The 55,758-nt window shown below is 72.6% G+C and carries 53 protein-coding genes and 1 pseudogene; 24 read left to right on the top strand and 30 right to left on the bottom strand.

Features of this window, described 5'->3' with window-relative positions; all coding sequences use genetic code 11:
• Positions 1 to 85 precede the first annotated feature (85 nt).
• The 4 genes and pseudogenes from ABD207_RS09065 to ABD207_RS09050 form a co-directional block, all read right to left on the bottom strand.
• Positions 86 to 667 carry a DUF6328 family protein gene (locus ABD207_RS09065; RefSeq protein WP_344011454.1) on the bottom strand — a complete coding sequence of 194 codons (582 nt, stop codon included), beginning with the start codon at positions 665 to 667 and terminating at the stop codon, positions 86 to 88.
• Positions 668 to 810: 143 nt separating this feature from the next.
• Positions 811 to 2,346, bottom strand: a complete 1,536-nt coding sequence (locus tag ABD207_RS09060; protein WP_344011453.1) for an FAD-dependent oxidoreductase — start codon at positions 2,344 to 2,346, stop codon at positions 811 to 813.
• 84 nt (positions 2,347 to 2,430) lie between these two features.
• Positions 2,431 to 3,345, bottom strand: a complete 915-nt coding sequence (locus ABD207_RS09055; protein WP_344011451.1) for an AurF N-oxygenase family protein — start codon at positions 3,343 to 3,345, stop codon at positions 2,431 to 2,433.
• A 320-nt stretch (positions 3,346 to 3,665) separates the two neighbouring features.
• Positions 3,666 to 4,084 (bottom strand): annotated as a pseudogene (locus ABD207_RS09050) (SidA/IucD/PvdA family monooxygenase); the annotation flags it as partial.
• A 250-nt stretch (positions 4,085 to 4,334) separates the two neighbouring features.
• Here ABD207_RS09050 and ABD207_RS09045 point away from each other — a divergent pair.
• Together ABD207_RS09045 and ABD207_RS09040 are read left to right on the top strand one after the other, a co-directional pair.
• Positions 4,335 to 5,396 (top strand): right-handed parallel beta-helix repeat-containing protein, encoded by a 1,062-nt coding sequence (locus tag ABD207_RS09045; RefSeq protein WP_344011450.1) that lies wholly within the window; start codon positions 4,335 to 4,337, stop codon positions 5,394 to 5,396.
• A gap of 55 nt (positions 5,397 to 5,451) precedes the next feature.
• Positions 5,452 to 6,480, top strand: a complete 1,029-nt coding sequence (locus ABD207_RS09040; RefSeq protein ID WP_344011448.1) for a methyltransferase — start codon at positions 5,452 to 5,454, stop codon at positions 6,478 to 6,480.
• Positions 6,481 to 6,592: 112 nt separating this feature from the next.
• Here the strand turns inward: ABD207_RS09040 and ABD207_RS09035 are convergent, their stop codons facing one another.
• From ABD207_RS09035 to ABD207_RS09005, 7 genes are all read right to left on the bottom strand, one after another.
• Positions 6,593 to 6,928, bottom strand: coding sequence for a TcmI family type II polyketide cyclase (locus ABD207_RS09035; protein ID WP_344011446.1), 336 nt, complete (start codon positions 6,926 to 6,928; stop codon positions 6,593 to 6,595).
• 27 nt (positions 6,929 to 6,955) lie between these two features.
• Entirely contained in the window at positions 6,956 to 7,438 is a 483-nt protein-coding gene (locus ABD207_RS09030; protein ID WP_344011445.1) for an SRPBCC family protein, read from the bottom strand.
• Positions 7,439 to 7,440: 2 nt separating this feature from the next.
• Positions 7,441 to 7,701 (bottom strand): acyl carrier protein, encoded by a 261-nt coding sequence (locus tag ABD207_RS09025; protein WP_343997212.1) that lies wholly within the window; start codon positions 7,699 to 7,701, stop codon positions 7,441 to 7,443.
• Between the two features lie 26 nt (positions 7,702 to 7,727).
• Complete coding sequence (locus ABD207_RS09020; RefSeq protein WP_344011444.1) at positions 7,728 to 8,975, bottom strand: ketosynthase chain-length factor; 1,248 nt, start codon at positions 8,973 to 8,975, stop codon at positions 7,728 to 7,730.
• Positions 8,972 to 10,240: a beta-ketoacyl-[acyl-carrier-protein] synthase family protein gene (locus ABD207_RS09015; RefSeq protein ID WP_344011442.1), complete on the bottom strand. Its 1,269-nt coding sequence runs from the start codon at positions 10,238 to 10,240 to the stop codon at positions 8,972 to 8,974. The genes ABD207_RS09020 and ABD207_RS09015 overlap by 4 nt, the downstream gene beginning before the upstream one ends.
• On the bottom strand, positions 10,237 to 10,704 hold the full coding sequence (locus ABD207_RS09010; protein WP_344011441.1) for a cupin domain-containing protein: 468 nt from the start codon (positions 10,702 to 10,704) through the stop codon (positions 10,237 to 10,239). The genes ABD207_RS09015 and ABD207_RS09010 overlap by 4 nt, the downstream gene beginning before the upstream one ends.
• A gap of 71 nt (positions 10,705 to 10,775) precedes the next feature.
• Entirely contained in the window at positions 10,776 to 11,900 is a 1,125-nt protein-coding gene (locus ABD207_RS09005; protein ID WP_344011439.1) for a SchA/CurD-like domain-containing protein, read from the bottom strand.
• Between the two features lie 272 nt (positions 11,901 to 12,172).
• On the opposite strand from ABD207_RS09005, the gene ABD207_RS09000 reads away from it, so the two are divergent.
• On the top strand, positions 12,173 to 13,825 hold the full coding sequence (locus ABD207_RS09000) for an FAD-dependent oxidoreductase (protein ID WP_344011437.1): 1,653 nt from the start codon (positions 12,173 to 12,175) through the stop codon (positions 13,823 to 13,825).
• 123 nt (positions 13,826 to 13,948) lie between these two features.
• On the opposite strand, the gene ABD207_RS08995 is transcribed toward ABD207_RS09000, so the two are convergent.
• Together ABD207_RS08995 and ABD207_RS08990 are read right to left on the bottom strand one after the other, a co-directional pair.
• Positions 13,949 to 14,917 (bottom strand): hypothetical protein, encoded by a 969-nt coding sequence (locus tag ABD207_RS08995; RefSeq protein WP_344011435.1) that lies wholly within the window; start codon positions 14,915 to 14,917, stop codon positions 13,949 to 13,951.
• A 98-nt stretch (positions 14,918 to 15,015) separates the two neighbouring features.
• Positions 15,016 to 16,461: a glyceraldehyde-3-phosphate dehydrogenase gene (locus ABD207_RS08990; protein ID WP_344011434.1), complete on the bottom strand. Its 1,446-nt coding sequence runs from the start codon at positions 16,459 to 16,461 to the stop codon at positions 15,016 to 15,018.
• Positions 16,462 to 16,684: 223 nt separating this feature from the next.
• On the opposite strand from ABD207_RS08990, the gene ABD207_RS08985 reads away from it, so the two are divergent.
• Positions 16,685 to 17,095: an SseB family protein gene (locus ABD207_RS08985; protein ID WP_344011433.1), complete on the top strand. Its 411-nt coding sequence runs from the start codon at positions 16,685 to 16,687 to the stop codon at positions 17,093 to 17,095.
• 21 nt (positions 17,096 to 17,116) lie between these two features.
• Here ABD207_RS08985 and ABD207_RS08980 read toward each other — a convergent pair whose 3' ends face one another.
• On the bottom strand, positions 17,117 to 17,512 hold the full coding sequence (locus ABD207_RS08980; protein WP_344011432.1) for a MarR family winged helix-turn-helix transcriptional regulator: 396 nt from the start codon (positions 17,510 to 17,512) through the stop codon (positions 17,117 to 17,119).
• A 180-nt stretch (positions 17,513 to 17,692) separates the two neighbouring features.
• Between ABD207_RS08980 and ABD207_RS08975 the strand changes: the two genes are divergently transcribed.
• The 6 genes from ABD207_RS08975 (at position 17,693) to ABD207_RS08950 (ending at position 21,865) form a co-directional block, all read left to right on the top strand.
• Positions 17,693 to 18,001 (top strand): ArsR/SmtB family transcription factor, encoded by a 309-nt coding sequence (locus tag ABD207_RS08975; protein WP_425580658.1) that lies wholly within the window; start codon positions 17,693 to 17,695, stop codon positions 17,999 to 18,001.
• Between the two features lie 214 nt (positions 18,002 to 18,215).
• The gene (locus tag ABD207_RS08970) at positions 18,216 to 18,665 is read left to right on the top strand and encodes a fluoride efflux transporter FluC (RefSeq protein ID WP_344011529.1); all 450 of its coding nucleotides are present in this window, start codon (positions 18,216 to 18,218) and stop codon (positions 18,663 to 18,665) included.
• On the top strand, positions 18,662 to 19,039 hold the full coding sequence (gene crcB, locus ABD207_RS08965) for a fluoride efflux transporter CrcB (protein WP_344011431.1): 378 nt from the start codon (positions 18,662 to 18,664) through the stop codon (positions 19,037 to 19,039). The genes ABD207_RS08970 and crcB overlap by 4 nt, the downstream gene beginning before the upstream one ends.
• A gap of 47 nt (positions 19,040 to 19,086) precedes the next feature.
• The gene (locus ABD207_RS08960) at positions 19,087 to 19,821 is read left to right on the top strand and encodes a FadR/GntR family transcriptional regulator (RefSeq protein WP_344011430.1); all 735 of its coding nucleotides are present in this window, start codon (positions 19,087 to 19,089) and stop codon (positions 19,819 to 19,821) included.
• Positions 19,821 to 20,837, top strand: coding sequence for an asparaginase (locus tag ABD207_RS08955; protein ID WP_344011429.1), 1,017 nt, complete (start codon positions 19,821 to 19,823; stop codon positions 20,835 to 20,837). Before ABD207_RS08960 ends, ABD207_RS08955 begins: the two co-directional genes overlap by 1 nt.
• A 101-nt stretch (positions 20,838 to 20,938) precedes the next feature.
• Positions 20,939 to 21,865 carry a glutaminase gene (locus tag ABD207_RS08950; protein WP_344011428.1) on the top strand — a complete coding sequence of 309 codons (927 nt, stop codon included), beginning with the start codon at positions 20,939 to 20,941 and terminating at the stop codon, positions 21,863 to 21,865.
• A gap of 39 nt (positions 21,866 to 21,904) precedes the next feature.
• On the opposite strand, the gene ABD207_RS08945 is transcribed toward ABD207_RS08950, so the two are convergent.
• Both ABD207_RS08945 and ABD207_RS08940 read right to left on the bottom strand, forming a co-directional pair.
• Positions 21,905 to 23,083, bottom strand: coding sequence for a D-alanyl-D-alanine carboxypeptidase family protein (locus ABD207_RS08945; protein ID WP_344011427.1), 1,179 nt, complete (start codon positions 23,081 to 23,083; stop codon positions 21,905 to 21,907).
• Between the two features lie 100 nt (positions 23,084 to 23,183).
• Entirely contained in the window at positions 23,184 to 23,582 is a 399-nt protein-coding gene (locus ABD207_RS08940) for a nuclear transport factor 2 family protein (protein WP_344011424.1), read from the bottom strand.
• Between the two features lie 69 nt (positions 23,583 to 23,651).
• Here ABD207_RS08940 and ABD207_RS08935 point away from each other — a divergent pair, with 69 nt between their 5' ends.
• Positions 23,652 to 24,215 carry a PadR family transcriptional regulator gene (locus ABD207_RS08935; protein WP_344011423.1) on the top strand — a complete coding sequence of 188 codons (564 nt, stop codon included), beginning with the start codon at positions 23,652 to 23,654 and terminating at the stop codon, positions 24,213 to 24,215.
• A gap of 4 nt (positions 24,216 to 24,219) precedes the next feature.
• Complete coding sequence (locus ABD207_RS08930; protein WP_344011422.1) at positions 24,220 to 24,951, top strand: class I SAM-dependent methyltransferase; 732 nt, start codon at positions 24,220 to 24,222, stop codon at positions 24,949 to 24,951.
• 50 nt (positions 24,952 to 25,001) lie between these two features.
• On the opposite strand, the gene ABD207_RS08925 is transcribed toward ABD207_RS08930, so the two are convergent.
• The 5 genes from ABD207_RS08925 to ABD207_RS08905 form a co-directional block, all read right to left on the bottom strand.
• Positions 25,002 to 25,745 carry a GntR family transcriptional regulator gene (locus ABD207_RS08925; RefSeq protein WP_344011421.1) on the bottom strand — a complete coding sequence of 248 codons (744 nt, stop codon included), beginning with the start codon at positions 25,743 to 25,745 and terminating at the stop codon, positions 25,002 to 25,004.
• Positions 25,746 to 25,891: 146 nt separating this feature from the next.
• Entirely contained in the window at positions 25,892 to 26,860 is a 969-nt protein-coding gene (locus ABD207_RS08920) for an acetylxylan esterase (protein ID WP_344011419.1), read from the bottom strand.
• A gap of 81 nt (positions 26,861 to 26,941) precedes the next feature.
• Positions 26,942 to 27,520 carry an Rv1733c family protein gene (locus ABD207_RS08915; RefSeq protein ID WP_344011417.1) on the bottom strand — a complete coding sequence of 193 codons (579 nt, stop codon included), beginning with the start codon at positions 27,518 to 27,520 and terminating at the stop codon, positions 26,942 to 26,944.
• A gap of 185 nt (positions 27,521 to 27,705) precedes the next feature.
• Entirely contained in the window at positions 27,706 to 28,425 is a 720-nt protein-coding gene (locus ABD207_RS08910) for a ferredoxin reductase (RefSeq protein WP_344011527.1), read from the bottom strand.
• Positions 28,426 to 28,498: 73 nt separating this feature from the next.
• Positions 28,499 to 29,104, bottom strand: coding sequence for a sulfite oxidase-like oxidoreductase (locus tag ABD207_RS08905; RefSeq protein WP_344011415.1), 606 nt, complete (start codon positions 29,102 to 29,104; stop codon positions 28,499 to 28,501).
• 332 nt (positions 29,105 to 29,436) lie between these two features.
• On the opposite strand from ABD207_RS08905, the gene ABD207_RS08900 reads away from it, so the two are divergent.
• Positions 29,437 to 30,234: a putative protein N(5)-glutamine methyltransferase gene (locus ABD207_RS08900; RefSeq protein WP_344011413.1), complete on the top strand. Its 798-nt coding sequence runs from the start codon at positions 29,437 to 29,439 to the stop codon at positions 30,232 to 30,234.
• 84 nt (positions 30,235 to 30,318) lie between these two features.
• On the opposite strand, the gene ABD207_RS08895 is transcribed toward ABD207_RS08900, so the two are convergent.
• The gene (locus ABD207_RS08895; RefSeq protein ID WP_344011412.1) at positions 30,319 to 32,397 is read right to left on the bottom strand and encodes a SpoIIE family protein phosphatase; all 2,079 of its coding nucleotides are present in this window, start codon (positions 32,395 to 32,397) and stop codon (positions 30,319 to 30,321) included.
• 287 nt (positions 32,398 to 32,684) lie between these two features.
• Here ABD207_RS08895 and ABD207_RS08890 point away from each other — a divergent pair, with 287 nt between their 5' ends.
• From ABD207_RS08890 to ABD207_RS08880, 3 genes are all read left to right on the top strand, one after another.
• On the top strand, positions 32,685 to 33,059 hold the full coding sequence (locus tag ABD207_RS08890; protein WP_344011411.1) for a hypothetical protein: 375 nt from the start codon (positions 32,685 to 32,687) through the stop codon (positions 33,057 to 33,059).
• 125 nt (positions 33,060 to 33,184) lie between these two features.
• On the top strand, positions 33,185 to 35,200 hold the full coding sequence (locus ABD207_RS08885) for an oxidoreductase (protein WP_344011410.1): 2,016 nt from the start codon (positions 33,185 to 33,187) through the stop codon (positions 35,198 to 35,200).
• Positions 35,201 to 35,284: 84 nt separating this feature from the next.
• Positions 35,285 to 35,890 (top strand): PadR family transcriptional regulator, encoded by a 606-nt coding sequence (locus ABD207_RS08880; RefSeq protein WP_344011409.1) that lies wholly within the window; start codon positions 35,285 to 35,287, stop codon positions 35,888 to 35,890.
• Between the two features lie 51 nt (positions 35,891 to 35,941).
• On the opposite strand, the gene ABD207_RS08875 is transcribed toward ABD207_RS08880, so the two are convergent.
• Positions 35,942 to 36,472 carry a hypothetical protein gene (locus ABD207_RS08875; protein WP_344011407.1) on the bottom strand — a complete coding sequence of 177 codons (531 nt, stop codon included), beginning with the start codon at positions 36,470 to 36,472 and terminating at the stop codon, positions 35,942 to 35,944.
• Between the two features lie 209 nt (positions 36,473 to 36,681).
• A complete protein-coding gene (locus ABD207_RS08870) occupies positions 36,682 to 37,683 on the bottom strand; it encodes a fibronectin type III domain-containing protein (protein WP_344011405.1) in 1,002 nt (333 codons plus the stop codon).
• A 375-nt stretch (positions 37,684 to 38,058) separates the two neighbouring features.
• Here ABD207_RS08870 and ABD207_RS08865 point away from each other — a divergent pair, with 375 nt between their 5' ends.
• Positions 38,059 to 38,766, top strand: coding sequence for a glycoside hydrolase family 75 protein (locus ABD207_RS08865; protein ID WP_344011403.1), 708 nt, complete (start codon positions 38,059 to 38,061; stop codon positions 38,764 to 38,766).
• 114 nt (positions 38,767 to 38,880) lie between these two features.
• Here the strand turns inward: ABD207_RS08865 and dhaM are convergent, their stop codons facing one another.
• From dhaM to dhaK, 3 genes are read right to left on the bottom strand one after another with little or no spacing between them, the layout of a single operon-like run.
• Entirely contained in the window at positions 38,881 to 39,291 is a 411-nt protein-coding gene (gene dhaM / locus ABD207_RS08860) for a dihydroxyacetone kinase phosphoryl donor subunit DhaM (RefSeq protein WP_344011400.1), read from the bottom strand.
• Positions 39,284 to 39,904, bottom strand: coding sequence for a dihydroxyacetone kinase subunit DhaL (gene dhaL, locus ABD207_RS08855; RefSeq protein ID WP_344011398.1), 621 nt, complete (start codon positions 39,902 to 39,904; stop codon positions 39,284 to 39,286). Before dhaL ends, dhaM begins: the two co-directional genes overlap by 8 nt.
• A gap of 55 nt (positions 39,905 to 39,959) precedes the next feature.
• On the bottom strand, positions 39,960 to 40,952 hold the full coding sequence (dhaK, locus tag ABD207_RS08850; RefSeq protein ID WP_344011396.1) for a dihydroxyacetone kinase subunit DhaK: 993 nt from the start codon (positions 40,950 to 40,952) through the stop codon (positions 39,960 to 39,962).
• Between the two features lie 371 nt (positions 40,953 to 41,323).
• Between dhaK and ABD207_RS08845 the strand changes: the two genes are divergently transcribed.
• Positions 41,324 to 41,761 carry an NfeD family protein gene (locus tag ABD207_RS08845; RefSeq protein ID WP_344011394.1) on the top strand — a complete coding sequence of 146 codons (438 nt, stop codon included), beginning with the start codon at positions 41,324 to 41,326 and terminating at the stop codon, positions 41,759 to 41,761.
• A 29-nt stretch (positions 41,762 to 41,790) separates the two neighbouring features.
• On the top strand, positions 41,791 to 42,885 hold the full coding sequence (locus ABD207_RS08840; RefSeq protein WP_344011392.1) for an SPFH domain-containing protein: 1,095 nt from the start codon (positions 41,791 to 41,793) through the stop codon (positions 42,883 to 42,885).
• Positions 42,886 to 42,966: 81 nt separating this feature from the next.
• Here the strand turns inward: ABD207_RS08840 and ABD207_RS08835 are convergent, their stop codons facing one another.
• Positions 42,967 to 43,431 (bottom strand): hypothetical protein, encoded by a 465-nt coding sequence (locus tag ABD207_RS08835; RefSeq protein ID WP_344011390.1) that lies wholly within the window; start codon positions 43,429 to 43,431, stop codon positions 42,967 to 42,969.
• Between the two features lie 425 nt (positions 43,432 to 43,856).
• Between ABD207_RS08835 and ABD207_RS08830 the strand changes: the two genes are divergently transcribed.
• The 3 genes from ABD207_RS08830 to ABD207_RS08820 all read left to right on the top strand — a co-directional run bounded on the left by ABD207_RS08830 (position 43,857) and on the right by ABD207_RS08820 (position 52,005).
• On the top strand, positions 43,857 to 45,755 hold the full coding sequence (locus ABD207_RS08830) for an NAD-binding protein (protein ID WP_344011526.1): 1,899 nt from the start codon (positions 43,857 to 43,859) through the stop codon (positions 45,753 to 45,755).
• Positions 45,756 to 46,437: 682 nt separating this feature from the next.
• On the top strand, positions 46,438 to 50,004 hold the full coding sequence (gene putP, locus ABD207_RS08825; protein WP_344011388.1) for a sodium/proline symporter PutP: 3,567 nt from the start codon (positions 46,438 to 46,440) through the stop codon (positions 50,002 to 50,004).
• Positions 50,005 to 50,157: 153 nt separating this feature from the next.
• A complete protein-coding gene (locus tag ABD207_RS08820; RefSeq protein WP_344011387.1) occupies positions 50,158 to 52,005 on the top strand; it encodes an ABC transporter ATP-binding protein in 1,848 nt (615 codons plus the stop codon).
• Here ABD207_RS08820 and ABD207_RS08815 read toward each other — a convergent pair.
• The gene (locus ABD207_RS08815; RefSeq protein WP_344011386.1) at positions 51,995 to 52,675 is read right to left on the bottom strand and encodes a hypothetical protein; all 681 of its coding nucleotides are present in this window, start codon (positions 52,673 to 52,675) and stop codon (positions 51,995 to 51,997) included. The two genes, ABD207_RS08820 and ABD207_RS08815, sit on opposite strands and share 11 nt — an antisense overlap.
• Positions 52,676 to 53,043: 368 nt before the next feature.
• Between ABD207_RS08815 and ctaD the strand changes: the two genes are divergently transcribed.
• Positions 53,044 to 54,771: an aa3-type cytochrome oxidase subunit I gene (gene ctaD / locus ABD207_RS08810; protein ID WP_344011385.1), complete on the top strand. Its 1,728-nt coding sequence runs from the start codon at positions 53,044 to 53,046 to the stop codon at positions 54,769 to 54,771.
• A 3-nt stretch (positions 54,772 to 54,774) separates the two neighbouring features.
• Entirely contained in the window at positions 54,775 to 55,332 is a 558-nt protein-coding gene (locus ABD207_RS08805) for a hypothetical protein (RefSeq protein ID WP_344011384.1), read from the top strand.
• Positions 55,333 to 55,386: 54 nt separating this feature from the next.
• On the opposite strand, the gene ABD207_RS08800 is transcribed toward ABD207_RS08805, so the two are convergent.
• The coding region (locus tag ABD207_RS08800) for a hypothetical protein (protein WP_344011382.1) at positions 55,387 to 55,758 on the bottom strand (372 nt) is incomplete at its 5' end.

Here is a 55,758-nt window from a genome sequence, read left to right as displayed (position 1 = left end):
GGTGCCCGTGGAAGCCCCCTGAGGCGGCCGGACGCGGAACGCGCGTCGGTGTAGCCGGTCACCTGTCGCCGGCCAGCGTTGCCGGTCAGCTCACGTCGGCGGCGCGGCGGGCGGCGCGGCGGCGGAGGCGGAAGGGGAGAATGTACCAGCACAGGCCGAACCAGAGCATGACGCCGCCGGCCAGGGCCTCGGCCAGCACGCCGGGTATGACGAAGCGCAGGATCAGCAGCAGGGTGCAGCCGATGGTCAGGGCGAGCAGGACCATGCCGCAGCGCATCAGCCGGCAGGCGGCCTCCACCAGTTCGTCCTTCATGCGCTGTCCGGTCAGGAAGCGGTGGAGGGAGACGGGAGCGATGAGGGCCCCGGTGGCCGACGCGCCCAGCACCACGGTGGCGACGTAGATGGTGCGGTCCGCCGTGCCCAGCTCCCCGAACACCGGGGTGAAGGCCACGCTGAGCAGGAAGCCGAAGAGGATCTGCACGCCGGTCTGGGTGACCCGGGTCTCCTGCAGGACCTCGTTCCAGCGCCGGTTGACCCGCTCGCGCGGCGTCTCGGGTCCGTCGGCGCCGGCTTGAGGACCCTGGCCACTGTCGCACGCGCAGCGGGCGGCGTCCTCGTGGGCCTTCTCGTGCGTCGTCACGTCGGGCCGCTGGTCCGTCATCGTCATGGGCTTCCTCCCCGGCGGTTCACAGGAAGTCCGGCTGCCCCGGTCGTTGCCCTTTATGCAGTTCACGTGCAGTTCGCGTGCGATGCAGGGGTGTCGGGGGGCCGGGGAGGGCGACGGGCGCCGGGTTTCCCCCGGGACGTGGATCAGCGGCGCCGGCGCCGGCGGGCCAGGCGGTGGAAGGCCCGGGCGGTGCCGGTCGGGGCGGGCAGGGCGCCCGCGATCGCGTCGGCGAGGAGCGTGCCGACGGTCTCCGCCGCGCAAGCCCGGTTGGCGCCGATGCCGCCCGAGGGGCCGCGCTTGATCCAGCCCACGACGTATGTGCCGGGCATGCCCGCCACCCTGCCGCGCTCGTGCGGCACGGTCCCCGTGGCCTCGTCGAACGGCAGCCCCGCCTGCGGCACCCCGCGATAGCCGATCGCCCGCAGCACCGTCCCGGCCGGGATCTCGGTGTCACCGTTCTCGCCCGTCACGCGCACCGCGCGGGTGGCGCGGTCGCCGTGGATCTCCAGCGGCGCGGAGTGGAAGCGCAGGACGATACGGCGTCGTTCGTCCGACGCGGCGGAGGACGGGGGCACGGACCAGTCGACCGGCTTGCGGGGCACGCCCCGCAGCACGGCCGCCTTGTCGCTCGGCCCGGCCTGGTCGATGGCCGGAGCGATCCTCGGGTCGTGGTCGTCGATCAGCAGGTCCACGCCGAAGAGGTGCTTCAGGGCGCGCAGCTCGGGCCGGGTGTACGCGGCGTGCTCGGGGCCCCGGCGGGCCAGCAGCACCACCTCGCGCACCTTGCTGCGGCGCAGCTCCTCCAGTGCGTGCCGGGCGATCTCGGTGCCGGCCAGCGTCTGAGGAGGGGAGACCAGGATGCGTGCCACGTCGAGGGCGACATTGCCGTTGCCGACCACCACGACACGCTCGGACGAGAGGTCCACGGCGTCAGGCGCGACCTCGGGGTGCCCGTTGTACCAGGCGACGAAGGTCGTGGCGGAGAGCGTCCCGGGCATGTCCTCGCCCGGGATGCCGAGCCGGCGGTCGGTGGCCGCGCCCACCGCGTAGATCACCGCGTCGTGGTGGGCGGCCAGTTCCTCCGCCGTGACGTGCTTGCCGACTTCGAGGCCGAGGTGGGTGCGCACGCGGGGGTGGGCGTGGACCTGGGCGAAGGTCTCGCTCACCTTCCTGGTGGACGGGTGGTCGGGTGCGACGCCGAAGCGGACCAGCCCGCCCGCGACCGGCAGCCGGTCGATGAGGGTGACCTCGGCGGGTGTGTGCAGCAGCAGGTCCTTGGCCGCGTACATCCCGGCCGGTCCGGTACCGACGACGGCGACCCGCAGCGGCCCGAAGTCGGACGGCAGCACGCGGTCGAAGACCGGCCTGCCCCAGGTGTGGAAGAGCGGGCCGAGTTCGGCCTCGTCGGGCTGCGCCGGAGCCTTGTCCTGCTCGTAGTAGGCGGCGTTGATCTCCGCGTACTCCTGCTGACCGGCCGTCAGCCGGTCGACCGGGAAGATCGCGTCCACCGGGCAGGCGTCGGCGCAGGCGCCGCAGTCGATGCAGGCCTTCGGGTCGATGTACAGCATCTCGGTGCTGCCGAAGGCCCGCTCGTCGGGAGTGGGGTGGATGCAGTTGACCGGGCAGACGGACACGCAGGTGGCGTCGTTGCAGCAGGTCTGGGTGATCGCGAAGGCCATGGTTCAGTCGTCCGCTCGGCTGAAGCTCGTGGGAGCAGGTGAGAGCAACTGTCGCAATTGTCGTGTCCCGGGCGGGACTTGGGTTCAGATGAGGTTGGCGCGCTTGTACCAGTACAGCGCCGGCCCGGTCAGCAGCCCCACCGAGCCGAGGAACTCCATCAGGCCGGCGCAGCTGGAGCGCAGCATGGCCTTGTGGTGCTCGTTGGCCCGCGCCTCGCGCACCGCGCGCTCCTCGTCCAGGCCGGCGTTGGCGTACACCTTGCGGTTCACCATGCTGGTGACGATCACGTACGCCGCGATGGCGATGACGACGGCGTGGGCGCTGCGGCGCAGGCGTCCGGCGCGCGCGAGGTGCCGACGAGTCTCCTCGCGGGCGAACTTCATGTGCCGCGACTCCTCGACGACATGGATGTTGTTGATGGTGCGCACGAACGGCGCGACCCGCTCGTCGCGCATCCAGTCGCGCTGCATGACGTCGAGGACCTCCTCGGCGACCAGGATCGCCGCATAGGCGGCCTCGCCGAAGGCGACGGTCTTGAACAGCCTGCCCAGTTCGAGCGCGACCCGGGGCGGGCGGTAGGCGGGGGCACCGAGCTTCTTCGCGCCACGGGCGAACATGATGGAGTGGCGGCACTCGTCGGCGATCTCGGTGAGCGCCCACTGGAAGGTGTCGTCGGTGGGGTCCTTGGCGTAGATGTCGCGCAGCACCATCTGCTGCAGGATCATCTCGAACCAGATGCCGGTGCAGGCGACGGACGCGGCCTCCTGGCGGGTCAGCGCCCTGCGCTGCTCCTCGGTCATCTCGTTCCAGTACGCCGTCCCGTACAGGGTGCTCCACTCGGGGCTGGCGCCGTGATAGCCGGTGTCCAGCGGCGTCTCCCAGTCGACCTCGGTGAGCGGGTCGTAGGAGAGCTGCGCGGAGGAGTCGAGCAGCCGGCGGGCGACGCCCGCTTCGGCGGGCTGGGGCGTGGTGTCCGGCCGCGAGATGCTCAGTGCCATGGTGCGGGGCTCCTCGGTCAGTCCGTGCGATGCACTTGGCCTCGCTGCGCCCACCCGGGACTTACCCGCGGTAACAGCGGGAGGCTTGCTGACGGACTGTATAGCAAGAGCGCGCCGCTGCCTACCCCCTGGTAACAGCACGACGAAACTTCGCGGTCCTTCGCCGTGCCGCGGTCGATGTCCGCTTTGCGAGCCATCTTCGCTTAGAGGTCCATCTCCACTCAGAGGTTCATCTCCGCTTAGCGGCCCGCCTCCGCTTAGCGGCCCGTCTCCGCGGCGCGGCACGCGGACCGGCTGCCGGCGTTCCCTGCACGGACCGGCTACCCGCGAGCGAGATCCGCCGTCGCCCGCGGTTGCGCCGAGCGGCGCCGGGCCGGCAGGGATGCGCAGATCTCGCCGGAGCGGACGGCTGCGGTGGAGAGCAGGGTCGAGGTGAGACCGTGGGTGTGCTCCGTGCCGCCGCCCTGGAGGCAGATGCCCGCGGTGACGTTGGGGTTGGTCTCCATACCGTGGTCGCGGCCCCTCGGGCGGCATCGGCGTGTACCCGTACTTGCCGAACACCGAGCAGATCTCGGCGTCCGGGAAGGTACGGAGGAGGTAGTCGACGGTCTCGGCGGCGCTCTGGCCGGGCGCCGAGGACGACGGCCCGGCGCACGGACGTGCCGGAGCGCAGCAGCCGGTCGACCCGCGGAAGCAATTCGCTGGGGGCCAGCACCCTGTCGGCCCTTGCCCACCGCGGTGCAGAACAGTCCGTCCCGGCAGGTCCGCTGTACTCACCCATCCTCCGGAGCGGAAGCCCGGCGCCGACGATCCCACAGTCGAACTTAGGTAACCCTAACCACACATGTGTGGGGCGGCTAGCCCTTTGATTGCCCGTCGTCCAGTATTTCTGACGGCCCGTCGCCTTTTCCCGCCGGACGGCCTACCAGGCGCTTCCGCGCGGGTGATCAGCGGTGGCGGGCTGGAAAACCGCCTCATAGCTTCGGCACATGACCAGACGAAACCTCACGTATCTCGCCTGTGCCGCGGCCGTGGTCGCCGCGGGCCTGGGAGCCACCCCGTCGGCCGCCGACCAGAGCACCGTGCACCGCGTCCAGCCCGGCCAGTCCATCCAGAAAGCCGTGAACGCCGCCGAGCCCGGCGACACGATCCTCATCGCACCCGGCATCTACAAGGAGCACGTCCGCGTCACCGTGCCGGACCTGACCCTGCGCGGCTCCGGCGCCGCCCGCACCGTACTGGTGCCCGACAGCAAGGAGAAGGACGCCTGCGCCAAGGCGGGCAGCGGCATCTGTGTCCTCGGGACCGACGACAAGCCCCTCAAGGACGTCTCCGTGCAGTCCCTGGCGCTGAGCGGCTACGCCAAGCACGGCCTGTGGGCCACCGGCACGGACCGGCTGAAGGTCCGTGGCGTGCTCGCCGAGAAGAACGGCACCTGGGGCATCGCCCTGGAGCGCTCCGTGCGCAGCGTCATCACCCACAACGCCGCCCGCGACAACGGCGACGCCGGCCTGTTCATCGCCAACACCGTCGACGCAGAGGAAGGCGCCCGCGACACCGACGGCACCGTCGTCCGCCACAACCGCCTGACCGGCAACCGCATCGGCGTCACCGTGCGCCGGCTGCGCGACCTCAGCGTCGAGCACAACGAGGCCACCGGGAACTGCGCCGCCGTGTTCGTCGTCGGCGACGAGCGCTCGCCCCGCGCCGGCGACATGAGCGTCAGGTACAACCACATCCACGAGAACAACAAGTACTGCGCGGCCACCGCGCGGCTGCCCTTCCTGCAGGGCTCCGGCATCGTGCTCACCGGCGCCGAGAAGACCCGCGTGACCTACAACCGCGTGGAGAACAACCAGGGCACCTCCCCGCTGTCCGGCGGCATCGTGCTCTTCAAGAGCTTCGTCGGCACACCCAACGAGAACAACGACATCCGCGACAACCTGGTGACCGGCAACAGCCCGGCGGACCTGGCGAACCGGGACACCGCCACCAACAACACGTTCAGCCGCAACACCTGCACGCTCTCCGAGCCCGCCGGCATGTGCTGACGCCCGTTCACCTCCCACACCCCCCACCGACAGCACTGCAGAAGCGAGGCAACGGATGACGACCGTTGATCAGGCTCCCCCGCCGCCCATGCGGCTGAGAGAGCTCGTTTTCGGGGCGGCCTGTGCCGCCGCCGTCCGCGCGGCCGTCCGCCTGGGCGTGGCGGACGCGCTGGACGACACCCCCATGACCGTGGACGAGCTGGCTGCGGCGGTGAAGTCCCAGCCGCACACCCTGCGCCGGCTGATGCGGGCGCTGACCTGCCAGGGCGTCTTCACCGAACGCCCCGACGGGACCTTCGCCCACACCGAGATGTCCCGGCTGCTGCGCGAGGACGACCCGCACAGCCTGCGCTACATCGCTCTGTGGTGCACCGAGCCGTGGACCTGGAACGTATGGCCGCTGCTGGACGAGGCGGTGCGCTCCGGCCGCAACGTCTTCGAGGACGTCTACGACCGGGAGTTCTTCCAGTACCTCAACGAGGCGGCCCCCGAGTCCGCGCATGTGTTCAACCGGGCCATGACCACCTCCAGCGAGCAGTCGGCGCGCGACGTCGCCCGGCTGCTCGACCTCGGGGACGTGTCCTCGGTGGTGGACATCGGCGGCGGCCAGGGCCACGTCCTGGCCAGCCTGCTGGAGAAGCACCCCCACCTGCACGGCACCCTGCTCGACCTGCCGGGCGTCGTGGAGAACGCCGACCCGCGCCTGCGCGAGGGCGGTGCGCTCGCCGACCGCGTCCAGGTCATCGCGGGGGACTGCCGCGAGACCATCCCGGTCACGGCCGATGTGTACATCATCAAGAACGTGCTGGAGTGGGACGACGACAGCACCGGCCGGGCCCTGGCCAACGTCCGTGCGGCGGCACGGCCCGGCGCCCGCGTCATCGTCATCGAGAACCTCGTCGACGACACCCCGTCGATGCGGTTCACCACGGCGATGGACCTGCTGCTCCTGCTCAACGTGGGCGGAGCCAAGCACACCCGGCAGTCCATGACCGACCGGCTCACCGACGCCGGCCTGGTCATCGGCGAGATCAACCCGGTCAACGCCTATCTGCACGCCTTCGAGTGCACCGTCCCGAGGTGACACCGGGCTCCGGCTGACGGAAGACCCGTCACCGGCCCTCTCCGCACACACCGAGGCCGCCGGCTTCCGCGACTGACGCGAAACCGGCGGCCTCGGCCCGGATGCGCCCGCCTCACGAGGAGGTGTCGCGGTCCCAGCGGTAGAAGCACTGGGCCATGGCGTCCTTGGGGGAGCGCCACGTCGCAGGGTCGTAGGCGCTGACGTACGCCTCCAACCGCTCGCTGATGCCGCGGAACTCCGGGTGACCGGCCAGCTTGGCGATGGCCGGCCCCGGGTCCCGCTCCGCCTCGATGAGGTGCAGGTACACGTCGTCCCCGAACTGGAAGAGCCGGCGCCGCGTCACCCCGACCAGGTGAGGCAGCTCACCGCGGTCGGAGTCGGCGAAGATGTCGGCGATGTGCGGCGCCGACCCGGGCTTCATCCGGGCGACGATCAGGGCGTGGTGCATGCGCTGTGTCCTTCCCTGGGCCCGCGGTCAGCGGGAGGACGCGACCGAGGCGCTCTCGCGCTCCCGGGCGGCCTGCTCGATGCGGTCCCGGATGAGGGCCATCTGGACGCGCGAGTTGCGGTTGATGTTGTCCGTCATCCACTCGTCGTCCACCGGCGCGTCCGGCTTCATCGCGAAGTCCTGCGTCCACTTCATCTGGACCCCGCCGGGCAGCTCCGTGTACTCCCACAGGATGTCCATGTGGGCGAAGGGGCCGGTCTCCACCCGGCGCGCCTTCACCCGGCGCGCGGCACGGTCGGGGGTGCGCTCGGAGACCCAGCTCCACACCTTGCCGTTCTCGTCCGGGTGCATGGTGAGACGGAAGGTGGTGGTGTCGCCGTCCCGCGAGAGCACCTCGACCGAGGCGTACTCGCTGAACAGGTTCGGCCAGTTCTCCAGGTCGTTGGTCATCTCCCAGACCAGGTCGAAGGGAGCGTCGATGGTGATGCTGTTCTCGGTGTGTCCGGCCACTTTCAGGCTCCAGCCTTGAGGGTGCTGTTGACGAGGTCGAGGAACTCCTGGGGCGTCTTGCAGCGCTCCGAGTCGGGGGGAAGGGACCGGCCGTACCGGTTCTCCAGCTCGCCGACGATGCCGAGCAGGCCGAGCGAGTCCAGACCGAAGGAGTCGAACGGCGACTCGGCCGACTGCTTGAGCTCCTGCGGGTCGACGGTGATGCCGGCCGCCTTCTTCATCAGAGCGGCCAGCTCGTCGAAGGTCACTTCGGTGGTGATCATGGGATCTGCTCCTTCCCCGCCCGGTCCTACCGGGCGGATTCGCCACCGCGGCGCACGACCAGCGCCGCGTTGGAGCCCATCAGTCCCCGGCTGAGGACCAGGGCCGTGCGCAGCTCGGCGGGTCGAGCGCGCTCCGTCACCAGATCGAGGTCGTGGCAGACGTCGAACACGTTGGGCGTGGGCGGCACCTGACCGTGTTCCATGGCGAGCACCGCGGCCACCGTGTCCAGCACCGGCGCCGCGCAGTAGGCGCGCCCGATGCCGGTCTTCGGTGCGGTGACCGGCACCCGCCGGCCGTGTTCGCCGAGCGCGTCGCCGATCGCCAGCGCCTCGGCGCGGTCCGCCTCCGGCACGCCCATCGCGTCGGCGAACACCACGTCGATCTCCTCGGGTGCGCAGCCCGCCTCGTCGAGGGCGCCGCGGATCGCACGGGCCAGCCCCTCGCGTGAGCCGGCCCAGCGGGCGGCGCTGGTGAAGGTGGCGGCGTGCCCGGCCAGCGTGGCCCGCACCGGCACCCCGCGCTCCCGGGCCTTGCGCTCGTCCTCGACGACCAGCAGCGCACCGCCCTCCGCCGGCACGAAGCCGCAGGCCGAGGAGGTGAACGGGCGGTAGGCGCGGTCCGGTTCGGCGACGGTGCTCAGCTCGGGGTAGCCGAGCTGGCACACCATCGAGTACGGGGCGAGGGGCGCCTCCGCCGCACCGACCAGCATGGTGTCGGTGCCGCGGCGCACCGCCCGCGCCGCGTGCGCGAGGGAGTCCAGACCGCCCGCCTCGTCGCTGGCCACCACCCCGCACGGCCCCTTGAAGCCGCCCCGGATGGAGATCTGGCCGGTGCTCGCCGCGTAGAACCAGGCGATCGACTGGTAGGGGCCCACGAACTTCGACCCCTGACCCCACAGCTTCTGCAGCTCCCGCTGGCCGAACTCGCCGCCGCCGCTGCCCGCGGCGGTGACCACACCGACGGAGAACGGCTCGGCCGGGTCGCCGCTGCCGAGGCCGGCGTCGTCCAGCGCGAGGGCGGCGGCGGACATCGCGAAGTGGCTGAACCGGTCGGTCTGCACCAGGAACCTGTCCTCGATGAGCGCCGACGGGTCAAAACCCTGTACCTCGCCCGCCACTTGGAGCGGCATGTGCCCGCAGCCCTCGCGGGTGATGCGGTCCAGCACGCTGAGACCTTCGCGCACGGACTTCCAGTACGCGTCCGTGCGCTGTCCGTTGGGCGCGATCACCCCGATACCGGTGATGGCGGCGCGCCCGGAGCGCTGAGTGCTCATGGTGTCCTCCCGCCCGGCCCGCTGAGCAGCACCGCGGACTGGAAGCCGCCGAAGCCGCTGCCGACGGAGAGCACATGCTCGAGCTTCCGGGGGCGGGCGGTGCGCGGCACATAGTCCAGGTCGCACTCCGGGTCGGGGGTCTCGTAGTTCGCCGTCGGCGGCACCGCCTGGTGCTTGATGGCGAGGACGCACGCGACCACCTCGATCGCGCCGATCGCGCCCAGCGAGTGCCCCACCATCGACTTGATGGAGCTCATGGGCGTGTCGTAGGCGTGTGCGCCCAGGGACCGCTTCACCGCGGCCGTCTCGTGCCGGTCGTTCTGCCGGGTGCCCGAGCCGTGCGCGTTGACGTAGTCGATCTGCGTGGGGTCGATCCGGGCCTGGTCGAGCGTGGTGTCGATCGCCCGGGCCATCTCCAGCCCCTCGCTGGTCAGACCGGTCATGTGGTAGGCGTTGCCGTAGGTGGCGTAGCCGCTGAGCTCGCAGTAGATCTCGGCCCCTCGGGCCCGCGCGTGCTCGTACTCCTCCAGGACGAGCACCGCCGCTCCCTCACCCATCACGAAACCGTCGCGCTGGGCGTCGAAGGGGCGGGAGGCGTGCTCGGGGTCGTCGTTGTTGGGCGACGTCGCCTTGATGGCGTCGAAGCACGCCATGGTGATCGGGGATATCGGCGAGTCCGAGGCGCCCGCGATGCACACGTCCGCCCGGCCCTCGGCGATGGTGTGGAAGGCGTAGCCGACCGCGTCCAGACCCGAGGTGCAGCCGGTGGAGACCGTCTGCACCGGGCCCTTGGCGCCGAACTGCTCGGCGACCACCGAGGCGAGCGTGCTCGGCGAGAACGCCAGATGCAGCTTCGGGTCCGCCTTCACGTGGTCCACGTCCCAGCGCCGGCCGTGCTCGCTGACCAGGACGTAGTCGTGCTCCAGCCGGGTGGTGCCGCCGACCGCGCTGCCCAGCGACACCGCGGTGCGCCAGGGGTCCTCGGCGGCGGTGTCGATCCCCGAGTCGCGCACCGCCTCGCGGGCCGCCACCACGGCGAACTGGATGTACCGGTCCGCGTGCTGGCACAGCTCGGCGTCCAGGCCGTGCTCGAAGGGGTCGAAGTCGCACTCGGCGGCTATGCGCGAGCGCAGTCCGGCCGGGTCGAAGAGGGTGATGCCGCGGGTGGCGGTGCGGCCGGCCGAGAGCAGGTCCCAGAAGGCCGTCGCCCCGATGCCGCCGGGAGCGACCACACCGACACCGGTGACGGCCACTCGGCGGGTCATTTTATGGCCCCGCTCGGCTCGGACGGCCGGCCGCGCTCCGGCCCGCCGACCGTCAGCTGCGGTCCCGCCTCGACGCTCTCGTTCTCCTCGGTGTCCACATGGCCGAGACTCGGATGCGGGGCCAGCGGACCGAGGTGGAACACCATCCGGGCCTCGGTGCCGCCGACGTTGCGGAAGCGGTGCCGCATGTCGACGGGGATCATCAGACCCTGGTCGGCGCGGAGCGGATACGCCTCGCCGTCCAGGTCGACCTCGAGCTGCCCGGTCACCACGAACACGAACTCCTCGGAGTACGGGTGGTAGTGCTCGGCGATCCGCTCACCGGGCTGGATGACCGCCAGACCCATGAAGCCGCTGGTGGAGCCCACCGTGGCCGGGGTGAGCAGAGTCCTGAGGTCACCTCCGCGCCGTCGGTTGGGTTCCGTCTCGCTCAGGTCCACGATGCGTGGATGCTGCTTGGACATGGTTGATACCTCCGGGTGTGCCGGTGACGTCCGGGCGCCGCGAAGGCCGCGGACGCCACCGCGGTTGACCGTCAGGCCTCCGCCGAGCTGCGGTCGGTGACGGGCATCATGTCGGCGTGCGACAGGAGCCGGTTGAGGGTGCGCTCCGAGTCGAGGGAGCCCTCGACGCCGATGGCGGCGCCGTCCAGCAGCCGCTGGAGCTCGGCCGCCTTGCCGGGGCCCTTGACGCCGAGAGCGGCCGGGATGTCGAGGTCCAGGTCGCGGGTGACGTCCACCAGGCGGACCACGATGTCGTCGCGCTGGAAGACGGTGCTGGCGTACACCGGGCTGTCCGGGTCCTCGGCCGCGGCCTCGTCCTGGTGGGCGAGGAACCGGGCCAGCTCCATGCCGCGGCCGGAGACGGCCGGGTAGTACAGCATGTGCCGGCGCAGGCCGGCGGGCTCCGGGCGGCCCTGCACCACGTGGTGCACGGCCGGGAGCGCGGCACGGGTGAAGAACACCCGCGCGGAGTCGGGGTCGGTGAGATCGCGGTCCTGCTCGAGATACGGGTTGATGGCCTCCTCGACCGCCCGTACCTCGGGCTGGCGCGCCACATGGCGCAGCGCCGCCAGCAGGTCGCCCTCGACCTCCACGGCGCGCACGACCCGGTTGCCGTGCATGAACAGGGAGGTGCGGCGCAGCCGGGTGGTCTCGTCGACCTGCGCCTTGGGGGACTGGTAGCCGGCCAGCAGCTCGGCGACCTTGGACTCCGAACCCGGCTTGACGGTGAAGGTGAGCGCGTGGCGGGCCACCCCGTCGCCGACCCGGACCGCGGCCTGCAGACCGTCCCGCGCCCGCTCGGGGGCGAGGGGCCGTTCGGGGAGCGTCTCGCGCAGGATGCTGTAGCGCATCGAGCGGGTGTCCCGGACGCAGTTGTGCATCGGCCGTACGGTCTCCACGTGCTCCTCGCTGTTCACCCAGGCGAGGAACGGCGGGGCGCTCTCCCACTCGCTGGTGATCAGCCACTGCGAGGGGTTCTCTATCGACTGGCAGAGCTGGTCACTGATGTGTCCGGGGACGGACGCGACCTTGTTGCGCATGTGCTCGTAGGCCTCGAGGAACTCCTCCTGAGCTCCCTCGTACAGGTCGAGCAGCAGGATCACCCGCAGCCGCGAACCGTCGAAGGCCGACTGGGATATGCGTCCCGACATGGTCATCCGGCGCACCTCTCCTCATTCTCATGGAAGTCCGTGCACAAGTCCTTTGCGGATGTTCGTCACGGAAGGTCAGGAACGACCGCGGTGTCCGAAGGGCCGGGGTCGCCATGTGTCGATGGTCGGCGGGCTCCGCGGGGTGCGCGAGCGCCACGGGGCGAGTGGGTGAACCGCGTGCCAACCGGGTGCCGCCCCGACACGAAGGGGCCCGCACCGGGCATGCAATGTGCGTCCCCTTCCCACAGCCCGTCGCGTGCGACGCTGGAGGCGTTTCAATGAACCGAGTGGAAGAGGCCGGCGACGCTCACCGCACGCCCGTGCTCATCGTCGGCGGCTCACTGGTGGGCCTGTCCATGTCCCTGTTCCTGGGGCGCCTCGGCGTGCCGCACATCCTCGTGGAGCGGCACGCGGGCACCTCGATCCACCCCCGCGGACGCGGCAACAACGTCCGCACCATGGAGGTGTTCCGGACCGCCGGTGTCGAGGGACGCATCCACCGGGCGGCCAGCGTGCTGGCGGACAACCACGGCATCCTGCAGACCCCGACCCTGGTGGGTGACGCGGGGGAGTGGCTGTTCCGGGAGATCGACCCCGGCGGCGGGCTCGCCCGCTTCAGCCCCACCGCCTGGTGCCTGTGCAGCCAGAACGACCTGGAGCCGGTGCTGCTGGCGAGCGCCCGCGAACTCGGCGGCGACCTCAGGTTCGCCACCGAGATGATGTCCTTCGAGCAGGACGCCGACGGGGTGACGGCGCTGGTCAAGAGCCGGGAGACCGGCGAGCACACCACCATCCGCGCCGACTACCTGGTCGCCGCCGACGGCCCCCGCAGCCCGGTCCGGGAGCGGCTCGGCATCGGCCAGACCGGCCCCGGCGACCTCTTCCACAACGTCAGCGTCACCTTCACCTCGAAGGACCTGGCCGACGTCGTCGGCGACCGCCGGTTCATCGTCTGCTACCTGACCAACCCGGAGGCCGACGGGGCGCTGCTGCCGGTGGACAACCAGCGGCACTGGGTGTTCCACGCGCCCTGGCACCCCGAACGCGGCGAGCTGCTGGAGGAGTTCACCGACGAGCGGTGCGCCGACCACATCCGGCGGGCCGTCGGGGCGCCCGGCCTGGACGTCACCATCACCGGCCGGGCCGCCTGGCACGCCGCCGAACGCGTCGCGGAACGCTACGCCGACGGCAGGGTCTTCCTGGCCGGCGACTCGGCCCACGAGATGTCGCCCACCGGGGCGTTCGGCTCCAACACCGGCATCCAGGACGCGCACAACCTCGCCTGGAAGCTGGCCGCCGTGCTGGGCGGCTGGGCCGGGCCCGGACTGCTCGCCTCCTACGACACCGAACGCCGGCCGGTCGCCGAGGCGACCAGCGCCCGCGCCTCCACCCGCTCCGTCGAGCACAGCCACCCCGGCTACACCCCCGCCGAAGGCGCGGGCAAGCGCGGCGCGCGGGGCGGCATCCTCAACGTCGCCCTGGGCTACCGCTATCCGCGCGGCGCGGTGCTGGGCACCGACCCGGCGTCCCCCGTCGTCCCCGACGCGCTGGTGCTGGACGGCGCGCCGGGCAGCCGGGCCCCGCACCTGTGGCTGGAGCGGGCCGGCGAGCGGATCTCCACCCTCGACCTGTACGAACGGCACCCGGTGCTGCTCAGCTCCGCGGACGCGGGCTTCGCCTGGCACACCGCGGCCAAGCAGGTCGCCAAGGAGCTGAACGCGCCGCTGGACTCCCACCGCATCGGGCACGGTGCCGAGGCGGACCTGGTTCCCGAGGGCGACCAGGACTGGGCGCGGGCCCACGGGGTCGGCGAGGACGGCGCGGTCCTGGTCCGCCCCGACGGCTTCGTCGCCTGGCGCTCCGAGCACCGCACCCCCGATCCGCTGCGGACCCTGCGCGAGGCGGTGCAGGCGGTCCTCGCGCGCACCTGACCCGGCCTGCGGGGAGCCTGACCTGCGAGAAACGAGCGGCACCAGGTGTGCCGCTCGTTTGCGTGGGTGGTGACACGGCAGGGTGCGCCGTCAGGCCACCGGACCTGATCCGGCAGAGCGGGGTCAGGCCGTGCCGAGCCGGCCCTGCCGTCCGCGTTCCGCCTTGTCCCGGTACTGCTCGAACACCTGGACCGGGTCCCCCTCGGCCTGCCAGGGCCACGCGGTGACCGTGCCCTGCAGCACCTGGAACACCGGGTGCGCGTCCGCGGCCCGCCCCGCCGCGCACAGCGCGTAGGCCAGCATGTTGAGGTCGGCCAGCGCGCCCGCGTGCTGGAAGAAGCCCGGCTTGGGCCACAGCGCGGCGGCCTGGTCGAGCGCGGCGGCCGGCCGACCGCCGGACCACAGCTGACCGGCCGTCATGGCCCGCACCCCGCCCTGGACCAGCAGGCCCTGGTACTGCCGCACCGCAGCCGTCAGTTCGACGGCGGCGCACGGAGCGTTGGCCGGTATGTGCTCGCGGACCACGTCCAGGAAGTCCAGGACAGCCGCGCTCGATCCGCCCTCCTCCGGCGAGAGGTAGGAGATCATCTGCAGATACGCCTCGCGGTGCCAGCGGTCGCGGGCGGTGGCCTCCCGCCAGATGGCGTTCACATCGCGCTGCGCGTACCGCTCGATCCGTGCCACGCCGAGCAGTGTCACCCAGGGCAGCGGGTCCGCGGGGTCCAGCTCGCTCGCCCGGCGGCAGTCCTGCACCAGCTGCCGCACGTCCCGCAGCTGCCGCTCACGCAGTCCCCGCACCAGGGCGACCCTGCTGTGGAACACCAGCGCGTCGGCGCTGTCCGGCTCCTGGTCCACCCAGGCCGAGGAGATCGCCGTGTCGGCGGTCGCCTCGGCCAGGACGGACACCCGGTGGTCGCGGCGGTCCCAGTCGGCGCCGGTCTGCTCCAGCACCGTGGAGACGATGGCCACGTCCACCGCCCGGCTGTCGCCGCCCCGTTTGCTCAACTGCCGCAGAACGCGCGCCAGCACGGCGTCGTCGAGCGCGGGGGTGATACGGGGACGCTTGGCGGTACGACTGCTGAAGAGGGGCATGCCCGCAGACTAGGAACCCTTCGGGACCGGGCAACCCATAGCGGACGATCGTTACCGATCTGCCCCTCTTACCGGCGGTAGTGCCGCCTTCGGCACCGTCAGGGCGCCGGGGCCGGGTAGGTCGGGTACTCCACCCCGGAGACGTACTGCACGACCCGGACGACCTGGCAGGAGTAGCCGAACTCGTTGTCGTACCAGAGGTAGAGGATGGCGTTGTCGCCGTCGACCTTCAGCGCACCGGCGTCCACGATCGAGGCGTGGCGGGAGCCGATGAAGTCGCTGGAGACCGCGTCGGGGGCGCTGATGAAGTCGATCTGGCGGCGCAGCGGCGAGGTCAGCGACACGTCGCGCAGGTAGTCCAGGACCTCCTGGCGGTCGGTCTCGCGGGCCAGCTGCAGGTTGAGGATCGCGATCGAGACGTCCGGCACCGGGACGCGGATCGAGCTGCCGGTGATCCTCGCCTTGAGGTCGGGCAGCGCCTTGGCGACGGCGGAGGCGGCGCCGGTCTCGGTGATGACCATGTTGAGCGGCGCGCTGCGGCCGCGGCGCTCGGACTTGTGGTAGTTGTCCAGCAGGTTCTGGTCGTTGGTGAACGAGTGGACGGTCTCCACGTGTCCGCGCAGCACGCCGAACTCGTCGTCCATCGCCTTCAGCGGCGGGACGATGGCGTTGGTGGTGCAGGAGGCGCAGGACAGGATCTGCTCGTCCGGCTTGATGGTGTCGTGGTTGACGCCGTGCACGATGTTGGGGACGTCGCCCTTGCCCGGCGCGGTCAGCACCACCTTGTCGATGCCGGGACGCAGGTGCTGGGACAGGCCCTCGCGGTCGCGCCACTTGCCGGTGTTGTCGATGAGGATGGCGTTCCTGATGCCGTACGCCGTGTAGTCGACCTTCTTCGGGTCGTCGGCGTAGATCACCTTGATCTCGTTGCCGTTGGCGACGATGGTGCTGTTCGCCTCGTCGACGGTGATGGTGCCCTGGAACTGGCCGTGGATGGAGTCACGGCGCAGCAGCGAGGCTCGCTTGACGATGTCCTGCTCGCCGCCGCCGCGGACCACGATGGCGCGCAGCCGCAGCCCGTTGCCCGAGCCGGCCTTCTCGATGAGCAGCCGGGCGACGAGCCGGCCGATGCGGCCGAAGCCGTAGAGGACGACGTCGCGGCCCTCGCCGCGCTCGATCTTGTTGGCGCCGGTGGCGCCGGCGACGGCCTCGGCGGTGAACGCCTCGACGGACAGCCCGCGGTCGTCCGTCTTGTAGGTCGCGGCGAGCATGCCGATGTCGATCTGGGAGGGGCCGAGGTCGAGCGTGGTGAGCGCCTGGAGGAACGGCAGCGTCTCGGTGACCGAGAGCTCCCGGCCGGTGATCTGCCGGGCGAAACGATGGGCCTTGAGGATGCTGACCACCGACTTGTTCACCAAGGAGCGGCTGTGCAGCAGGACGGTGACGTCCCGCTCGCGGTGCAGCTTCCCGATGATCGGGATCATCGACTCCGCGATCTCCTCGCGGTGCTTCCAATTGGTGAACGAGTCTTCGTTGACAGTCACTGGATCATCTTTCGAGCTAGACGGCGCTCATATGATAGCCATGCGGGTGCGGGGCTCCCGCGGGGGGCTCTTTCCGCCGGCGGGCAGGCTTGCGACTCATCGATGACTCATCGGGGAAGCAGCAGGATTGCGCCCCGGGTGATCGGGTACGCGTGCAGCACCGTGCCCGGGGCGGATCATGTCCCGGGTGAACCGCACAACCGCCGCAACCTGGGAAAACACCATGGAAACTCCCGCACCCGAGAACAACGCCCCGACGCCCGCCCAGCAGGCTCTGGACGCCCTCGCCGAGGACACCGAGAACGCGGCGGCTCTGGACGCCCTGGCCAACAGTGACGTCCTGATCCCCGTGCCCGACGACGCCGCCGCCGACGAGGCCGCCGACCCCGGCGCGGTCGCCCTGCCGGTGCTGGAGCAGCCCGGCGGCGCACAGGTGGTGCCCGTCTTCACCTCGGAGCTGGAGATGGCCGGGCTGCTGCCCTTCGTCTCCCGCTACCGCCTGGTGCCGCTCGGCGCGCTGGCCGCACAGTGGCCGGCCGACGACCTGTCCCTGACCATCGACGGCAGCTCGGAACACCGTCTGACCCTCACCTCGGAGGGAGTGCGCACCCTGCTGGCCCGCCCCCAGGGCTGACCGTATCCGCGTCCGACGCCGTCAGGCCCCGTCGCCCAGCGCGCGGGCCAGGGCAGCGCGCTGCAGGGGGAGCACCTCCGCGTGCAGCGCGCGCCCCTTCGGCGTGAGGGACACATAGACTCCGCGCCGGTCCTCCGCGCACATGCTGCGGGTGACCAGGCCGTCCTTCTCCAGCCGGGCGATCAGCCGGGACAGCGCGCTCTGGCTCAGATGCACCCGGCCCACCAGGTTCTGCACCCGGCACTGCTCGCCCTCCTCGGGCGTCGCGGCCACCAGCAGGTCCAGCACCTCGAAGTCCGAGGCGCCCAGCCCGTACGGGTGCAGCGCGCGGTCGATCTCGCCCAGGGTGCGGGCGTGGACCGCGAGGATCTCCCGCCACCGCTCCTGGAGCCGCATGTCGGTGGTGTGCGCTGCCATATTCGAACGGTAACACTCGTTCTACTTTGAATGAACGCGCATCGAGGCCTGTCCGCCCGGCCCATGGAGGCGCCGGCTGCTCAACCCCTCAACCAGCCTGCCCGCCAGGGGAGTCGAGGAAGTTTTTGCGCTTCTCCCGGACAAGCTGCCCGACAAGCGGGACGCGGAGGGCGGGGCTGCGTGACAGTGGAGGGGCCCGGAGAGAAGGACGCCCGGGCGGAGGTGGACGACATGCTCAAGGCCCCCGTCGACACGACCCGCATGCACATCCTGGCGTGGCTGCGAGAGCCCGGCCTCGCCGGGACCGGAGCCACCGCGGAGGCCGTCGCCACCCGGTTCGGGCTCACCCACCCGGTCGCCCTCACCCACCTTCGCCTCCTCACCGCCATCGGCCTGCTGCGCGCCACCCCGATCGGCGGCCGCGTGTACTACCGGCGCGACGAGGTGCGCATCGCCGACGTGGCCCGCCACTTCGAGAAGGGCTGGTAGGGGGGGCCCGGCTCAGGCCCAGGGGGCGTCCGCAAAGTCGCGTCGTCCGCCGCGCTACCCTGGTCCGCGGCCGTGGGCGCGTTGCCCGCGGCGCGGCGGTGGGGCCCGCCGTACCCGAACCGCGGCACGAGCGCCGCCAACGGTCCCTGCTTGCCACAGCGCGCGCCCGTGTGTCCGGGCCGCCCAGCGAGTAGGAGACCGTACGACCGTGACCCTGTCGAAGGCCCCGGCCCGTCCCGCCGGCGCGACCCGCACCGCAGGCTCCCCCCGGGCACGCACCGTGGCCGCCGTCGCTCTCGGCGGGGGTGCGGGGGCCGCCGCGCGCCACGCCGCCGCCGTGCACTGGCCGACGCCGGCCCACGGATTTCCCTGGACCACCCTGGGGGTCAACATCGCGGGATGCGCGCTGATCGGCGTCCTGATGGTGCTCCTCACCGAGGCCCGCCGGACCCGCCACCCGCTGCTCCGCCCGTTCCTCGGCACCGGCGTCCTCGGCGGCTTCACCACCTTCTCCACCTATACGGTGGACATCGCCCGGCTCCTCGCCGAAGGGCACGCCCGCACCGCTCTCACCTGCCTCGTCGCGACCCCGCTCGCCGCGCTCACCGCCGTGTGGCTCGCGGCACAGGCGACCCGGGGCCTGCTCAAAGGGGCCGGGCGTTGACGACCTGGCTGCTCGTCGTCACCGGTGCCATGATCGGGGCCCCGCTGCGCTACCTCACCGACCGTGCCGTGCAGTCCCGGCACACCTCCGGCTTCCCCTGGGGCACCTTCACCGTGAACGTCGCCGGCAGCCTCGTGCTCGGGCTGCTCACCGGCGCGGTGGTCGCGGGCGCCGCGGGCTCCCGGCTCGCGCTGCTGCTCGGGACCGGGCTGTGCGGGGCGCTCACCACGTACTCGACCTTCTCCTGGGAGACCCTGCGGCTGATCGAGACCGGTGCCCGGGGCCGGGCGGCGGTGAACGTCGCCGGCAGTGTGCTGGCCGGTGTCGGCGCCGCGTGCGCCGGCCTGGCACTGGCGCCGGAGATCTGGTCCTGAGCCCCTCCGATTGACAGTGGCGGCCCCGCGACCGCACCATCGCTTCCGTGAACCTGTCAGACAGCCAGACAGGTGGGGTGCCCGGCCCGCGCCGCGTCAGCGCGATGGAGGCGGTGCTCGCCCACCTGCGCGGCGCCATCGAACGCGGCGAGTACGCCATCGGCGACAAGCTCCCCTCCGAGGCGGAGCTCTGCCGCACCCTCGAGGTCTCCCGGCCCGTGCTGCGGGAGGCGCTGCGGGCACTGCAGACCATGGGCCTGACCGTGTCCCGCACCGGCAGGGGCACCTTCGTGGTCGCCGACGCCGTGGCCGGTCCCACCTTCGGCGACTACTCGGCAGGCCACCTGCTGGAGGTGCGCCGCCATGTGGAGATCCCGGTCGCCGGCTACGCCGCCCTGCGCCGCACCCAGGACGACCTGGACCGCCTCACCGCCCTGCTGGAACGCATGGAACGGGAGACGGACACCACCGCCTGGGTCGCCATGGACACCCGCTTCCACCTGGCCGTGGCCGAGGCGTCCCAGAACCCGGTGTTCCGCCGGGTCATCGAGGAGCTGCGGGACGCGCTGGCCCGGCAGTCCGCGTTCCTCAACGAGCTGGGCGGCCGCCGCGAGCAGTCCGACCGCGAGCACCGGGCCATCCTCCACGCTCTGATCGCCGGCTCGGAGCAGGACGCGACCGGAGCCATGACCCACCATCTCGACCGCGTCGAGAGCACCCTCGCCGACATCGTGCGCCGTGCGCGCCCGGTGCCGTCCCGACCCACGAGCAGCAGGCAGTGATGCACCACAGCACCCTCCCCGCGGACGCACCCCCGGTCCGCGAGCCCCTCCACGCCCCCGTCGCCCACCTCGTCCGCGGCGGGCTGGTGGAGGGCGTCCACTACGGCTCCGTCGTCGTCCTCGGCCCCGACGGCGAGCCGCAGTTCCGGCTGGGCGACCCCGAGGCCGCCTTCCACCCGCGGTCGGCGGTCAAGCCGCTGCAGGCCGCGGCGATGGTGCGGGCCGGCCTCCCGCTCGACGGCGAGCTGCTGTCCCTCGCCGCCGCCAGCCACTCCGGCGAGGAACGCCACCTCATGGGAACGCGGCGCATCCTGGCGGCCGCCGGCCTCACCGAGCGGCACCTGCGCAACGTGCCGGACCTGCCGTTCGGCGCGGACGTGCGGGACACCTGGGTCCGCGAGGGCCGGGCGCCCTCCCGGCTCGCCCAGAACTGCTCCGGCAAGCACGCGGCCATGCTCCACACCTGCGTCCTCAACGGCTGGCCCCTGGACGACTACCTCGACCCCGCGCACCCGCTCCAGCAGGTGATCGCCGAGACCGTCGAGGAGCTCACCGGGCAGCGCATCGCCCAGGTGACCGTCGACGGCTGCGGGGCGCCGCTGTTCTCCGTCTCCCTGCACGGACTCGCCCGCGCCGCAGCGCGGATCGCCACCGCCGCGCCCGGCACCCCCGAGGCCCGGGTCGCCGACGCGATGCGGCAGCACCCGGAGATGGCCTCCGGCGCCGGGCGGGACGTGGCCGCGCTGATGCGGGCCGTGCCCGGGCTGCTCGCCAAGGACGGCTTCGAGGGCGTGCAGGTGGCCGCCCTGCCCGACGGCCGCGCGGTCGCCGTGAAGATAGCCGACGGCGCCGACCGGGCCCGCGTCCCCGTCGCCGCCGCCGCGCTGGTCCGCGCCGGGGTGGACCCGGACGCGCTCGCCGCCTTCGCGGGGCAGCCCCTGCTCGGCGGGGGCCGCCCGGTCGGCGCCATACGTCCGGTGCCCGCGCTCTCCCCACCGGCAGCCGCCCGCGTCTGAGCCCGCGTCCGAGTCCACCTCTGAGCCCCGTCTGAGTACGCCCCCCCGCATGCCGCCCAAGGGTCACCGGGCCCGGCGGGCCGGAACGGAGAACAGCGATCATGACGTTGTCGTCGACGAGCTTCGGGCCGGTCCTGGAGCGCATCGCCGAGGAGATCGAGCGGACCCCCGGCCGCGGCCGGCCCGCCGACTACATCCCCGCGCTCGCCGCCCGCGACCCGCGCAGCTTCGGCATGGCCGTCGCCGGACTGGACGGCACCGTGTACGGGGTGGGGGACTGGCGGGAGCCGTTCTCGGCGCAGTCCATCACCAAGGTGTTCACCCTCGCCCTGGACCTGGCCCGAGAAGGCGACGATCTGTGGGAGCACGTGGGCCGCGAGCCCTCCGGCAACCGCTTCAACTCCCTGGTGCAGCTGGAGTACGAGGACGGCATCCCGCGGAACCCGTTCATCAACGCCGGGGCGCTCGTCGTCACCGACCGGCTGCACACCCGCAGCGGCGACGCGGCCGGCGAACTGCTCGCCTTCCTGCGCGCCGAGAGCGGCAACCCGCAGCTCGGCTTCGACGAGGAGGTCGCCGCCTCCGAGTCCGCGCACGGGGACCGGAACGCCGCCCTGGCCCACTTCATGGCGTCCTACGGCAACATCGACAACCCGGTGCCGGTCCTGCTCGAGCAGTACTTCCGGCAGTGCTCCGTCGCCGCCTCCTGCGCCGACCTGGCGCTGGCCGCCTCCTTCCTCGCCCGGCACGGCATCCGCGCCGACGGCACCCGGCTGCTCACCCGCAGCCAGGCCAAGCAGGTCAACGCCATCATGCTGACCTGCGGCACCTACGACGCGGCCGGAAACTTCGCCTACCGGGTGGGCCTGCCCGGCAAGAGCGGCGTCGGCGGCGGCATCATCGCCGTCGTCCCCGGCCGGTGCACGCTGTGCGTGTGGAGCCCGGGTCTGGACGAGCGCGGCAACTCCGTGGCCGGGGTGGCGGCCCTGGACCGCTTCACCACCCTGACGGGCCTGTCGGTGTTCTGACCCCGCCCTTCTGGTCATGTGATCATTTGTGTCGCGTCGTCAGTCCGACGGCACCGGCCCCCAGGCGAGCCGCAGGGACACCCCTACCACCGCCCCGCCGAGCAGCGCGGCCGCCGCGATGGCCCACACCGCCCCGGCGCGCCCTCCGTCGTCCAGGGCGCCCGCCCGAGCCGGGCCGGCCTCCACCTCGGGCCCCGTCAGCGGCCTGTCGCGCAGCGCGTCCAGCGACCCCACCGGATCGACCCGCCCCGCCGCCGCGAAGCCCCAGTCCAGCAGCTCTCTGGCCTCCTCGTACACGGCGTGAGCCCCGCCCTCCTGAGGGTTCATCACGGTCGCCACGAGGGTGCGCCCGTCGCGGCGTGCCGCCGCCACCAGGGTGTGCCCGGCGTGGGTGGTGTAGCCGTTCTTGATGCCGATCAGCCCCTTGTAGGGCTCCACGTCGTCCGCGCCGGTGAGCAGCCGGTTGGTGTTGCGGATGGGGTACGTGCTGCCGTCGCGGGCCGGGAAGAGGGCGAAGCGCTTCTTGCAGTAGCGGGCGAATTCGGGGTTCTTCAGCCCCGCCCGGCCGAACACCGCCAGGTCGAAGGCGGAGGACACCTGACCGGGCGTGTCGTACCCGTCCGGCGACTTCACGCGGGTGTCGCGGGCGCCCAGCGCACGGGCCTTGGCCTCCATCCGCTCGGCGGTGACCTGCCATCCGCCGTTGAGCGCGGCCAGCACGTGCACGGCGTCGTTGCCGGAGTTCAGGAACACCCCGTTCCAGAGGTCGGCCACCCAATAGGTGCGGTCCTCGGCGACGCCGACCAGGCTGCTGCCCGGTCCGATGCCCCGCAGCTCCTTCTCGCTGACGGTGTGCCGGATGCCGGCCGGCAGGGACGGCATCACGGTGAGGGCGAACAGCGTCTTCAGCGTGCTGGCGGGCGGCAGCTTGCGGTGCGCGTTGCGCGCGGCGAGCACATCACCGCTGCGGGCGTCGGCCACCAGCCAGGCCTTGGCCGACAGTTCGGGAAGCTCGGGCGCCTTGCGGTGCGGGCGCACCTGCGTTCCGCGCCGGTACAGCAGCTTGGCGGGCGCCGCCTTCGTGGCCCGCGGGCCGGAGCTCGGAGACGGCCCGGAGTCCGCGGCCGTGCTCGCCGCGGCGGGCGCGAGTACCAGCAGGCCCGCCGTGCACAGCACAGAGGTGGACACGGCAGCCCGCGAAGCAAGTCCGATAGTCATACCGCAAACGTAGAAACGGCCCCCCGCGACAGCCCGCTGCCCCGGCCGAACGCGTCCCGCGAGCACCCGGATGCCACACTCCGGCGCGAGCGGGGAGGTGTCAGGCCGAGCGTTCCCGTGCCTCGTTGGCGATGCGTTCGAACTGGGCGCCCATGGCCTCCGCGAGTGCCTGGGCTCCCGACAGCGGGCGCACCATCACGGTGAACTCGTCGATGAGGCCGTTCTCGTCGAGGTGGAGGAAGTCGCAGCCCTCGACGGTGCGGTCGCCCACGCGGGCGGTGAAGACGAGGGCGTGGTCGCGGCCCGAGGCGTCGTTGATCTCCCGGACGTAGCGGAAGTCCTCGAACACCCGGGCCACCCCGCGCAGGATCGCCGCGGTCATCGCCTTGCCGGTGTACGGCTTGAACACGACGGGGCTGGTGAAGACGACGTTCTCGGCCAGCAGCGCCTCGGCGGCGTCCAGGTCGCGTGCCTCGATGGCCTCTCGGAATGCCTTCATCACGGCTCCCATAGTCAACAAATTGAATAGGTGCGGATGAGAATAGTCTCCCGCTGCTACCGTGTCCACATGTCCCTCAAGTACGCCGTCCTCGCCGCTCTGCTGGAGGGCGAGGCCTCGGGCTACGAGCTGTCCAAGCTCTTCGACGTCTCGTTCGCCAACTTCTGGGCCTCCACCCCGCAGCAGCTCTACCGCGAGCTGGAACGGCTGGAGCGGGACGGTCTGGTCCAGGCGCGCGTGGTGCGGCAGGAGCGGCGGCCCGACAAGCGGATGTTCTCCCTCACCGAGACCGGCCGCAGGGACCTGGAGACCTTCGCCGCGGCACCGCCGAAAAGGCCCACCGCCATCCGCGACGAACTCATGATCAAGATCCAGGCCATGGACGGAGTCGACCCCGAGGCGACCCGGGCCCTCGTCGAGGAGCGCGCGACGTGGGCGCGCGCCAAGCTCGACCGCTACGCCCGGGTGCGGGAGCGCCTGCTGGGCGGGCGCACCGAGGAGGAGTACCTGCGCCGGGCCGACCGGATCGGGCCGTACCTCACGCTGATGGGCGGCATCGCCTTCGAGGAGGAGAACCTGCGCTGGTGCGAGCGGGTGCTCTCGGTGCTGCGCAGCCGCGCCGCTCTAAGCTGACGGGATGTTCAGCCCCGAAGGCCCCAGCCTGCGTGAGCTCGCCGTCCAGGCCCTGTCCTCCGTCCAGCGCGGCTACGACCTGCTCGCCCCCAAGTTCGACGCCACCCCCTTCCGCACACCCGACGCCGTGCTGGACGCCACCGCGTCCGCGCTGCAGCGGATGGGGCCGTTCGGCACCGGCCTCGACCTGTGCTGCGGCACGGGGGCGGGCATCGGAGTGCTGCAACGCGTGTGCCGGGAGCGGGTCACCGGTGCCGACTTCAGTGCCGGGATGCTCGCGGTCGCACGGCGGCGCGTCCGGGGCGCGGGGCCGCCGGTCGACCTGGTACGGGCGGACGCCCGCGCCCTGCCGTTCGGCCCCGCCTTCGACCTCGTGGTGAGCTTCGGCGCGTTCGGCCACTTCCTGCCCAGCGAGCGGCCGCGGCTGTTCGCCCAGGTCCGCTCGGTGCTGCGGCCGGGCGGCCGCTTCGTCTTCCCGGTGGCCGCACCCGCCCGGCCCGGCTCGCCGGAGTACTGGATGCTGCTCGGCTTCGACGCGGTGATGCGGGTGCGCAACGCCGTGTGGCGGCCGCCCTTCGTCATGTACTACCGGACGATGCCCTTCGGCGCCCTCCGCCGGGAACTGTCCGGGGCCGGCTTCCGGGTGCGGCTCCAGCCGCTGCCGGAGTTCGGCCGGCGGGCGGACGGCAGTCCCAGGGTGCGCCTGGTCGTGGCCACCCGCCCGCAGGACCGCTGAACCCCGGAGAGGGACTGGAGGAGGACTCGGGGCCTCCGGGCGTTTCGGGTTCAGACCGCCGCCGGCAGGGTGAACTCGTAGACGAGGGCGTCCTGCTGGGCGTCGACGATCAGCTCGGTGAGCTCCAGCGGGCGGTCGTACTGGTCGTGCACCCGCCGCACCACCCGCACCGACGGGGCGTCGGCGATCCGCGTGATGGTGTCCCGGTGATGCAGGGTCAGACCCGCGCGCCGCATCCAGTCGTAGGCGCGGCGCAGCTCCGCGGCGGACCTGCCGTCGGCCCGGTCCCGGTAGCGGGCCAGCTCCTCCACCTCGGACAGCGCCACGGCCGAGAACGACGACACGGCCGTACGCACCTCCCGTTCGTCGGCCGAGGCCGACCAGTAACGGTGCACCAGTGTCGGACGGCCCGGCGCCAGCCCCAGGGGCTCCGCATGGCCGGCCGGCGGAGGCTCCCACACCACGGTCGCCCGGGCGATCGCGCCCCGGCCGGCGCTGCGCGCCCCGACCGGGAAGGTGAGCGAGGCCGGTGTCTCCACCGGCAGCCCCGGCAGGGTGGCGTGACTGCCCCGCCGGTCGGTGGCGACCAGGCCCTCGCGGCGCAGTACCTCGAGGGCCTGCCGTACCGTCTCCCGGCTGACCCCGAAGTGCTCGGCCAACTGCCGTTCACCTGGTAGCCGTTCGCCTGGCGGAACCGTGCCGTCGCGCAGTTCGCCCAGCAGTCTGCTCGCGATCCGCAGATAGAGGGGCTCCCCATCGGTGAGCGCTGAGACGTGCGGGGTGGAGCGGGCCATGCCGCGCCTCCTGTATGGTGACGTTCCGTAGCCGTGCGGGCTCATTGCGCCACCACATCTACCAGTGGTCTAAACCAACAGGGAAGGGTGGTCGGGCAGTTCGGCCGAAACAGGACTCTGGTAGCTCCCGGCCGCCGGCGGGTGGCTCAGGCGTAGGCGCGCATCCAGCGCAGCTTCACCGCCTCCTGGTACGGCCCGCCGCCCTCGTGGTCGTTGAACTCGTAGACCTCGATCCTCTTGTCCTCGTGGGCCCAGGCGTTGAAGGCCGCGAACACCGTCGAGGGCGGGCAGGTCTCGTCCTCCAGTGCGGTCGAGAACAGCGCGGGCGCCCGGCCGCGGGCGGCGAAGTGCACACCGTCGAAGTACGACAGCGTGCGCAGCGTCTCCTCGGTGCGTCCCCGGTGCGTCCGCAGGTAGAGGCCGATCTCCCGGTACGGTTGACGGTCCGTCAGGGTCGTGGCGCGGGGGAAGTCGCACAGGAACGGCACGTCCGGCGCCACGCCCGCCAGATCCGGGACGAGCGCGCCCACCGCCAGCGCGATACCGCCGCCCTGGCTGCTGCCGATCGCCACCGTGCGCGAAGCGTCGGTCAGCGGGTGCGAACGGGCCGCCTCCACCGCCCGCACGGCGTCCGTGAACACCCGGCGGTAGTAGTAGTTCTGCGGTGCGTCGATCCCGCGGGTCATGAAGCCGGGGTAGGCGGGAGCCCCGCCCACCGGGTCGGCGGTGCTGCCTCCCGCGCCCCACTCGCTGCCCTGCCCGCGGGTGTCCATCACGAAGTGCGCCCGCCCCGTGGACGCCCACAGCAGATGCTCGTGCGGCAGGCCCCGGCCGCCGCCGTAGCCGATGAACTGCACCACCAGCGCCAGCGGGGCGTCCGCCCCGGCGGGCAGCGTCAGCCAGCCCTTGACGGGGTGGCCGCCGAAGCCGGCGAACGTCACATCGAAGACCTCCACCGTGGACAGACCCGTGTCGACCGGCTCGAAACGGGCGTCCAGGTCGTACTCGCGCGCCTCCGCCAGCGTCTCGGCCCAGAAGGCGTCGAAGTCGTCGGGGGCCGTGGACGCGCTGCGGTACTCGCGCAGTTCGTCGAGGGGAAGGTCGAACAGAGCCATACGGGACCGCCTTGTGAGGAGGAAGTGTCCGGCGGCCTCACCGTACGTGAGGCGTCCGAGGCGCCTCCAGGGGGCAGGCGATCACGCCTCGCGCCGCGTCCAGCGCGGCTCCGTGAGCGCCCAGTCCCGCTCCCACTCCGCGAGCCGTCGGCGCATCGCGACGCCCCGTACGGCGCGCTGCACCAGGAGAACGGCGGCGGCCGTGACCCCCGCGGCCCAGGCACCGATGCCGACGGTGTGCTGCCACACCGAGGCGTTGCCGGCGGGCGGCGGTACGGCGCGTCCCCGGGCGTCCACCCAGATCGCGACCCGGTCGCCCTCCCGCACTCCGGGCGCGACCCGGGCGGTGGTGGTGCGCGGTCCCTGTCCCGGTTCGGTCCAGCGCATGGTGGCCCGGAATGCCTGCTGCCCGCCGGCCTGCGAACGGAACGTGGCGGGTCCGCCCACCACCTCGGCACGGACCCGGTGCCGCTCGGCCTGCTGCTCCGTCACCGCCGCCCGCGTGTCCTCGTACGCCCACCAGCCCGCGGCGAGGCCCGCCAGGGGTGCTCCCACGCACAGCAGGACCGCCACGGCCAGTACCGTCCAGGCCTCCACCACGTCCGAGCGGCGCCGCAGCGGACTGCTCCATACCTGCCGGTTGCGCACCGGGGGTCGCATCTGGCCCTCCCTCGCCGTCGCACGTTCCCCGGTGCGGGGTGCCCCGACGCGCGCCGGCGAAACGGGGCCCAGGCGGGAAGGGCGTACGGCGCCGAGCGAGGGAGAGGCGTACGGGGCCGGAGCGGGGGAGGGCTTACGAGGCTCGCGGAGCGCGGCCGGGCGTACGAGGCCGGCGGAGCGGAAGGTCAGCCGAAGCGCTCGATGCGGATGCGGTCCACGGGCTGCCCGGCTTGGACCAGCAGCCTCGAGGCGTGCTCGGCGAAGGAGTTGGAGCCGCACACATAGGCCTCCCACCCGCCGGGCGGCTGCTCGGCGAGCAGCGGCGCGAGGTGGGCGGACGTCATCCGGCCCACCGGCACGCCCGGGGGCGCGCTCCGGGTGAAGACGGCCGTGGTCTCCGGGCCCAACTCCCGTGCGTAGATGAGGTCCTCGGGGCTGCGGGCCGAGACCAGCATGCGCAGCGGAAGGGACAGGCCCCGGGCCCGGTGGTGCCGGACCATCGACATCAGGGGCACCACACCGGACCCCGCCCCGATCAGCAGGGCGGGCCGGTCGCCCGGCCAGGCGAAGAAGCCGCTGAGCGGGCCCCGCAGTTCGACCCGGTCACCGACCCTGGCCACGGTGTGGAACCAGCCCGAGACCTCGCCGCCGTCCACATGGTCCAGGGTCAGCTCGATGTGCCCGGAGTCGTCCGGGGCGGAGGCGATGGAGTAGTGGCGCTGGGCCACATAGCCGTCCCCGGCGGTCAGCCGCAGCATCAGATGCTGGCCGGGCACATGCCCGGGCCACCCGGGCACGGCGAACCGGAACGTGGCCACCCGCGGCGTCTCGCGCCGTATCTCGGTCAAGGTGGCCGTCCGCCACACCGAGGCTTCCTGCTCGCTCACCCCGATCCGTCCGGGCACCGCGAACCGCACGGGCGGCACGAAACGTCCCGTCCGGAACTTCTCCGGCGTACCCGTCGGCCGGGTCAGGCTGTCAGTCACCGGAGTACCGCTGCTCCTCCCACGGATTGCCGCGCTCGTGATAGCCGTTGCTCTCCCAGAAGCCCGGCTCGTCGTGGTCCAGCAGCCGCAGTCCCGCGATCCACTTGGCGCTCTTCCAGAAGTACAGATGCGGCACCAGCAGCCGCGCCGGCCCGCCGTGCTCCGCGGGCAGCGGCCGGCCGTCGTACTCCCAGGCGATCCAGGCCCGCCCGCCGGTGACGTCCGCGAGCGGAAGGCTGGTGGTGTAGCCGGTGTGCGAGTAGGCGACCACATGGGTGGCCGACTCCAGCGGGCGCACCTGGTCCAGGAAGGCGTCCAGGGACACCCCGCCGAACCGCACACCGAACTTCGACCAGCTCGTCACGCAGTGGATGGCGCCCTCGTACGCCGAAGCCGGGAGCTGGTGCGCCTGCTCCCAGTCCCAGGTGCGGGGCTCGGCCACCAGTCCGTCGATGCGGAAGGTCCAGTCTGCGGGCGCGATGTCCGGGGTGACCTCGGCGGACAGCACGGGCCAGGCGTCACCCGCGTCGTACTGGCCGGGCGGCAGACCGGGATTGTCCACACGGGGGCGGCCGGTGAAGCCTCGGGTGATGTTCACGTGATCGGTGTTCCGTTACGACGACTGCTGAGGACTACTGAGGACTACGACTGGTATGAAGTCCGCGCGGGCGGGAAATGTTCCGCGGTCAACCGTACGGGGTGACCGCCGGTGCCCGCACAACGATCATGCTCGACCCCGTGCGAGACGCTCTAGTAGGGTGGCCGTCCGGCCGCGGACGGGCCCGGCCACGGGATACGAGGAGGTGAGCCCCATCACCGCTGTACTGCCGTACCGGCTCGGGTGCTCCCTCACCGAAGCCACGCGGACCACCGGACACCGGTGACCGCGCGGAGCGCCCCTGGCTCGCTCCCGAAAGGCATCCGCCGCCCATGCCGTCATCCGCACCCTCACCCGCCCCGCGTGACTCCGTCGTGGCCGCGCTGCGCGCCGCCGGCTGTGTCTTCGCGGAGGACGAGGCCGATCTGATCCTCACCGCCGCCTCCGCCCCGCAGGAGGTCGCCGCGATGGTGGAGCGCCGGGTCTCCGGTCTGCCGCTCGAACTCGTCGTCGGCTGGGCCGAGTTCCATGGCCTGCGCATCGCGCTGGCGCCGGGCGTGTTCGTGCCCCGCCGCCGCACCGAGTTCCTGGTGGACCAGGCGCTCGCTCAGGCGCCGCGGGCGCGGGTGGTCGTCGACCTGTGCTGCGGCTCGGGTGCCGTGGGCGCGGCCCTCGCCCGAGGACTCGGCAAGGGCGAGGCCGAACTGCACGCCGCCGACATCGACCCGGCCGCCGTGCGCTGCGCCCGCCGCAATGTCGCCGGGTTCGGCGGGCGGGTGCACCGGGGCGACCTCTTCGACGCCCTGCCCGCCGCCCTGCGCGGCCGGGTCGACATCCTCGCGGCGAACGTCCCGTACGTCCCCAGCGGCGAGATCGCCCTGCTGCCCGCCGAGGCCCGCGACCACGAGCCCCTGACCGCCCTCGACGGCGGATCCGACGGGCTCGACGTGCTCCGCCGGGTGGCCGCGGGGGCGCCCGACTGGCTCGCTCCGGGGGGCTGCCTCCTGGCGGAGACCGGACGTCACCAGGCTCCCGCCGCGGTCGCCGCGTTCACCGACGCGGGCCTGCGGGCCCGCCTCGCCGTCTCGGAGGAGCACCACGCCCATGTGGTGATCGGCGTCCGGCCGTGACTGATCCTCCAGTGACCGTCCCTGCGGCCGTGACCGCCTTCCAGCCGCGCACGGCCGGAGTGCCACCGGTTGCGGAGGCCCCCGTCAGTCCTCCCTCCGCGCGTGGGCGATCAGCAGGGCCACGTCGTCGAAGTTGTCGGGCTCGTGCAGTGTGCGCAGCAGCAGGTCGCAGACCTCCTCCAGCGGGCGGCCGGGGCAGTCCAGCAGAGAGAGGAGGCGGTCCAGGCGTTCGTCGAGCGGGTGGTGCCGGGTCTCCACGAGTCCGTCGGTGTACAGCACCAGCCGGTCGCCCGGCCCCAGCTCCACGGCGGTGGTGGAGAAGCCGACGCCGCCCACGCCCAGCGGCACGCCGGTCGGCAGCTCCAGCAGCTCCGGTTCCTGCCCGGCCCGGACCCGCACCGGCGGCAGGTGCCCGGCGTTGGCGATCAGGCAGCGTCCCTCGCGGGGGTCGTGCACCACGTACAGGCAGGTGGCGATGGCCTGGTCGAGGCCGCCGGTGATCCGGTCCAGATGCTCCAGGAGCACCGCCGGGTCCAGATCGAGGGAGGCCAGGGTGTTGGTCGCGGTGCGCAGCCGGCCCATGGTGGCCGCCGCCGTGATGCCGCTGCCCATGACGTCCCCGACCACCAGGGCCGTCTTGCCGTCGTCGAGCTGGATGACGTCGAACCAGTCGCCGCCCACCTCGCTGGTGGCGCCGGCCGGCTGATAGCGGGAGGCCACCTCCAGGCCGCCGGTGACCGGCGGGTGGCTGGGCAGCAGACTGCGCTGGAGGGTGAGCGCGGCGTCCCGGGCGTTCTGGTACCAGCGGGCGTTGTCGATCTGCACCGCGGCCCGTGACGCCAGCTCCCGGGCCAGCAGCAGATCGTCCTCGTCGAACGGCAGCGGATTGCGGGTGCGTTTGAGGTCGAGGGCGCCCAGCACCTCGCCCCGTGCGATCAGCGGAACGGCCAGATAGGAGTGCACCCCGGCCCGCGCCAGCAGCTCGGCCGCCTCCGGCGAGCGGGCGATCCGGGGCAGATCCTCGTCCTTGACCTGCGGCACCATCACCGGGCGTGCGGTGCGGACGCACTGGGTGACCAGGCGGTCCGGACCGTAGCGGGCCACCTGCCCCGGCGGGTCGGCCGCCCGCAGCGCCTCCGGGGCGTCATCACCCTGGACCGCGAGCGCCCGGATCGCCGCGGACTCCGCGGGGCCCAGGGTGCTGCGCCGGCCGCGCACCACCGCGTCCAGCAGATCCACCGCCGCCACGTCGGCCAGCTCGGGCACCGCCACATCGGCGAGCTCCCTGGCCGTACGGTCCAGGTCGAGCGTGGTGCCGATGCGGGTGGTGGCGTCGGCGATCAGCGCCAGGCGGCGCCGGGCGGCCTCGGCCTCGATGCCCGCCCGGTACTGCTCGGTGATGTCGACCACCGACACGGCCACGCCCAGCACGGTCCCGAGCGCGTTCTCCAGCCGGTACAGCGACACCGACCAGGCGTGGTCCTCGTCCGGGTCGGCGGGGGTGCGGCCGATCGTCGACTGGTCCACCACCGGCTTGCCGGTGTCCAGGACCTGGCGGGCGGCCGACTCGATGGTGTCCGCGTCCACCAGCGGCAGCACCTCGCGCACGGTGCGGCCGAGGTGATCGTCCGCCGGGACCCCGTTGATCTGCTCAAGGGCCGGGTTCACCGAGACGTACCGCAGCTTGGTGTCCAGCACGGCGAGGCCGATGGGGGACTGGGCGACGATCCGGGTGGACAGCGCCACGTCCCGCTCCAGCCGGCGCACGGTCGACTGGTCCACCGCGAGGCCGAGCGCGTAGACGTCGCCCCGGTCGTCCAGCAGCCGCATGTTGCGGAACTCGACCAGCCGGGTGGAGCCGTCCTTGCGCCGTATGGGGAACGCGCCGGCCCAGCTGCGGCCGGTGCGCATCACGTCGGCGAAGAGCTCGATGACGAGGTTCAGGTGCTCCTCGTGCACCATGATCCGGGCGGCGTACTGGCCGAGCGCCTCCTGGGCGCTGTATCCGAACAGCTCCTCGGCCTGCGGGCTCCACAGCACCACCCGCCCCTCGGCGTCCAGGACCACCGAGGCCACACCCAGTACATCGAGCAGCCCGCTGGGGCGCACCGGCCCGCGCGCAGGCCCGTCGCCCTCGACCCGGGGTGACCCGGCTGCACTCATCCCACGCCCCGCCTTCGCCGATCCTCACGGCCCGCCGTCACGGTGCCGCCTCCCCTGTTCTACCGTGCGCGGGGGCGATTTTCCGCCGCTCCTGCTGTCTCCTTCCACCTTCTCCCAACTTCGCGGCGGGCGTGCCCGAAAAGGGCCCCCGATTCGGTACCCGCACCGTGCCATGCCCGCCCGTGCCGCGGAAGGACCCCCGCGCATGGGTAGTGCCCCGTGGCCCGTGGTGCTTTGCTGGGTGAAGGGCGGGGCAGCGCCGCGGGGGCAGGAGAGGAGCGATCACGATGACCAGCGAGCGACCGCACCCCGAGACGGTCTCGGTCGAGATCAGCGGATGCAGCAAGTACGACGCCCGGATCGTGTTCGACACGCTCTGCGCCTGCTTCTCGTCCGACCGGTGCGAGGACGACGTACCCGAGGAGTTCCACGAGACCCGCCCCACGGTGTGGCTCGGCACCTTCGACGTGGCCGACGCCCGGGAGGGCGGCGCGCAGCCCGCCCGGCTGTCGTCCACGGTGGAGGCCGATGTGCACGGCGGCTACTGGGCGATCGACCGGTTCCGCATGACCCTGGACTCCCTGTTCACCGTGCACGACCTGAGCATGGTCTCCGGTGACCAGGAGGAGGAGCTGCACCTGGTCCTCGAGAGCCACCGCTGACGGGCCGCCGCCCGGCACCTTGCCGCAGGCCCCTGTGCCCTCCGTCACGCTTTATGCAACTCGTTGCATAAAGCGGCGGGTGTCCTCTACAACAGGAGGCACCACACCCGCGCACGGAGGGCCCGATGACCCGTTACCCGCACCTGCTGTCGCCCCTCGACCTGGGCTTCACCACCCTGCCCAACCGTGTCCTCATGGGCTCGATGCACGTGGGTCTGGAGGAGGCCGAGGGCGGCTTCTCCCGCATGGCCGAGTTCTACGCCGCCCGGGCCCGCGGCGGGGTGGGACTGATCATCACCGGCGGCATCGCCCCCAACGACGAGGGCCGGCCCTACGAGGGCGGCGCCAAGCTCACCACCGGGGAGGAGGCCGAGCAGCACCGGGTCGTCACCGCCGCCGTCCACCGCGAGGGCGGGCGCATCGCCCTGCAGATCCTGCACTTCGGCCGGTACGCCTACCACCAGGACCTGGTCGCCCCGAGCCCTCTGCAGGCGCCCATCAGCCCCTTCGTGCCGCGCGAGCTCACCGACGCCGAGATCGAGCGCACCATCGACGACTACGCCCGCACCGCCCGCCTGGCCCGCGAGGCCGGCTACGACGGCGTGGAGATCATGGGCTCCGAGGGCTATCTGATCAACGAGTTCATCGCCCGGCAGACCAACCACCGCACCGACCGCTGGGGCGGCTCCTACGAGAACAGGATGCGCTTTCCCGTGGAGATCGTCCGCCGGGTGCGCGAGGCGGTCGGCGAGGACTTCATCGTCGTCTACCGGCTGTCCATGCTCGACCTGGTGCCCGGCGGCTCCACCCTCGACGAGGTGATCACCCTCGCCAAGGCCGTCGAGGCCGCCGGGGCGACCATCATCAACACCGGCATCGGCTGGCACGAGGCCCGCATCCCCACCATCGCCACCTCGGTGCCGCGCGGCGCCTACACCTGGGTCACCAAGCGGCTCATGGGCGAGGTCTCGGTCCCGCTCGTCACCACCAACCGCATCAACACCCCCGAGCTGGCCGAGCAGTTGCTCGCCGAGGGCTGCGCGGACATGGTGTCGATGGCCCGCCCGATGCTGGCCGACCCCGACTTCGTCGCCAAGGCCGCCGAGGGACGCCCCGAGGCGATCAACACCTGCATCGGCTGCAACCAGGCCTGCCTCGACCACACCTTCAGCGGGCAGATCACCTCCTGCCTGGTCAATCCGCGCGCCTGCCACGAGACCGAGCTGGTGCTCACGCCGACCCGCCGCCGCAAGCGCATCGCGGTCGTCGGCGCCGGCCCTGCCGGACTGGCCTGCGCGGTGAGCGCCGCCGAACGCGGCCACGACATCACCCTGTTCGACGCCGCGAGCGAGATCGGCGGGCAGCTCAACATCGCCCGCAAGGTCCCCGGCAAGCAGGAGTTCGACGAGACCCTGCGCTACTTCCGCACCCGGCTCGCCGAACTCGCCGTCGACGTACGCCTCGACACCCGCGTCACGCCCGCCGACGTCGACGGCTTCGACGAGATCGTCGTCGCCACCGGCGTCACCCCGCGCATCCCCGACATCCCCGGCGTCGACCACCCGAGCGTGCTCGGCTACCTCGACGTGCTGCGCGACAACGCCCCGGTGGGCGAGCGCGTGGCGATCCTCGGCGCGGGCGGCATCGGCTTCGACGTCGCCGAGTTCCTCACCGACTCCGGCGACAAGGCCCACGAGAACCCCGAGACCTACTTCCGCCACTGGGGCGTCGACCTCGACTACCGCGGCCCCGGCGGGCTCGCCGAGCCGAAGCGGCCCAGGCCGCCGCGCACCGTGCACCTGCTCCAGCGCAAGACCACCAAGGTCGGCGCAGGCCTCGGCAAGACCACCGGCTGGATCCACCGCACCGAGCTCAAGCACCGCGGGGTGACCATGGTCCCGGGCGTGCGCTACGACCGGATCGACGACGCCGGCCTGCACCTGACCATCGACGGCGAGAGCACCGTCCTGGAGGTCGACACCATCGTGCTGTGCACCGGCCAGGAGCCGCGCCGGGACCTGTACGAGCAGCTGGCCGCCGCCGGACGGCCGGTCCATCTGATCGGCGGCGCCGACGTCGCCGCCGAACTGGACGCCAAGCGTGCCATCAAGCAGGGCACCGAACTGGCGGCGGCGCTGTAGGGGCGGCAAGGCCACGGCCTGGCGGGCCGCGGAGGGGAAGGTACGGGCCGGGGCGCCACCCCGGCCCGTACCTAGGATGAGCCCATGTCACTCCCGCACGCGATCCTCACCGCCCTGCTCGAGAAGCCGTCGTCGGGGCTGGAGCTGACCCGCCGGTTCGACCGGTCGATCGGCTACTTCTGGTCGGCGACGCATCAGCAGATCTATCGTGAGCTGGGGAAACTGGAGGCCGACGGGCTGATCAGGGCGCTGCCCGCCGAACAGCCGGCCCGCGGGCAGAAGAAGTCCTACGAGGTGCTGCCGGCCGGCCGCGCCGAGCTGGCCCGCTGGACCGCCGCGCCCCAGGACCCGAAGCCGCACCGGGACCCGCTGCTGCTCCGGCTGCGCGCGGCGGCCGTGGTCGGCACCGACGGCCTCGAGGCCGACCTGCGCCGGCACCGCGAGCTGCACGCACGGCAGTTGGCCGAGTACCAGGAGATCGAGCGGCGGGACTTCCCGCCGGAGCGCAGCGCCCCGGAGGACCGGCTGCGGCACCTGGTGCTCCGGGCCGGCATCGACCTGGAGACCTTCTGGACCCGGTGGCTCGACCACGCACTCGCCGAGTTCGAGCAGCTGCCCGGAGCGGAGTCCGCCGACGCAGGTTCTGCCGGTGCCCCGCCCTCCGACTCCCGGCCCGCGCAAGGGGAATGACGGCGCCGGCCGCCCACCGGAGCGCATCGGAGCAGGGCGGCCGGCGCCGGGTCACAGGCGGTGCGGCCGGGTGCGCCGGCGCAGGTACCAGGCAGCTCCGACGATGCCGGTGCCGAGCAGCGCGCCGCCGGCCACCAGCGTCACCGTGCCGTAGTCGGTCGAGCTGCCGCCCACGCCGCCCATCACCCCACGCGACGGTGAGGCGGTCGGGCTGGGGGAGGAGGTGGGCGCGGAGGAGACGACCACCGACTGGGTGCCCGCCGTATTGCCGTTGGAGCACATGACGATGACCGTGTAGGTGCCCGGGCTGACGTTCGACCAGGCCGCGGACTGGCCCGCCGAGGTGCCCGAGAGGGCCACTTGACGGCCCTGCGAGAAGGTGGCCTGGCTGCCGGTGAGCAGCGAGGCGGTGCCCCAGCTGCCGTTGATCTGGGTGCACGCGGTCGTGGTGACCGACACGGTCGATCCGGAGGTGCTGACCGAGATGCCCGCTGCCGCGGCGGGCGGGGCGAGGGAGAGAGCCAGCGCGGCGGCGGCTGCCGCGGTCGGACCGGTGCGGATCAGAGGCTTCGCAAAGCGCATGTCGACTGCCTTCCGGCGGCACGGCTGGCGGTACATCCCTTGCGCCGCCGAGGATCGGGGAAACGCCCGTGCTGCCACGGGGCCAGCCAATGCGCAGCCCGCGACCGACGCACTCCGGCTGCCGCCGGGCAGGTGACGAAGTCCGCCCTCCGGCCGATGGCCGAAGGCCGGCGACGGAAGGCCGGCGACGGAAGGACGATGACGGAAGGTCAGCGGGGCGAGCCGGTGCGCACCGTGCGCTCGGCGGAGAAGCCGCCCCAGGTGCCGTCGGGCAGCATCGCCCGGATCCGCACCCGGTGACTCGTGCCCGGCTCCCGGCCGGCGTAGAAGCTGTGCTTCGCCCGGTCGCGCGGTGCGTCACCGCCGAAGACGAGCGAGGTCGCGGTGCGGCCGTCCAGCTGGATCTCGTACTCGGTGATCACCCCGTCCACCCGTGGCGGCACCCAGCTCAGGTCGATGTAGTACGCCCCGTCGTCCGCGCGGTGGGTCCCGGCGCGGAACCGGGTGGGTGCGGCGGAGGCGCCGTCGTCGCGCCCCGGTGTGGTGATGCGGACCGCGGGACTCGCGGGGGAGAGGTTGTCGGCGGCGTCCCGGGCCCGCACGGTGAACGCGTACCGCGTGCCGGGCCGCAGCCCCGTGACGACGGCGGCCGCCTGACCGCCGCCCACGCTGTGCACCTTCGTCCCGCCCTGGTGGATCTCGTACGAGACCACGCCCCGGTCGTCCTCCGCCACGGACCAGGACAGCTGGACGGCCCTGGCGCCGGCCGCCCGCCCGCGCAGCCGCCCGGGCCGGGTGGGCGCCGAGCGGTCGGCCTTCGTGGCCGGGGGTGTCGTCGCCCGGACCGCACGGCTGCGCGGGCCCAGCCGCCCCTCGGCGTCCCGCGCCCGCACGGTGAAGACATAGGTGGTGGACGGACGGAGCCTGGTGACGTCCACCATGTGCTCGGAGCCGGGCACCTCCTCGGCCTTGGTACGGCCCCGGTACACCTCGTACCGGCTCACCTCGGCCCCGGACCCGGCGACCGCGTTCCACATCACATGCACGCTGGTGGCGCTGCCGGCCTGGGCGGTGACCCCCGTCGGCGCACCCGGCGCACGGCCGTCGTCCGCACTCCCCGGCCCGCGCCAGCCGCAGGAGGCGACCAGCAGCAGCACCCCGCACGGTGCGAGCCGGCGGAGCCGGAGGACGGTACGGGGGACTCCTCGCACGATTCAGCCTCCCGGGACAGCACACGGAAAACGGTCCGGCAATGGTCCGGACCAATATGGCGTGCGTGATGCGGTCACATCAAGAGGTGGGTCATGGGCGCCCGCGGCGGCATTCCGTATGCTGACGGGGTCACGGCTGAACTGCTCCCGGGCACCGGGGAGTTCATGCCCGCGGCGCGGACACCGCTGTCGTCGCAGATCCCGCGCCGACGGGGTGGCCGGGCGGCCGGAGCCGGTACCGACTCGGGCCCCCGGCCGCCGGCCGCGCTGCGCTCCGCGTGCTTCGTCCGGCCGTGTTGCGGTGGCCACGCCGCCGCTTCGGGATGAGATTGGCCCTGATTGTGCCGTCCTGTCCCCCAGTGAGAGGCATCCCACGTGTCCTCTGTCCCGACGATCACCCTGGCCCTGGCCGGTGCCGCCGCCCTGCTCGCCCCCGCGGCCCTGCACAGCAGCCCCGCCACCGCATCCGAGTCCCGCACCGCGGCCGCAGCCGCGGCGGACGGCGTGACCGCCTCCGAGCTGCTCGCCGAGGTGCGCGACTGCACCCGGATCAGCACGGGCCTCTACCGCACCGACCAGGGCAAGGCGGCCACCGTCCCCGTGTGCGGAACCGACGAGGCGGTCTTCTGGAAGGCCGACATGGACATCGACTGCGACGGGCGCCCGGGCACCTACTGCAACACCCGCACCGACCCGTACTTCTCGGCCTCCACCGCCTTCGCCCAGTCCGACGGACGCCCGCTCAGCTCGGAGCAGCTGCCGTTCATCGTGGTGCCCGCGCCCAGTTCCTTGTGGGACTACCGCGCCCACGGCGTCCGCGGCGGCTCCGTGGCGGCCGTGATCCACGGCGACCGGGTGCAGTACGCGGTCGTCGGCGACACCGGGCCGACCGGCATCATCGGCGAGGCGTCCTACGCGACGGCGAAGGGCCTCGGCATCGACCCGCACCCCCAGCGCGGCGGGGTGACCGGCGGGGTCACCTACATCGTCTTCAAGAACAGCCGGGTGAGCCCCATCGAGGACCGCGCCGCGGCGGAGGCAACGGGCGAGCGGCTCGCTCAGGCCTTCGTCAGCGGCGACTGAGCTGCCGTCAGCGAAGAAGTGAGCTGTCGTCAAGGACGAAGTGAGCTGCCGTCAGCGAAGAAGGTGAGCTGTCGTCAAGGACGGAGGAGCCGCCCGTCCTTCGGCCGGCCCGGCTCACACCTTCCGGTAGGCGTACGCCTCCTGGGCCGCGGCCGCCACCGCCTCGAGGTCGGCTCCGGTCGCCGCCGTCACCACCGCCGCCACCGCGCCCTCCACGAAGGGGGCGTCCACCAGGCGGGTGTTCTCGGGCAGTTCGTCGCCCTCGGCGAGCAGGGTCTTCACGGTGAGCACCGCGCTGCCCAGGTCGGTCAGCACGGCCACCCCCGCTCCCCGGTCGACGGAGGCGGCCACGGCGCCGATCAGCTCGGCGCTGGTGCCGAGTTCACCGGACTCGGTGCCGCCCGCCGGTGCCACGGGCACGGCCGCGCCGGCGCCCGCGAGGCCCTTGGCCAGCTCCGCCACCGACGCGGCGACCTCGGGGCTGTGCGACACCAGCACGATCCCCACGAGCTTGTCGTCACTCACCACCGGACTCACCACCGGCCTCCGCGGTCTCGGCCAGGGCGGCGATCAGCAGCGCCGACGAGGTGGCCCCTGGATCCTGGTGCCCGATGCTGCGTTCCCCCAGATAGCTCGCCCGGCCCTTGCGCGCCTGCAGCGGCGTGGTGGCGACGGCACCCTCCTCGGCGGCCCGGCGCGCCGCCGCGAAGGAGTCACCCAGCGCGTCCACCGCGGGCACCAGCGCGTCCACCATGGTCTTGTCACCCGGCGCCGCACCGCCCAGCTGCCGCACCGCGTCCACCGCGGCGCGCAGCGCGTCGGCCAGCTGCTCCTCGCTCACCTCGGCGGCGTCCCCGAGCGCCTTGCCGGTGCGGCGCAGCAGCGTCCCGTACAGCGGGCCCGAGGCGCCGCCCACCTTCGAGATCAGCAGCCGCCCGGACTGGGTCAGCACCGCACCCGGCGTGGCGGGCGGCTCCTTCTCCAGCGCCTCGCGGATGGCGGCGAACCCGCGCTGGAGGTTGGTGCCGTGGTCGGCGTCGCCGATGGGTGAGTCGAGCGCGGTGAGCCGTTCCGCCTCGCGGTCCACGGACGCGGCGGCCGCCAGCATCCAGCGGCGGAAGAAGTCGGCGTCGAGCACGGGTACTCCTTGCGTGGTCGTTGACGGTGATCCGGTCCGGTGCTCCGGACCCTGTTCACATGCCCCAGCGCAGCCCCGGCGTACTCACCGGCGCGTCCCACAGCCGCAGCAGCTCCTCGTCGACCTCGCACAGCGTGACCGAGGCGCCCGCCATGTCCAGAGACGTGACGTAGTTGCCGACCAGGATTCGGGCCACCGGGACGCCCCGCTCGGAGAGCACGCGCTGCACCTCCGCGTTGAAGCCGTACAGCTCCAGCAGCGGCGTCGCACCCATGCCGTTGACCAGGACCAGCACCGGATTGCGCGGGGTGATGTCGTCCAGGATCGCCTGCACGGCCACCTCGGCGATCTCGCCCGAGGTCATCATCGGCCGCCGTTCCCGGCCGGGCTCGCCGTGGATGCCGATGCCCAGCTCCAGCTCGCCGGGCGGCAGCTCGAAGGTGGGGGTGCCCTTGGCGGGAGTGGTGCAGGCGCTCAGCGCCACGCCGAAGCTGCGGGACTTCTCGTTCACCTGCCGGGCGAGCGCCTCCACCCGCTCCAGCGGCGCGCCCTCCTCCGCGGCGGCGCCGGCGATCTTCTCCACGAACAGCGTGGCGCCCGTGCCGCGCCGGCCCGCGGTGTAGAGGCTGTCGGTCACCGCCACGTCGTCGTTGACCAGCACCTTGGCCACCCGGATGCCCTCGTCCTCGGCGAGTTCCGCGGCCATGTCGAAGTTCAGCACGTCACCGGTGTAGTTCTTCACGATGAACAGCACCCCGGCTCCGCTGTCCACGGCCGCCGCCGCCCGCACCATCTGGTCGGGCACGGGGGAGGTGAACACCTCACCCGGACAGGCCGCCGACAGCATCCCCGGACCGACGAACCCGCCGTGCAGCGGCTCGTGCCCGGAGCCCCCGCCGGACACCAGCGCCACCTTCCCGGCCACCGGCGCGTCCCGCCGCACCACCACCCGGTTCTCCACATCCACCGTCAGCTCCGGATGGGCCGCCGCCATCCCGCGCAGCGCGTCCGCCACCACGGTCTCCGGGACGTTGATGAGCATCCTCATGGGTACCTCCTGTGATCGACCGGGCGAGCCCTGAACCCGCCTTCGCGGGGACCGGAGCACACGGGGCCGGTTCCCGCACGACGGCGACTGACACTGACGGCAGTATCTGCCCTGCGGCGGCCGAGGTCACGCAGTCGGCACGGTCTGCCGCGGCGGCACTCCGGGAACGGGGCCGCGGCATTCCGGGAACGGGGCTGCGGCATTCCAGGGACGAGGGCCGCAGTCTTGTACGGCCAGGACCACCGTCCCGGCGCGTGCGGTCTCCGGCCCGGCCCGGCGGACGGCCGGCCTCCATGTGCTTCCGTCATCTGTCTGCCGTGCTGTCCGGGAGGTAGCTTGGGTGAGGAAGGCCCCTTAAGGAGGGCGATTCCATGCCGTGGATCTTCTGGCTGCTCGCCGCCGCGGCACTGGGTGCCGCGGAGTTCTTCACCCTCACGCTGGTCTTCGGGCTGCTGGCGGGCGCCGCGCTGGTGGCGGCCGTGGTCGCCGGTGTGGGTGTCGGCCTTCTGGGGCAGCTTCTGGCCTTCATCGCGGCAGCCGCGGCCGGCCTGCTCGTCGTCCGCCCGGTCGCCCTGCGGCAGATGCGGCAGCAGCCCGTCTTCCGCGAGGGCAGCGACGCGCTGATCGGCCGGCGCGCCGAGGTCGTGCAGGAGGTCACCGCGACCCGCGGACTGATCAAGGTCGCCGGCGAGGAGTGGTCGGCCCGCGCATTCGACGAGAGCCTGGTGATCCCGGTGGGCGCGCTCGTGGACGTCATGGAGATCGACGGCGCCACCGCCGTCGTCTATCCCCGCGAACTCCTCCCGTGAACGGCTGAACACACAGCAACGGAGGCACTGTGGACCCGCTTGTCATCCTTCTTCTCGTGGCGGCCCTCGTGGTCGTGTTCCTCGTGGCCTCCACGGTGCGGATCGTGCCGCAGGCGCGCCGCTACAACATCGAGCGGTTCGGCCGTTACCGCCGCACGCTGCAACCCGGCCTGAACTTCGTGGTGCCGGTGGCGGACCGCATCAACACCCGGCTGGACGTGCGCGAGCAGGTCTACTCGTCCGACCCGCGGCCGGTGATCACCGAGGACAACCTCGTGGTGAACATCGACACCGTGCTCTACTACCAGATCACCGACCCGAGGGCGGCGGCCTACGAGGTCGCCGACTACCTCCAGGCGATCGACCAGCTCACCGTGACCACCCTGCGCAACGTCATCGGCAGCATGGACCTGGAGGAGACCCTCACCTCCCGCGAGGAGATCAACTCCCGGCTGCGTGCCGTGCTCGACGACGCCACCGGCAAGTGGGGCATCCGGGTCAACCGGGTGGAGATCAAGGCCATCGACCCGCCCGCCACCATCAAGGAGGCCATGGAGAAGCAGATGCGGGCCGAACGCGACAAGCGCGCGGCCATCCTGCACGCCGAGGGCGAGCGGCAGGCCAAGATCCTCACCGCGGAGGGCACCAAGCAGAAGGACATCCTGGAGGCCCAGGGAGCGCAGCAGGCCATGATCCTCCGCGCGGACGGCGAGGCCAAGGCGGTGGAGCTCGTCTTCCAGGCCGTCCACCGCAACAACGCCGACCCCAAGGTCCTCGCCTACAAGTACCTCGAGACGCTCCCGCACCTGGCGAGCAGCGACAACAACACCTTCTGGGTGATCCCCGGCGAGCTGACCGAGGCGGTGCGCACCGTCACCCGCGCCTTCGGCGAGCAGCCGGCCGACGGGGCCGCCCGCTCCGCCCAGCGCGAGGAGCAGACCGAGGCCGAGGGCGCGGCCGACGACGGCGGCACACCGGCGCTCGAGGCGAGGCACGCCCCGATGCCGGCGGAGACCGCCGCGGCCGCCGACGAGGCCGTGAAGCAGGCCGCGGCGGCCGTGAACGACGCCAAGGCGGAGGCCCAGGCCGCAGAGTCGCCCCGACGTGCGGCACCGGGCGGCTGAGCCCTCCCGGGCGGGGTCCGCAGCGGGCGGCTGTGCCGGCATCGGCACCGTAGCGGTCGTTCACCCCCGACCGGGGTCCGCTCACGCCACCCGCCCGGCCTCCCGGGTGCCGTCGCGGTTGCCGCCGTACGCGGACTTCACCTCGGCCCAGCGCGCCGCCTGCGCCTCGGAGGTGTACCGCGGCAGTCCGGGGCACAGCTCCACGGCCACCGCCTCGGCCAGGTCGCCCGCGCCGGCGTCCGTGCCGGTGGACGCCGCCCAGGTCGTCAGCCACGCCTCCACGAGCTGACGGCGCACGGCGAGGTCGTCGAGGACGGCCAGGTTCTCCTCGTAGGCCGGCCCGCCCACCGTGCGGCGGAACTTCTCCAGCAGCGTCAGGCCGCCGGCGCTGACCACGAAACCCTCCGGGCCGCCGGTCAGTTCCTCCACCAGGTACGCGGCGGCGGCGTCCGCATGGTCGCCGCCGATGGCCCCCGCCAGCTCGGAGCGCAGCTGCGCCAGCGCGGCCACCGGTCCGAAGGCGTCCCGGGCGCGGGCCAGGGACACCGCTCGGCGGGAGTTCCGTCGCGACCCATTCTGAACTGCCGCCGCCGCACGGTGCATTGCCGGACTCCGGCAATGTTTACGCGATTTTGATGCCGGACACGACACGTGGGTGGTGGCTCGTCGCGGCGTCGAGGACGTAGCGTTCGGGCCGGTGATCGACGATCGGGGACGATTGACGATACGTCAGGAGGCGGCGGAGGGACGGCAGTCGGTCCCGACGATTGATGAACCGTCAGGCTGGGCGAGGAGATGGCCGTCGGACCGCGGCGGACGGCCGGACGTCACGGAGTGGAAGGAGCACAGGTGCGCCGACAGGCACACGGCGTGGGGACGAGCCGTGAGGCGGCCCCGGACGGACGGAGGGCCGACGGGTGAGGCGCGGATTCTTCCTCCCCGACCAGGGGCAGCAGCCGGACGCCGGTCACATGGTGGTGTTCGGCGAGGACGCCCTCGCCGAACGGCTCGCGGCCGAACTGCGCGAGCTGTACCGCATGCGGGTCACCGTCGTCGTCCCCTCCCTGCCAGGCGCCGACCGAACGCACCCCACCGCCGGGCGGGCCCGTGCCTCCGCCCTGCTGGCGCGGATGCAGAGCATGATGAACCGCGCGGCCGGCTCCGGCACCACCCCTGTCCGCGTGATGCAAGCGGCCGACCTGGACGAGGACACCCTCGCCGGGGCCGGAGTGGAGCGGGCCGCCGCGCTCGCCCTGGTGCACAGCGACGACGAGACCAACATCCGTGCCGCCCTGGCCGCCCGCCGCCTCAACCCCCGGCTGCGGCTGGTGATCCGGCTCTACGACCGCAAGCTCGGCCAGCACCTCGCCGATCTGCTGGACCAGGCCGCGGCGGTCGCCTCGCCCGGACTGGACCCGGCCGCGCTGGACACCTCCACCACCGTCCTGTCGGACGCCGACACCGCGGCGCCCGCGCTGGTCGCGACCGCGGTCGCCGGCACCAGCAAGATCGTCCAGGCGGACGGCCTGCTGTTGCGGGCCGTGGAACGCACCCCGCCGAGGCCCGGCGAGGTCGCCGACCCCGGTCTGTGCACCCTCGCCCTGCTCTCCTCCACCGCCAGCGACCCGGCCGGGTCCGAGGGCTCCGACGCCAGCGGCGCCGAAGGCCCCCTGCTGCTGCCCGACGACGACACCGTGGCCGCCGCCGACGGGCGCGGCACGGTGGTCCTGGAGGCCGTCACCCACGACGGGCCCGCGCCGGCCGGGCGGCTGAGCGGACGCGGCCTGCCGATCGGCTCGTTCTTCTCCCGGCGGCTGCGCTGGTCGCTGGCCGGCCTCCTGCTCGTCGTACTGACCCTGGCGGTGATCTCCTGGCTGACCACCGGCGACCACCCACTGCACGCCGCCTACCTCACCCTGCTCGACCTCCTCGCCATGGGCGACCCGGCCACCGGAGCCCCGACCGCCCGCCAGCTCCCGCAACTGCTCACCGGAGTCGCCGGGCTGCTCCTGATGCCGGTGCTGCTGGCCGCCGTCCTGGAGGGGCTCGGCACCTTCCGCACCGCCTCCGCCCTCCGCCGTCCGCCGCGCGGGCTGTCCGGGCATGTCGTCCTGCTCGGCCTGGGCAAGATCGGCACGCGGGTCCTCGCCCGGCTGTGCGAGCTCGGCATCCCCGTCGTGTGCGTCGAGGAGGACCCGGAGGCCCGCGGCATCCCGCTGGCCCGCCGCGAGCGGGTGCCCACGGTCATCGGGGACGTCACCCAGGAAGGCGTCCTGGAGGCGGCCAAGATCCACCGGGCGCGGGCGCTGCTCGCCGTCACCAGCAGCGACACCACCAACCTGGAGGCGGTGCTCTACGCCCGTTCGGTGCAGCCCGGCCTGCGGGTGTCGCTGCGCCTGTACGACGACGCCTTCGCCACCGCCGTCTACCGCACCCTGCGCGCCGCCCACCCCGGGGCGCTCACCCGCAGCCGCAGCGTCTCCACCCTGGCCGCGCCCGCCTTCGCCGGGGCGATGATGGGCCGCCGCATCCTGGGCGCCATCCCGGTCGAGCGGCGCGTGCTGGTCTTCGCCGCCCTGGAGGTCTCGGACACCCCGCAACTGGCAGGACGCACCATCGCCGAGACGTTCCGCCCCGGCTCCTGGCGGGTCCTGGCCCTCGACCCGGCCGACCCCGACGAACGCCGCGCCGACCTCGCCGCCACCCCGGCCGACGACGACGCCGACAACACCGGCGGCCTCATCTGGAACCCGCACCCGGGCTACGTCCTGCACGCCCGGGACCGCGTCCTGATAGCCGCCACCCGCCAAGGCCTGGCCGAACTCCTGGGCACCGCCCCTCGCACCCGATCGGCCACGCCGGGCTCTTAGCCGCCGCGCTTCACCGCCCTCGGGCTCCTGATTTGACGGCCCGGCCGTATGCATGGCGCGGGCGATCGCTGCCGCACGTACGGCGCAGGCCCGCTGCCGCGGTCGGGCGCCGCGGCGGCCCCGAGCCCCGCGGCTCCGAGCCCCGGGGGCTTCCAGCGCGCGGGAGCCCGGGGGCCCGCTGTCCCCGAGTACCCCGCCCGGGACCGCTGCCGTCCGGGCCAGGTCCGCTGTGTCCCGCTGTCGCCGCCCTGTCCGTCTGCCGCTTCCCGCAGCCACTGCCCCCGTCCATCCGCCCCGGCTTGCTGTGGCCGTGCCGGTCCGTTCGCCGTGTCCCGCCGTCGCCGCTCCGTCCGCTCGCCGCTTCCCGCAACCACTGCCCCCCTCCATCCGCCGCGCGGCCCGCTGGCGCCTGCCAAGCGCTCCGCCCTGGCCCGCTCGCACTGCACCCGCCCGTCCACTCTCATTGCACCCGCCCGTCCACCGCCCGGTCGGCCGCAGGCCCCCGACACACCGCCCGCCTCCGCGTCGCGCGGCGTAGTGCGCCGCAGGCGCGCAGGAGCGCACAGATGTGCTCAGCACGCGAAACACTCGCCTGCAATCTGTACATTTGTCGCCAAGGCGTGACGCTGTCGGACGGCCGGCTGCCGCCACGCTGAACGCGACCCTCGCGGGCGAGGACCATATGTTCGAGTTGAGCGCGCCCATCGTGACCACGTTCGTCCTGTACGCGGTCGCCTTGGTCGCCACAGGTGTCTGGGCCTACACCCGCACGCGCCGCTTCACCGACTTCGCGCTCGGCGGGCGCAAGCTCCGCCCGCTCGTCGCCGGTCTGTCCGCCGGGGCCAGCGACATGTCCGGCTGGCTGTTCCTGGCCCTCCCCGGAGCCGTCTACGCGGCCGGCATCGGGTACGTGTGGATCGCCGTCGGACTGGCCATCGGCACCTACCTGAACTGGCTGATCGTCGCGCCACGGCTGCGCACATACACGGAGCACGCCGAGGACGCCGTGAGCCTGTCGGCGTATCTGGAGGAGCGGTTCGAGGACCGCACCCGGATGCTCCGGCTGGTCTCCGCGGCGGTCACGCTGGTCTTCTTCACCGTCTACGTCGGCTCCGGCCTGGTGGCGGGCGGATTGCTGTTCGAGACGATCTTCGATCTGCCCTTCGAGGCGGGCGCCACGCTGACGGCTCTGCTGATCGTCGTCTACTCCGGCCTGGGCGGCTTTCTCGCGGTGAGCATGACCCACGTCATGCAGGCCGCGCTGATGTTCCTCGCGCTCGTCGTGGTCCCCGCGGTCGCCCTCGCCTCCCTGGGCGGCTTCACCTCCCTGGGCGACACCCTGGACAGCAAGAACCGGGGCCTGCGCGAGCCCGGCAGCCTGGTGATCTACGAGGGCGGCGAGTGGATGTCCGGCGGGAGTCTCGGCGCCGTGGCCATCGTGTCGCTGCTCGCCTGGGGGCTCGGCTACTTCGGCCAGCCGCACATCCTGGCCCGCTTCATGGGCATCCGCAGCAGCCAGGACGTCCCCGCCGCCCGCCGGATCGGCACCGGCTGGGTGATCGTCGTCCTCGTGGGCGCCACCATCGTGGGCCTCGCCGGCATCGGGGAGCTCGGCACACCCCTGTCCGACCCCGAGACCGTCTACATCGCGCTGACGCATGCCCTGCTCGACCCCTGGGTCGCCGGGATCATGCTGATCGCCGTCCTCGCCGCCATCATCTCCACCGCGGACAGCCAGCTGCTCGTGTCGTCCGTCGCCCTCACCGAGGACTTCTACCGGGCGTTCCTCAACCGGCGCGCCTCCGACACCGCGCTGGTGTGGATCGGGCGCGCCGCCGTCGTCGCGGTGATCGCGGTGGCCCTGGCGATCGCGCTGCGCGGCGACGGGATCCTCAGCATCGTCGCCTACGCCTGGGCCGGCTTCGGCGCCGCCTTCGGGCCGGTCGTCGTGCTGTCCCTCTACTGGCCGCGCATGACCTGGGCGGGCGCGATCGCCGGAATAGTGACCGGTGCCACCACGGTGCTGACCTGGAAGTGGATCAACCCGCTGCTCGGGCCGCTGGAGTCCGGCATCTACGAGATGGTGCCGGGGGTGCTGATGGCCACCGGCGCCGCCCTGCTTTTCGGCCGGTACGTGGGCCGGCCGCCGAAACGTGCCTTCTGGCAGATGCCGGGCGGCGGCCAGCTGATGGTCACCCCGTTCCTCACCCACGCCCCGGTCGGCATGGCCGTCCTCGACCCCGACCTGCGCTACGTCTGGGTGAACGAGCCGCTGGACCGCATGATCCCCCGCGAGCAGCGGCTCGGCCGGACGGTGCACGAGGTGCTGCCGCCGGAGGAGGCCGAGCCCTTCGCGGAACGGATGCGCACGGTCCTGCGCACCGGCGAACCGGTGATGGACTACGAGTTCCGCAGCACCGAGAACAGCCCCGACCCCGGGCGGGCGCTCTCGGTGTCGTTCTTCGGGATGAAGGACCGCCGCGGCCGCACCGTCGGCATCCTGTACATGGTCCTCGACGTCACCGAGCGCCGCCGCGCCCAGGAACGCCTGGCCCTGCTCAACGACGCCGGCGCCCGCATCGGCAGCACCCTGGACGTCACCCGGACCGCCCAGGAACTGGCCGAGGTCGCCGTGCCGCGCATCGCCGACTTCGTCGCCGTCGACCTGCTGGACTCCGTGATGCGCGGCGAGGAACCCGCCCCCGGCCCGGTCGGGCTGGCCCCGGTCATCCGCCGGGCGGGACAGCAGTCGGTGCGCCCGGGCTGCCCCGAGGCGAGCCTGGAGGTGGGGGAGGCGGTCCGGCGGGCCCCCTCCTCGCCGGTGACCCGGTGCCTGCGGGAGAGCAGAACCCTGGTGGAGCGCACCCTGGACCGCTCCACCAGCCCGTGGGTGACCGAGGACGAGTCGCTGGGCGCCTCCATCCTGCGCTCCGACTTCCGCTCGCTGATGGTGGTCCCGCTGCGGGCCCGCGGCGTCACCCTGGGCGTCGCCACCTTCGCCCGCTACGCCCGCCTCGGCCCCTTCGACGACGACGACGTACGGCTCGCCGAGGAGATCGTCTCCCGCGCCGCGCTCTGCGTCGACAACGCCCGCCGCTACACCCGGGAGCGCACCGCCGCCCGCGCCATGCAGCGCGCCCTGCTGCCACAGGCGCTGCAGGGCGGCTCCGCCCTGCAGGCCGCCTCCTGGTACCAGCCGGCCGACGCGCCCAGCGGCGTCGGCGGCGACTGGTTCGACGTGATCCCGCTGTCCGGCGCCCGGGTCGCCCTGGTGGTCGGCGACGTCGTCGGGCACGGCATGAACGCCGCCGCCACCATGGGACGCCTGCGCACCGCGGTCCGCACCCTGGCCAACCTCGACCTCTCCCCGGACGAACTCCTCGCCCACCTCGACGACCTGGTCATCGGCCTGATGCACCCCGACGGCGACCGGGAGCAGACGGCCACCGAGGAGATCGCCACCGGCACCGCCTTCCTCGGCGCCACCTGCCTGTACGCCGTGTACGACCCGGTCAGCGGCCGGTGCACCCTGGCGCGGGCCGGGCACCTGCCACCGGTGGTCGTCGGCGCCGACGGACGCCCCGAGGTCCTGGACCTGCCGGCCGGTCCGCCGCTCGGCCTCGGCTACCTGCCCTTCGAGTCCGCCGAGGTGGAGCTGGCCGAGGGCAGCCTCATCGCCTTCTACACCGACGGCCTGGTGGAGACCTTCGACCGCGACATCGACGCCGGGATCGCCCGCCTCGGCGAGGCGCTCGCCGTGCCCCGCCCCACCCTGGAGGAGATCGGCCGCGGCGTCGTCGACGCACTGCTGCCCGCGCCGCCGCCCGACGACGCCGCGCTGCTGCTCGCCCGCACCCGCGTCCTGACACCCGATCAGGTCGTCTCCTGGGAACTGCCCGGCGACCCGGCCGCGGTCGCCGACGCGCGCAACGCCGTCGTGCGGCAGCTGGCGGACTGGGGCCTGGACCATCTGGCGTTCACCACGGAACTCATCGTCAGCGAACTGGTCACCAACGCCATCCGGCACGCGGCCATGCCGGGATCGCTGCGCCTGATCCGCGACCGCAGCCTGATCGTCGAGGTCTCCGACGCCAGCAGCACCTCACCCCGGCTGCGGCACGCACGCACCACCGACGAGGGCGGGCGCGGCCTGCTCATCGTGGCCCAGCTCTCCCGCCGCTGGGGCACCCGCTACACCTCGACCGGCAAGGTCATCTGGGCGGAGCAGAGCCTGACGCCGGAGGCGTAGCCCGCAGGGCGGACTCGCCGAACGTCCGTACGTGGCACGGCAGTTGACGAATCGCACACCTGGGATGTCCTGATATCGGTGGTCCACGGTAAATGCCTGGACTGTGGGTATCCTCCGACGGGACACTTCCGGTTTCCGACCACCGGGAGTGTGATGGGAACTTCAGACACGCAAACACCCGCGCCGCCGCACAAGGGCGCGGTCGTCCTGGCGCTGCGCCGCTACGGACGCGAACTTCTCCGCCTGCGACGCTGGGCCCTGCCCGCCCTGCTGCTGCCGGCCGCCGGCAACATCGGCCTGCGCTACGTCGCCCCCCTGCTGATCGCCAAGCTGGCCGGCCAGGCCGCCGACCGCGGTGAACTCACCCTCGCCTCGGCCCTGCCGTACGTCCTGGGCTTCGGCGCCGTCCTGCTGCTCGCCGAGACGCTGTGGCGGATCGGGCTGCACTGCCTCAACCGCGTGGACGCCCTCGGCATCGAGCACCTGTACGTCACCGGAATGGATGAACTCCTCGCCAAGGACGCGGCGTTCTTCCACGACAACTTCGCCGGCTCCCTGACCAAGCGCATCCTCAGCTACGGACGGCGCTTCGAGGACTTCGTCGACACCCTCACCTTCCGGATCTTCGGCAGCCTTGTCCCGCTCTGCTTCGGCGCCGTGATCCTGTGGCGCTACGAACCGCTGCTCGTCGCAGGCCTGCTGCTGATGATCGCCCTGACCGTGCTGGCCGCGGCCCCGCTGATCCGCCGCCGCCAGCGGCTCGTCAACGACCGCGAGGCGGCGATCGCCCGCGTCTCCGGCCATGTCGCCGACAGCCTCGGCAACATGGAGACCATCCGGGCCTTCGCGGCCGAACGGCGCGAGGCCGAGGAGCACCGCAGCCGCGTCGCGGACTCCCGGCGCCTGATGCTGCGCTCCTGGGACTACGGCAATCTGCGCGTCGACACCCTGATCGCCCCCATGTCCGTGCTGACCAATGTGCTCGGGCTGCTGGTCGCCATCGCCTTCGGCGGATCCGGGCAGAGCGTGGAGCAGATCGTGGTCGCCTTCACCTACTACTCCAATGCCACCCAGATCATGTTCGAGTTCAACCAGATCTACCGCCGGCTGGAGAGCTCCATGACCGAGGCCGCACAGTTCACGGAACTGCTGATGGACCCGCCCACCGTGCTCGACCCGGCGGAACCCGAACCGCTCGCCCCGCAGCACACCGGCGTCCGCTTCGAGAACGTGACCTTCGCCCACCGCGGCGCCGAACCGATCTTCCGCGGCCTGGACCTGGAGGTGCCCGCCGGCACCCGGGTCGGCCTGGTCGGCAGGTCCGGCGGCGGCAAGACCACCCTCACCCGGCTCCTGCTGCGCATGTCCGACCTGCACGGCGGACGCATCCTGATCGGCGGTCAGGACATCAGCCGGCTCCGCCAGACCGACCTGCGCTCACTGATCGCCTACGTCCCCCAGGAGCCCGCGATGTTCCACCGCAGCCTGCGCGACAACATCGCCTTCGCCCGCCCCGGCGCCACCGACGAGGAGATCCGCGCGGCGGCGGCCGCCGCCCATGTCACCGAGTTCGCCGAACAGCTCCCCGACGGATTTGCCACCCTGGTGGGGGAGCGGGGCGTGAAGCTCTCCGGCGGCCAGCGCCAGCGCGTGGCCCTCGCCCGGGCGGTGCTGCGCGACGCCCCGATCCTGCTGCTCGACGAGGCGACCAGCGCGCTGGACTCGGAGAGCGAGATCCTGGTCCAGGACGCCCTGTGGCGGCTGATGGAGGGGCGCACCGCGCTCGTCGTCGCCCACCGGCTGAGCACCGTCGCCGGCATGGACCGCCTGGTGGTCCTGGACCGCGGCAAGGTCGTCGAACAGGGCACCCACGAGGAACTCCTCGCCGCGCACGGCACCTACGCCCGGCTGTGGCAGCACCAGTCCGGCGGCTTCCTCGGCGAGAACGCCGACCCGGAGCCGGAGGACGTCGTCGACCGGGAGCCCGATCTCACCGTGTGAGGCAACCGGGTACCGGCGGGCAGGGAGCGGCAGGAGCGACGCCCGACCTCCAGTGCTTGTCGTCGTCCACCTCATCGCGGTCCCTGCCGTCGCCGTCGTCCTCCTCCTCGTCGTCGTCATAGGGGTCGTCGTCGGCGTACCCGGCGCTCTGCTCCGGCAGGGCGCCGCCGGTCTTGGACGGCTCCGGCGGGGCGCCGCCCGACTCGGACGGCGTCGGCTCGGCCGACGGGGAGGGCGCGGCGGCAGCCGGCGGCGAGCCGGGCGGGGCGGGCGTCTCCTGCTCTGGCCCCTGAGCCGGAGGGGCGGTGGACGAGGCGCCCTCGCCCGCCTGCTGCGTCTCCTCACCGACGACGGGGAAGCCGTCGGTGAGCTTCGCCATGCCCAGCAGGACCCCGAGGAGCACGCATCCCGCCGCGGCCGCCGTGGCGGCGGTGGCCCAGCGGTCGCCCAGCCGGTCCCAGAGCCCGGTGCGCGCCGCCCCGGCGGGTTGGTCGCCGGGATGATCGGGGACCGGGGAGTCCACGAAGTCCCCGGGCAGCGGGGCCAGGAGCTCTGTGGGGTCCGTGTCGTCGAACGCCTCGCCACCGGTGACCGCGGAGCCGAGCGGTGCGGTGCCGGCCGGTCCGGGGAGGGGAGAGCTCGAGGAACGGGCATCGAGATCGGTCGTCACAGCATCCTTCCTCACGGCCGGGGAAACGGGCCTGTCCGGTGCACCGACCGAGTGGGGAACGCACCGTGGACGGCCGGCCGCTGTCGCGCACCAGCCTAGGAGGACGACGTTCAGCGCAACGTCAGCGCTGTGTCAGCGCCCGGTAAGGGGACCGTCAATGTTCTTAAGCGGCCGACGCCCGCCGCCTTCAGGACCGACGCCGGAGCGGCCCGCCGCGCGAAAAGGGGCCGTTGGTCCTGCCCACCGGGCCCGGACAGGGACCGTTCGACCCTATCGGGACCGGGTACCCCTGCGCCGATCATGTGGCGGGCCGGGAAGGCCCCCGTCCGGGTCTCCCGCGTTCACGGCTCTTCCCGGCTCTCAGCGACATGAGCACACAGGGAGGACGCCGTCCGGTGGACGAGGCACGGATACAACAGGTGGGTACCCCGCGGACGAAGGCGGTGGACCCGGAGGCCGGGGAGCCGGCCCTCCGGACGGAGCACACGGCGACCAGGCCGTCGTGGGTGGACTGGCTGACCACCACCGACCACAAGAAGATCGGGACGATGTACCTGGTCTCGGCGTTCGTCTTCTTCATCATCGGCGGCGTGATGGCGCTGATGATGCGTGCCGAACTGGCCCGCCCGGGCACGCAGATCATGTCGAACGAGCAGTTCAACCAGGCCTTCACCATGCACGGCTCGGTCATGCTGCTGCTGTTCGCCATGCCGTTGTTCACCGGCTTCGCCAACTGGCTGATGCCGCTGCAGATCGGGGCGCCCGACGTGGCCTTCCCCCGGCTGAACATGCTCGCCTTCTGGCTGTTCCTGTTCGGCTCGCTGATCGCGGCGGCGGGCTTCCTCACGCCGGGCGGGGCCGCCGACTTCGGCTGGTTCCTCTACGCCCCGCTGTCCAACTCCGTCTACTCGCCCGGCGCCGGCGCCGACCTGTGGATCATGGGCGTGGCGCTCTCCGGCTTCGGATCGATCGCCGGCGCGGTCAACTTCATCACCACGATCATCTGCATGCGCGCCCCGGGCATGACGATGTTCCGCATGCCGATCTTCACCTGGAACGTGCTGCTGACCGCGCTGCTGGTCCTCATGGTGTTCCCGGTGCTGGCCGCCGCGCTGTTCGCGCTGGAGGCGGACCGCAGGTTCGGCTCGCACATCTTCGACTCGGCCAACGGGGGAGCGCTGCTGTGGCAGCACCTCTTCTGGTTCTTCGGCCACCCCGAGGTCTACATCCTGGCCCTGCCGTTCTTCGGCATCATCAGCGAGGTCGTCCCGGTCTTCTCCCGCAAGCCGATGTTCGGCTACATGGGTCTGATCGGCGCGACCATCGCGATCGCGGGCCTGTCCGTGACGGTGTGGGCCCACCACATGTACGTCACCGGTGGCGTGCTGCTGCCGTTCTTCTCCTTCATGACCTTCCTGATCGCGGTCCCGACCGGTGTGAAGTTCTTCAACTGGATCGGCACCATGTGGAAGGGCAGCCTCTCCTTCGAGACGCCGATGCTGTGGGCGACCGGCTTCCTCATCACCTTCACCTTCGGCGGCCTCACCGGCGTCATCCTGGCCTCCCCGCCGCTCGACTTCCACGTCTCCGACACCTACTTCGTGGTGGCGCACTTCCACTACACGCTCTTCGGCACCGTCGTGTACGCGATGTTCGCCGGATTCCACTTCTGGTGGCCCAAGTTCACCGGCAAGATGCTCGACGAGCGCCTCGGCAGGATCACCTTCTGGACACTCACGGCGGGCTTCCACCTCACCTTCCTGGTCCAGCACTGGCTCGGCGCCGAGGGCATGCCCCGCCGGTACGCCGACTACCTCGCCGCCGACGGCTTCACCGCCCTCAACACTCTCTCGTCCATCGGCTCGTTCCTGCTCGGCATGTCGCTGCTGCCGTTCTTCTACAACGTCTGGAAGACGGCCAGGTACGGCAAGCCGGTCGGCGTGGACGACCCGTGGGGCTACGGCCGCTCCCTGGAGTGGGCGACCTCCTGCCCGCCGCCGCGGCACAACTTCACCAGCCTGCCCCGCATCCGCTCCGAATCCCCGGCCTTCGACCTGCACCACCCCGAGATCGCACAGCTCGAGGCGGCGAGGTAGGCCATGTCCCAAGCCGTCGTCGCCCTGGGACTCGCGGCGGTGACCGCCTCCGGCTGTGTCTGGTACGTGCCGGCCCTCGCCGACCTGCGCGCGAGAGCCGACCGCCCGGTCTCCCGCCGCACCGCCGCGGCCGCCTGCCTCAGCGGCTGGAGCACGGCCGGGATCGTCGCCGTGCTGCTGCTGGTGGCCGAGGCGTGGTGGATACCGTCCGCCGCGGCCGGCGCCGCCCTCACGGCCGCCCTCCGGGTGCGTGCAGCCGTGCAGCGGCGACGCGAGATGCGCGAGGCCGCCCGCCACTGGGCAGAGCTGAGCCGGCAGGTGCCCCGGCCCGGCGCCGCGCGTCCCTCCCGGACCGTCGTCGCCGTCCTCCTCGGCGCCGGACTGGCCGCCGGGTCGGCCACCGCGATCCTCAGGGTGGCGGCCGGGCCCGGGTACGGCATGGACTGGCTGGCGGCCGCCGCCGTTTCCGCCGCGGTCGTGGGCCTGTTCCTCACCCTCGCGATCGCGCACACGCGTACGGCCGGCCGTGGTGCAGCCGGCCGCACGCGCCGCCCGCAGTAGCGGACCGGCTCACTCGGCGGCCAGCGGACCGCCCTCCGACGAGTAGCAGAGCCCTCAATCGACGGGCCTCGGCCCGCCCTCCGCCACGAGCCGGGCCAGCCGGCCCAGGCGCCCGAAGTAGCGGAACCCTTCCGAGTCGTCGAGCCCCGGCAGGACCCGCTCCAGGTCCGCGATGCACTCACGCAGGATCCGGTGGCGCTCGGCATCGAGAGCGCCACCGTTGGTCTGCCAGGTGGAGACACATCCGGCGATGTCGGCGTCGAGCATCACCAGGTCGACGCCCCCCGGTTCGGCACCGCGCAGGCCGGCGGGGAAGGCCGCGCGCCTATGCTCCCGCCACAACCGGCCCACGGCGGCTATGTGTTCAGTGAGCAGTGTGCATCGTGAAAACTGCACGTCAGGTGGGCTGGTGTGCACGGGGTTCGG

The sequence above is a fragment of the Streptomyces thermospinosisporus genome (assembly GCF_039526425.1).
GTDB classification, from domain to species: domain Bacteria; phylum Actinomycetota; class Actinomycetes; order Streptomycetales; family Streptomycetaceae; genus Streptomyces; species Streptomyces thermocarboxydovorans.
The sequence above is the reverse complement of the archived record's forward strand: the minus strand, read 5'-3'. Positions and strand labels throughout refer to the sequence as shown.

What these genes read in the sequence shown, in the direction of transcription:
- ABD207_RS08920 (WP_344011419.1), bottom strand. Translation starts at nt 26,860, where the DNA reads ATGGCTCTGTTCGACCTTCCCCTCGACGAACTGCGCGAGTACCGCAGC.
- dhaK (WP_344011396.1), bottom strand. Translation starts at nt 40,952, where the DNA reads ATGAGGATGCTCATCAACGTCCCGGAGACCGTGGTGGCGGACGCGCTG.
- ABD207_RS08995 (WP_344011435.1), bottom strand. Translation starts at nt 14,917, where the DNA reads ATGCCCCTCTTCAGCAGTCGTACCGCCAAGCGTCCCCGTATCACCCCC.
- ABD207_RS08845 (WP_344011394.1), top strand. Translation starts at nt 41,324, where the DNA reads ATGCCGTGGATCTTCTGGCTGCTCGCCGCCGCGGCACTGGGTGCCGCG.
- putP (WP_344011388.1), top strand. Translation starts at nt 46,438, where the DNA reads ATGTTCGAGTTGAGCGCGCCCATCGTGACCACGTTCGTCCTGTACGCG.
- ABD207_RS09045 (WP_344011450.1), top strand. Translation starts at nt 4,335, where the DNA reads ATGACCAGACGAAACCTCACGTATCTCGCCTGTGCCGCGGCCGTGGTC.
- ABD207_RS08890 (WP_344011411.1), top strand. Translation starts at nt 32,685, where the DNA reads ATGACCAGCGAGCGACCGCACCCCGAGACGGTCTCGGTCGAGATCAGC.
- ABD207_RS08955 (WP_344011429.1), top strand. Translation starts at nt 19,821, where the DNA reads ATGCACCACAGCACCCTCCCCGCGGACGCACCCCCGGTCCGCGAGCCC.
- ABD207_RS09015 (WP_344011442.1), bottom strand. Translation starts at nt 10,240, where the DNA reads ATGACCCGCCGAGTGGCCGTCACCGGTGTCGGTGTGGTCGCTCCCGGC.
- ABD207_RS09040 (WP_344011448.1), top strand. Translation starts at nt 5,452, where the DNA reads ATGACGACCGTTGATCAGGCTCCCCCGCCGCCCATGCGGCTGAGAGAG.
- ABD207_RS08940 (WP_344011424.1), bottom strand. Translation starts at nt 23,582, where the DNA reads ATGAAGGCATTCCGAGAGGCCATCGAGGCACGCGACCTGGACGCCGCC.
- ABD207_RS08875 (WP_344011407.1), bottom strand. Translation starts at nt 36,472, where the DNA reads ATGCGCTTTGCGAAGCCTCTGATCCGCACCGGTCCGACCGCGGCAGCC.
- ABD207_RS09055 (WP_344011451.1), bottom strand. Translation starts at nt 3,345, where the DNA reads ATGGCACTGAGCATCTCGCGGCCGGACACCACGCCCCAGCCCGCCGAA.
- ABD207_RS08915 (WP_344011417.1), bottom strand. Translation starts at nt 27,520, where the DNA reads ATGCGACCCCCGGTGCGCAACCGGCAGGTATGGAGCAGTCCGCTGCGG.
- ABD207_RS08820 (WP_344011387.1), top strand. Translation starts at nt 50,158, where the DNA reads ATGGGAACTTCAGACACGCAAACACCCGCGCCGCCGCACAAGGGCGCG.
- ABD207_RS08935 (WP_344011423.1), top strand. Translation starts at nt 23,652, where the DNA reads ATGTCCCTCAAGTACGCCGTCCTCGCCGCTCTGCTGGAGGGCGAGGCC.
- ABD207_RS08895 (WP_344011412.1), bottom strand. Translation starts at nt 32,397, where the DNA reads ATGAGTGCAGCCGGGTCACCCCGGGTCGAGGGCGACGGGCCTGCGCGC.
- ABD207_RS09020 (WP_344011444.1), bottom strand. Translation starts at nt 8,975, where the DNA reads ATGAGCACTCAGCGCTCCGGGCGCGCCGCCATCACCGGTATCGGGGTG.
- ABD207_RS09025 (WP_343997212.1), bottom strand. Translation starts at nt 7,701, where the DNA reads ATGATCACCACCGAAGTGACCTTCGACGAGCTGGCCGCTCTGATGAAG.
- ABD207_RS09005 (WP_344011439.1), bottom strand. Translation starts at nt 11,900, where the DNA reads ATGACCATGTCGGGACGCATATCCCAGTCGGCCTTCGACGGTTCGCGG.
- ABD207_RS09060 (WP_344011453.1), bottom strand. Translation starts at nt 2,346, where the DNA reads ATGGCCTTCGCGATCACCCAGACCTGCTGCAACGACGCCACCTGCGTG.
- ABD207_RS08950 (WP_344011428.1), top strand. Translation starts at nt 20,939, where the DNA reads ATGACGTTGTCGTCGACGAGCTTCGGGCCGGTCCTGGAGCGCATCGCC.
- ABD207_RS08980 (WP_344011432.1), bottom strand. Translation starts at nt 17,512, where the DNA reads ATGGCAGCGCACACCACCGACATGCGGCTCCAGGAGCGGTGGCGGGAG.
- ABD207_RS09035 (WP_344011446.1), bottom strand. Translation starts at nt 6,928, where the DNA reads ATGCACCACGCCCTGATCGTCGCCCGGATGAAGCCCGGGTCGGCGCCG.
- ABD207_RS09065 (WP_344011454.1), bottom strand. Translation starts at nt 667, where the DNA reads ATGACGATGACGGACCAGCGGCCCGACGTGACGACGCACGAGAAGGCC.
- ABD207_RS08880 (WP_344011409.1), top strand. Translation starts at nt 35,285, where the DNA reads ATGTCACTCCCGCACGCGATCCTCACCGCCCTGCTCGAGAAGCCGTCG.
- ABD207_RS08885 (WP_344011410.1), top strand. Translation starts at nt 33,185, where the DNA reads ATGACCCGTTACCCGCACCTGCTGTCGCCCCTCGACCTGGGCTTCACC.
- ABD207_RS09000 (WP_344011437.1), top strand. Translation starts at nt 12,173, where the DNA reads ATGAACCGAGTGGAAGAGGCCGGCGACGCTCACCGCACGCCCGTGCTC.
- ABD207_RS08930 (WP_344011422.1), top strand. Translation starts at nt 24,220, where the DNA reads ATGTTCAGCCCCGAAGGCCCCAGCCTGCGTGAGCTCGCCGTCCAGGCC.
- ABD207_RS08805 (WP_344011384.1), top strand. Translation starts at nt 54,775, where the DNA reads ATGTCCCAAGCCGTCGTCGCCCTGGGACTCGCGGCGGTGACCGCCTCC.
- ABD207_RS08830 (WP_344011526.1), top strand. Translation starts at nt 43,857, where the DNA reads ATGGTGGTGTTCGGCGAGGACGCCCTCGCCGAACGGCTCGCGGCCGAA.
- ABD207_RS08900 (WP_344011413.1), top strand. Translation starts at nt 29,437, where the DNA reads ATGCCGTCATCCGCACCCTCACCCGCCCCGCGTGACTCCGTCGTGGCC.
- ABD207_RS08925 (WP_344011421.1), bottom strand. Translation starts at nt 25,745, where the DNA reads ATGGCCCGCTCCACCCCGCACGTCTCAGCGCTCACCGATGGGGAGCCC.
- ctaD (WP_344011385.1), top strand. Translation starts at nt 53,044, where the DNA reads ATGAGCACACAGGGAGGACGCCGTCCGGTGGACGAGGCACGGATACAA.
- ABD207_RS08985 (WP_344011433.1), top strand. Translation starts at nt 16,685, where the DNA reads ATGGAAACTCCCGCACCCGAGAACAACGCCCCGACGCCCGCCCAGCAG.
- ABD207_RS09010 (WP_344011441.1), bottom strand. Translation starts at nt 10,704, where the DNA reads ATGTCCAAGCAGCATCCACGCATCGTGGACCTGAGCGAGACGGAACCC.
- ABD207_RS08945 (WP_344011427.1), bottom strand. Translation starts at nt 23,083, where the DNA reads ATGACTATCGGACTTGCTTCGCGGGCTGCCGTGTCCACCTCTGTGCTG.